Origin of the sequence: Magnetospirillum sp. XM-1 (genome assembly GCF_001511835.1) — a bacterium.
In the GTDB taxonomy this organism is placed as follows: Bacteria; Pseudomonadota; Alphaproteobacteria; order Rhodospirillales; family Magnetospirillaceae; genus Phaeospirillum.
The window spans coordinates 57672-111482 of record NZ_LN997849.1 but is presented as its reverse complement, the minus strand read 5'-3'; the positions used below and the strand labels follow the sequence as shown (position 1 = coordinate 111482).

The following is a 53811-nucleotide window of genomic DNA, read 5'->3' as shown; positions in this document are numbered from 1 at the left end:
GGAAGGAAGTGGGGCCGGAAGTGGGGCCGATGGAGGCTTCCACGGCGAAGGTGCGGCGCCCCGTCTGGTCCGCCTGGGAGTCCGGGGCGATCGACAGCAGGCGTCCTTCGATGCCCTCATGGCTGCCATCGTCCCCCGCCAGCACGATGCGGACCGGTCCGCCGACCTTCAGATGCCCTCGCTCGGAGGCGGCCACCCGGGCCTCGACCCGCAGCTCGCCTCCTTCCTCGACGATCTCGGCGAGCTGCTCGCCCGGCTTGACCGCAAGCCCGGGCCCCGCCGCAGCGAGGGTCTTGATGCGGCCGGACACCGGAGAACGCAGCACCGTGCGCCGATCCTGTTCGCGGGCCTTGCGGAGCTGCTGCTCGGCTTCATGGAAGCGGCCCCGGGCCTCCGCCAGATCCTTCGACGCAGCCTCCATCTGCGCGCTGCGCAGGACGGAGAGCTGAAGAGCGGCCGCCTTGGCATCCGATTCGCCCTTGGCGAGCCGTCCGCGCAAATCCTCGACCTGGCGGCGCTGATCGTCGGCGCGGTTCCTCGGGATCACGCCCATGGACGCGCCTTCCTCGAGACGGCGGAGAACGGACAGCCCCGCATCGAGCGACTGGCGGTAGGCCGCCAGCGGAGCCGTTTGGGCGGCCGTTTCGGCCTCCTTCGCGGCCAGCTCATCCCGGCGGCGGGAAGCCCGAAGCTCCCAGGCCGCACGGGCCGAGCGGGCGATGCCGTCGGGCAGGCCATCGAGCAGCGGTTCCTTGCCCGCCATCTCGGCTTCGAGGCGCAGCACATCGGCCCGCGCCGCATCCGACGCATAGGACAGCCTCTCGACATCGGCGGCCGGCAGCGAGGAATCCAGCTCGAGGATGGGCTGTCCGGCCTCGACGCGGTCCGAGGGGCGCACCAGCACCCGCGAGACCAGCCCGCCTTCGGCGGAGCCGACAGCCTGGACGCGGGACGGCGCGACGACGACCCCCTGAGCCGTGGCCGAAGCATCCCATGGCGTATGGTCGGCTGCGACGATTCCTCCCGCGAGGATGGCGGCCGAAGCGACCGAGAGGATCCAGCCGGCGCGGACGCGCTTCTCCTCGATGGCGATGAGCTCCGTGCCGATGCGTGCGATGGCGGTCATATCCGTCTCCCTGTCCGATCCGTTGTTCAAGCCGAAAGCTCGGCATCGAGGGCCTGCTTCGCCGGCATGGCGGCCGCCATGCGGGACATCGCCCCGATCGCCTGGATGACCGCGCCGACCGAGCGGGCCGCCAGGATGTTGGCGACGATGAGGTTCTGCGGGATGGCCAGCGCATCGCCGAGCAGCGGGCCGGAGGCGATGGCCGCGCCCAGCATCAGCGTCGAGAACAGCAGCCCGATGCCCCGATCCGTGCCGGCGGCCCGCTCCGCATGCATCCGCCGCGCATGGGCATCGACGGCCAGCGCCGCGGCTTCCGCTTCATCCTGGGCCTTGGCGAGGCGCCCCTCGGCCGCCACGAGATCGCGATTGAGGCGGCGCGAGCGGGCCGAAGCGAGCAGCAGCACCACGACCGCCAGCGCAACTACGGCGGAGCAGGCCGTGCCGGTGGCGGTACCGGCGACGACGAAGATCGGGGCCAGGAACAGGACGGCGAAGGGCAGATCCAGCAGCGCCGCCACGGATCCCGCCGAGAACGCGCCCGACACCATGCGGGCCACATTCATGCGGGCCGACCGCTGGGCAGGAGAGCCAGCCGCGCAGGCCCGCAGCAGGGCGATGTCGCCTTCCGGCCCGGAAGCGAAGGCCAGGGCCAGCAGCGCCTGACGCAGATCCGAGAGCAGGAAGCGGAACAGGCCGAAGGCGAGCAGGAAGCCGGTAAGCACCAGGATCCCCGAAGCGTAGCCCGCTTCGCCGAACCGCTTGAACGCCAGCGACACATAGGCCGCACCCGCCAGATCCAGCATCCACATGATGGCCGTGGCGAAGATGGACTTCCCGAACGTTCCCGGGCTTCCCGCCAGCCTTCCCCAGATCTCGCCGAACATGCACCCCTCCCCATCCCGTGCCGGGCCATGTCGCCCGTGGTGGAGGAAATGGGGCGGCGGAGATCGGATCGGACGGCCGATCTAACGATCGTCAAAGACACGCGACCCAACTCCCCGTCGACGCAACGACAGGGGAGGGCCGCAAGCATGCCCGATCGACTCGCCGCCCTCGACGAAAGGAACCGCCAGGCCCTCGCGCGGTCGCTCGGGCTCGAAATGCTCGACTTCCACCTGCAGGCCAAGGTCCGCATCGGAGACGCCCGCCTCGACTCCTTCGAGCTGCTTCTGCGCGGCTCCGATTCCTCCGGCCTTGTCGGACCGATGAGCATCATCGACAGGGTGAAGGAGCGGGAGGCCGGGACACGGCTCGATTTCGCCGAGATCATGACATGCCGTGCCCTGGTCATCTCCAGGGAGCTCCGCATGAGGAGGCAGCCGGTACCAGTCGCCATCAACATCGATGAGACCGACCTGATCATCGAGGACCTCCCCGAAGCCATGCTCCGGCTCATCGAGGAGAGGGCGCCGGACGAGAGGGCGATCGAACTGGAAATCACGGAGCGCGACCGCATCGGCGATCCCCATCGCATCGCGGCCATCCTCGCTCCCTTCGCCGAGAAGGGCATCCGCATGGCGCTGGACGATGCAGGCTTCGGGGAAAGCTACGAAGGAGGCGGGGAGGATCTCCGCCGCATCCATGCCCTGCCGGTCCAGAGCATCAAGCTCGATCGCGGCGTCCTCTTCGGCGACGATCACTCCTCCTCGAAGAAGAAGGCCGGACGGGCCTTCAGGCATGCCAGGCACATCGCCCGCCAATACGGAATCGAGCACATCGTGGCCGAAGGCATCGAGACCGAGACCCACCTCGCCTGGTGCCGCGAGCATGGCATCCCCATTGCCCAGGGCTACCGCTTCCACAAGCCCGAGGCCCTGGACGCCGCTCTGGTCAGGTTCGGCTGATCCTCGGACGGCGGAAAGCCCAAAGCGCACCGTCGATCAGGGCGCAGGCCGCCGGCACGGCGATCCAGCAGGCCAGCACCTGCATCCATCCCGCCTGCAGAAGCGCCCAGGACGCCGCCGCCCAGCCTGCGAAGCCGAGCAGCGCGAGGCCGCCGATCCGCACGATGGCGAACGCCGCGGCCAGAACGCCCGCCATGGCCAACGCGTCTCCCGGTTCCATGCCGACCTCCACTTCGGTTCCCGGAGAACATGTGTCCCGATCGACCCCTTCCCGGCCCCATCTCCCCTTTGGAGAGACCGACCCGCCGGACGACGGCCCGGCACCGAAGAGAAGGAAACCGCGCATGACATATCTCCACGCCGTCGATCTGGACTGGGAAGAGTTCCCGCTGCCCGGAGCCGTTCCGCCCTCGCCGAGGAACAGGGACCGCATCCGCACGCTCGCGCGGGCCGTCAGGGATCTTCCCGAGGATTCGGAAATCGGCGCCATCGTCGATGCCTGCTTCGACCTCGCCAAGGCGCTCGACGAGGATGGAGCCGATGCCGCCGCCATGAGCTTCGGCGAGGGGATGGCTCCCGGCATCCGAGACAAGGCGATCCCGATCCTGTCGCGCGCGCTGGAAGGCCACGGCATCATGCCCCTCCAGCCCATCATGACGCCGAACGGCATCGCGCTCGAAGAGGACGCCGCCGCCCGTGGATTCCTGATCATCCTCGCGGAAACCGATCCCAAGGCCCGATGCGCCCTCTGGCGGATGCGCTGGACCGACGCGAAGCTGGATGCGGCGGACGCCCGGGCGAAGCGCGGACTTCCCACCCCGGCGAAGGGCAGGCCGGAAGCCGATGAGGATCTCGCGGATCTCGCGGCCGACATCCTGAACGATCGGGCCGTCGATGCCATCCTCCGGCACCACGAGCCGGCCCTGCACGCCGAGCTGGCGACCATCGGGCGCCCGTGCATCACCAACGAAAGGCCCTGGATCCGCAAGCTCGGACGCCTGCGGCTCCCCTGATGCCCTACCTGGATACCGCCTCTCCTCCCCCTTCGTCGCCGCGCCGCCGATTGCGAGGGGGGAGAGGGGGGTAGGACGATCCGGCTTCCAGGATGTTCCTCGCCGCAGGCCGGATGTAGCGGCCGCTTTCCGGACGCTGGACATCGAGCAGGGCGTCCGAAGCCGCCGGCGCCGGGCCGCCATCCGCTCCATCGGAACCGCCGGAGGGCGCGAAGCGGCGGAGCCAGGCGATCGTCCCGTCCCGATCCGCCAGCATGGCCTCCAGCGCCTCGATCCGATCCTGCAGCATGGCCGCCGCGGCCCTGTCCGACTCGCGCGCGGCCCTCGCCGTCTCCAGCTGATCCTCCGCGGCTTCCCTGGACGCCTTCTCCTCCAAGGCCCGCCTCGCGGCGTCCCTGCGGTTGGCGCGTTCGCCGTCCCATTTGGCCTCGGCGTCCTCGCGGAGCCGCTTCTCGTTCTCCCAGCGGCTGGCCGCCTCCGCACCGGTCCGCTCGATCTCCTCGACCCGGGCCGAAAGGGCCTGGACGGAATCGCGGCTCGCCGCCAGCTCCGTCTCCACCGCCGAACGCGCGGCGGACTGACGCGCCGCCTGCTGCATCAGAGCCTCGACGCGTTCGCGCAGGGAGGCGTTCTCCACGGTCGCCGGAACACCGGCCGCGAGAGCGTCGGCCGCCATCTGGCGATACCGCTTGATCTGGCGGACGGCGGCCAGCGGAAGACGGCGCGAAACCTTCGTGTTGTCGCGATGCGCGAAGCCGCAAGGGGCCGACACCTCCAGCCAGAACGCGTACTGCAGCTCCTTTCCGGCCCGGACGAACGCCTGATTGCCGATGCGGCCCGGAATGCCGCGACCGCTGGCCGCCCTCTTCGCCCGGTAGCACGGATGCAGCTCCACCGAAGGGTCCTTGGAGAAGCCCTGGTAGTGCCGGTGCAGGTATTCCTCGTCCCGGTGCTCATAGACCGACCGGAGATCCTCGCCGAGCAGACGGCCCATGAACCCATCCGCAAGGCCGAAGTAGATGCCGGCCAGCTCGGAATCCGCCGCCGTCATCGCGGCGATCGGCACCGGATAGGAGACGACGGCGGAGAAGAGGCGAGTCATCGTCGAATCAGGGCGGCGGAGATGGCGCTTGCCCTTCGCGAAGCCCTGGCCCTCGATCTCGATCGGCGTCGCATACCACGCGTCCAGCTCCTTCTCGAGCTCGTCCGCCGTCATCCCGAAGACATGGATCGGCGCCGCGGGCGCATCGACATGGGGGAAGAAGCCCGGACGACGGGCCATCTCTCCGAGGATGTCGGAATAGGTCCTCGGAGGGTTCTTCCGCTTGACCGATCCCTTCGAGGCCTTCAAGGCCGTCCGGAGCGCATGCAGGAAGCCATAATCCTCCTTCCCCTCTCCGGTGCCCCAGCCGATGCCCTTCATCGCGTCGCCCATCGCCGCCTCCATCCTTCGTCCGCTCATTCCTGCGGCTCCACGCCACGCTCGAGATCCCGCTGGATCCTCGTGGTGATGTCCTCGCCCCGCGCGTCGCGCACATGCGGCCCGGCCGGATCGAGGATGATCGGCGCATGGGTTCCGCGGTCCGTCCGCCCATAGGGCGAATCGTTCGTCTTCTCGACATGGAAATGCACGGCGTCGTCGTTGATGTCGCGCTCCATGACCAGCAGCAGCGAGGAGCTCTGCCGCAGGGCGACCGCCGTGCGCTTGTCGTCCTGCGCCGCCGCGAGGATGGCCAGATCCTCCTCCTTGGCGATGTCGCGCAGGGCCCGGCCCACGCCGAACCAGAAGGTCTCCTCGCGGATGCCCTTCTCCATGCCGCCGATGCACTGGACGTAATCGAGGATCACCACCTGGATGCCGTAGCGGTGCTTCGCCCGCAGGATCTCCCGGTGCAGCGTATCGACCGTCGGATTGCGCAGCTCGAGATACACCACGTTGTCGGGCACCTGCTCGACATAGGCGTCGCGGTTGGCCCGCATCATGGCGAAGCCCTCGTGGGACTCGTCGAAGGTCCAGGCCATGCGGAGGTTCATGCGCCGCGCGACCATGCGCATCTCGAGCTCTTCCGCCGTGCTTTCCAGCGTGATGTAGAGGGTCTTCACGCCCTGAAGGTTGATGTTGTCCGAGACGGTGGCCAGCAGAGCCGACTTGCCGAGGCCGTAGGACGATTCGATGACCACGAAGGTCCTGGGGCGGATACCGCCGAGGATGAGCTTGTCGAGCTCGACGATTCCCGTGGTGATCGCCGCTCCGCAGGCCAGCCGCTCATCGATCGCCGTCGCGGCCACCTCCCGCTTGGTCCGCATCAGGCCGGTGCCGCCCTGGGCCATGCCGGCGCGCAGCCTGCGGAAGCAGGTCGACATGGCCTCCTCGGGAGCGCATTCCTCGTTCGAAGCGGCGGCGATGAGCTCCAGCGCCGCCGAGATGGCCTCGCGGCGGTTCGCCGCCGAACGCAGGGAACCGATGGCTTCGGCCATGCAGGAGGCCGAGCCTTCGCCGCGCGAGGCCAGATCGCCGAGGAAGGCCGATCCGCCGAAGGCCTCGAGGGCATCGCGGCCCAGCTCGAAGCCGACCACCTGCGGCGACGGATCCCGGCCCTTCATCACCACCGAGAGGGCGGCGGAATAGAGCCGGCGCAGGACGCCATCCGAGAAGCAGGTCTCGTCGAGCGCGAGCACATGCTTCTTCGCCTCGCTGGCGGATGAGGACAGCAGGCCGCCGAGAACGAACGCCTCGAGATCGGTGTCGGACGGCATCGGGACATTCAGCAGCGCCGACGAAGGCGCGCGGCCCGGCAGGGAACGGACGGAAGCAGCGGTGCGCATGGTCATGATGCCCTCCTCAGACCGCGAACTTGTAATGGCTGTTGGCGAGATCGGCATTGCGCTGGATGGCCGCCGCCATGCCCGCCGTGACGCCCATCTCCTCGGCCGTGGTCACCATCCTGGCGGTGGTCGCGGGCAATGAGCGGAGCCTGCGGACCGAGGCCTGCGGCGAAGCGGCCGGCGCTCCGACCCCCATGAGCTTGTCCGCGTAGGCCGCGGCTTCCTCGGGCTTCTTCAGCGCCCATTCGATGAAGGACAGCGGATTCTCGAGCGGGATCTCCTCCGCGTCCCGCAGGCGCATGACCTCGATCGCCGCCTCGACATCCTTCATGCCGAAGCCGCAGGCCGGCGACAGCAGGTGGTAGAGGCGCCGGAGCGCCACCCCCTTGTCGGTGCGGTGCTCTTCATGGAGCAGGGCGGCCGTGTCCTCGACGAAGATCCTCTTCTCCGGATCGACCGGAGGCTTGGCCTGGCCCTTCCGCTTCCTCTTCGGGGCCGCTTCCTCGGCCGCAGCGGGAATGGACACCTCCGGCATGGGCTTCGCGGCCATGCCGGAAAGCTCGTCCAGGCCGAACAGGTTCTGCTGCTGCGGGGCAACCTGCTTCACGACGGAGCGGCGCGGCGCGACCACGGGAGGCGCCGGCGGGACGACGCGGGGGATTTCGCCGACGCCGTTGATGGCCGCCTGGGCGAACGCCTCGTCCGGATCCAGCGGCGCCGCCGCAGCCACGGGAACCGCGGGGGCTGGGGGCCGGGGGGTCTCGGCGATCGAGGCGAAGAACGGATCAACCGCCGCCTTCCCCGCATCCTGCCCGATGACGAAGCAGGGAGGAGAAGCCAGACGGATGACGGCCCGGCGGCCGGAGGACGCCAGGGAGATCCAGCCCGCTTCGGACAGCCGGGCGAGGAAGCGGCGGACCGTCGTCTCGGGACGGCGCCAGTCGTCGGCCAGTTCCCGCTGGGACACGACGACGGCCCCATCCGGGGAGAGGACCAGACGGGCATGCAGGTCGAGCCACCCGAGGAGGTGATGGTCCTCCTTCAAGGGCAGGGCGGCGCGGAGCGCGCGCACGTCGAGCGTCGGAACGATTGCCATGATGGCCTCCAGAAGCCTTGCCAGGTGCGGGGCGTTCGCCCTCTTCATCGTGGAGGCTGGGGTTGCTCCGCCATGCCTCGATCAGGATATGGAGCGATCCCGGGAATCCGGCAAGCTCCTATAAGCCGCTCTGATCGAAATTCCCGGAAAGCCGCTCCACTGCTGCGATCATGCGCCCGGATGCAAGCGGCTGCCGCATCCGAACCCGACGACTCCTTCCGGACCCAGATTCTCCGTGCCGGGCAATCGTGCCGGCTCGGGCCAATGCCCGCACACGGAGGACCCCGCATGAAGAAGTTCACCGCCATCGCGGCCGCGCTCGCGCTGTCCGCTTCCCTCTCTGCCTGCGCCGGAATGCCGGGCGCCAACGGCCAGGGCGGATTCCAGCTCGACAAGCAGACCATCGGCACCGGCATCGGCGCCGCCCTCGGAGGGCTGGGAGGCTCGATGTTCGGCGGCGGCAACGGCAAGCTCATCGGCACGGCCGCCGGCGTCGCCATCGGCGGCTATCTCGGCAATCAGATCGGCGCCTCGCTCGATCGCGCCGACAAGGCCTACGCCGATCGCTCGCTGTCCCAGCTCCAGCCCGGACAGTCGAACAGCTGGCAGTCCAGCACCGGCAGCAGGATGACCTTCGTCGCCGGCCCGCAGGTGCAGACGCCGCAGAACGCGCCGCAGAACTCCGTCTGCCGCACCTACCAGCTCCAGACCTTCGAGGCCAAGGGCGGCGGCACCCAGAGCCAAGGAACGGCCTGCACCGCCGACAACGGCTCGACCTGGAACTTCTGAAAAGGACTTGCCGTCGAGTCCGGAGAGCGGGATCCCTCGGGGTCCCGCTTCTTCTTTGCGCAGGCGGTACGCGCGTGCGCGCGAGGATTCCCTCGGGCTTGGGGCATGGCACGACAAAAGCCGGCCCCCGAAGGAGCCGGCTCGCCGCATCGATTCCGGGATTGCGCTTGGCCGGCCCTAGGCCCCGACCGCCTCGCCTGACCGCGCACGCATGCGCTTGAGCGCCAGGCTGACCCCGGCATCCGTCATGCCGACCACCTGGGCAATCGAGGCTTGCGAGAAGCCAAGGCCTTTCAGGCCGTGGATGGCCTCGTCGCGCGCTGCGCGCCGCTGCCTCATGACATCGCCGACCGCGCGATGGACCGTCCCCTGCGATACCTGGAACTCTTCCGCAATCTCGGCCACGGCAGCGCCCCTGGCGAAAGCCGCCCGCATGCGGGCATGCCTCTCCTGCGGCTTCGCGTAAGGGCCACGGCGCCGAACCTCCTTCCCCGCTTCCGCCTTCGCCTCCTCGGACCCCAGTACCCGCCGAACGGTCGCCTTCGTCGCCTCAGCCAGCGCCCTCGTCCTGGAACCCATCCATCCGCTCGAAATCCCCATCGTCGTCTCCTGTCCATCTGAGCCGCACCAGCGCGGTCCATCGCCCGCGCCTGGTCGGCGCCTCCTCCCTTTCCCTGTCTCAAGCCAGGAGCGGCAGGACCTTCCTCCGCATGCCGTCGAGCGCCTCCGCAGCCGGAGCGCAGCCGTGCATCGCATGCGTCAGCGCAAGGACCAGTCGCTCGGCCGCCTGCCCGGGCTGTTCCCGGATGGACGGCACATTCCAGAAGACGCACTCGACCGAGATGGCGCTGCTCTCCACGATGGACAGCATCATCAGCTCGTCGGCGGCGCTCGGCATCTTCGTCACATCGACGAGGCTGGAATATCCGTCGGTGACGGCGGCGACCATGACGCGCTCGACCACGCTCCACGCCGCGTCGAACGCCGGGAGAATGGCTTCGTCATCGGTCCATCCACCGTTCCGGACGAATTCGCCGAACTCCCGGACCGCCGCCGCCGCGCCGCTCGCCACCAGAACCGGATGCTCGCAGGCGTCAAGAACGATGCGGCACTGCTTGGCCGTCTCGGCCATGCCTTCGGCGGCCTCGAACAGGTCGGCGTTTTCCTGATTCTCCACGGCGGCCTTCAGCAGCAGCATGCCGGCCATCAGCCTCGAGGCGACGGAGACGAATTCCGCAATCCGAATCGGACTGACGGCAATGGAGCCATCGAGCATGGCTTTTCCTTCCGTCCATGCCGCATCGGAGCGGCCCGCCCACCGCGTCCTGACGGCGCCTTCCCTTACGGCTCCATCGGCGAACGCGGCACGCATGCGGGCACGCCTCTCCTGCTCCTTGGAACCCACCAAGCCGTTCGAAATCCTCATCGTCGTCTCCATCCATCCATGCCGCACCAGCGCGGCCCGCCATCCGCGCTCGGTCGGCGCTTCCCTTCCTGATCGCCGGCTTCAGCCGAGCAGCTCGGCGTAGAACTCCCCAACGCGCAGCAGCTCGGCGGCGCTCGCATCGGACCGAAGGCAATTCGCCCGCGCCGAGACGATGAGCAGGTTCCCCGGCACGTAGCCCTTCGACGGGTCCAGCCGGTCCAGCGTAGCCGAGTCATGGCCATGCCCCTGCGAACCCAGCGAACGCCGGAAGCGCATCCCCAGCACCGGACAGCGTCCATCCGCCGGCCAGATGCGGGCGACGTCCTCGACCGTCAGGGAGAAGGGGATGCCCTTCGCCTGAGCCCTGGCCCTGGCGTTCGCCACGAGGCTGCGCAGATGATGCTCGTCTCCCGGCTCGGAATGGCTCGGCGCACGGCACTCGCAGCAGCCGTTGCCCTTGACGTAGCGCCAGCCGACATGGCCGTGCGGGCAAGGCAGCAAGGAGAACCACCGCTTCATCCGCCGACGCTTCGCCTTCTCCGGCGAGAATTCGGCGGCCAGCAGCTCCTCGGCGGAAACCCAGCACGGCGCCGCGCCGCCGCCTGCCCCCGCTGGCGGAGACATCTCGAGAGGAACGAGGCCATGGCTGCGGAACGCCTCGTGCAGGGCGGATTCCGAGGCCGGCATGAAAGGCTTGGCGATCCGGCCGCCCCGGACCTCCGCGAACGAGCCGAGAAGGGCATGGAAGAGCGGACCGGGTTCCGACGCGGCAGCCCGGGCACGGCAAAGACCATCCGGACCCTCGACGGCGAAGCCGACGCAGCAGCCCTCCTTTCCGGCGCGTCCGGCATGCCGGATGAAGACCTCCAGCCCGTCGATTCGGAAGTCGGGCGCGCCTGGCTTCGCGGGATGCGCGGCGGAACCCATCACGGCATCCTCCGGGAGGTCCGCTGGATGTCGATGCGCTGGAGCAAATCAACGACGCGGCGCAGGCCTCCTTCCGGGAGGCGAACCGTCCAGAAGCCATCGGCCAGCAGATAGGCATGAAGCCCCGGACGACGCGCCCAGAAGGCCTCGGCGCCATCGAGGACGATTGGCGGAACCGGAGGCGAAACCCGAATCGTCCTCAGAACCTCCGGCCCCTCCTCCCGGATGCCGAGGCGCTCCATGGCTCCGCCGGACACAAGGAGCAGCGCCTGGGGCGCACGGCGCCAATGCAGGGCCAGCCGCCTCCCGGCGAGGGCCACGCCCCCATCGCTGCGGCATCCTGCGGCCAGCACCGTTCCGTCGGCGCGCTCGACGCCGATGAGGCAGGATTCGTTCATGGACCCCTCCATCATGCCGCTGCGGCGAGCGATGCCGGCTCGAACACCGCGAAGAGCTCGGGCGCCAGGAAACGATTGCCGCCGTTGCAGGAAATCGAGCGGCGCACCTGCACCGTCTCGAAGCGCACGCCCGGCCAAGCCGCCATGCATCGCTCGCGGACCGCAGGAAGGTCATGCTCGCTCAGGACGACCCGGATGCCCCGGGCGGCCGCATCGGCGCACAGCGCCACCAGGCGGTCATGCTCGGCCGGACCGAACGGGCTCGAATACCCGGTGAAGCGGGACGTCGCGCTCAGCGGGGAATAGGGCGGGTCGCAATAGACGGCATCGCCCTGACGGAGAGCGGCGAAGGTCGCCTCGAAGCCCTGGTGCCGGATATCGGCTCCCGCCGCCTTCGCGGCGAAGGCCCGGAGGGATTCCTCGGGAATCTCCGGCGAGGCTGGCCGCCCGAACGCCGCATTGAAGGCCCCGCTCCCGCTCCGCCGCCAGAGCCCGTTGAAGCAGTGGCGGTTCAGGTAGAGCATCAGCGCGGCCCGCTCAGCCGGAGACTGGCCACCGGCATTGAATTCCGCGCGCAGCCGCCGATAGGCTTCCTCGTCGTTGCACGCCGGCGTGAACAATGCCCGCGCCTCGGCGAGAACGGCTTCCGCGTCCTGCTGGACCGCCCGGTGCAGTCCGATGACATCGGGGTCGGCATCGCCCAAGAGAGCGGATGCGAAGGGCAGGTTCAGGAAGACCGCCCCCGAGCCCACGAAGGGTTCGACCAGACGCGTTCCGCCGCCCAGCAGCGATTCGACGCGCTTCGCCAACCGAGCCTTGCCGCCCGGCCATTTCAGATAGGATTTCATTGAGACGCTCCACGCGCGCCTCCAAGCCAGGCCCAGGACCCAGCCGTCCCTACGACGGGACCTGCGCGCTCGCCAAGACGCGCGCCGGTCCTCGGCGCTCAGCGGTCCGGATCCTCGGACCGCTTCTTTCCTCTTCAGGACTCGCTGCGGAGGAGTTCGCTCAAATCGGAAGGTCCAGGGAAGGAACCATGCTCCTCAAAGCACTTCGTCAATCCCATCACGAGCCCGGAGGCGTCCCGCTCGATGATGAAGCCCCGCCAGTAGGAATCCGTCCGATTCCTGGTCCCGATGACGAGCATCTCGCCATTCTTGAGGATGTTCCTGCCATTGAGGTAGAACGCCGCCTCGAGCGTGCCGAGGATGGAATACTGCCGAACCTGATTCGCCTTGAATTGCCATCTGAGAGCCTGCAGAGACGCAGCCATATGGCTCGAATACGAGGCCAGCTCATGCATCAAGTAGAGGTCCTGGCCATCCGAACGGCCAATCGCGTGGAAGACGAGCGCGAAGTCCTGGACCCTATCCTCCGGTTCGCGGGATTCGGCGATGCCGCGGGCCAAGACTTCGAGGCCATCCGTAAAGGCCACCAAGTCCGCGATGCCGCTCTTCCTGCTCTTCGCTTGTCCCATGACGCTTCATCCTTCAGTCCAATGCCGAGCGGTCCGCGCTCTCGTTCCACGGAGCGCGGACCCTTCGGCCTGCTTCCTCTTCCTCGTCAGGCGAGATCCGCCGGCATGCCGTGCCGCACGACGCCGCGAATCCTGGGCGGATACTCGCAGTCGGTCTTCGGGAAACGTCCGGCGCCCTGCTTCACGAAGACCGGCACGCCGCGCTCGTCGCAGGCATCGACGATGTCCTCGACCCAGGCCCAGTCCAGAGGTCGCCAGCCAGCGCCCGACTCCCCGGCAATCACGACCCAGTCCAAGGTGCCGTCGGCCAGCCAGGGGCGGATATCGACGCGCTCAAGGAGCGGCTCCATCGAGACCCAGCGCCGGCCCGGCGCCTCGACGCGGCGGAGGTCGTCCAGCCGCTTCAGCGAGGCCCGGCACCCGACGGTCACCCCGGCCCAGATGCGAGCGTCGAAGGCGATGCGCTGCGACACCTCGGCCATGCGGTCCGAGCGCTTCGTCAGCACGAAGAACCGGGCTTCCGGATGCGGATTGGCCGCCATCGCCGCGAACATCCGCTCGACGAATTCGTCCGGAACCCCGCGATGGAACGTGTCGCTCATCGAGTTGACGAACAGCCCCCGCACGCGGCTCCTGCGGATCTCGTCGATGGCCTCAGGAACCAGGCCGATGCGGCCGGTCCAATCGCCGTTGGCCACGACGCCCTCGTAGCCCCGGGAGCCGATTCCCTGATGCCGCGCCGCCCAGCCGACCGCGTAGCATATCCGGCACTCGGGGCCGTATTTCTCGCATCCCTTGACCGGCGAGACCGTGCCCTTCGCCCAGGCGATGCCCGTGCTCTGTCCCATGCTCTCCCTCCCTATCCGATTCAGGCGGCGATGCCGCGCGCTTCCCCGATGCGTGCTCGGGATTCCGCCGTCCACATCCAGCCGATGGCGTCGAGCTTCTCCAGCTGGGCGTCCCAGTCCTCTTCCAAGTCCTCGGCCAGCTCCTTCGCCATCGGCATGGACCAGCGGCCCGCCGCGACATCGGCGAAGATGTCGAGCGCAGTGAAGCCGTCGATGGCCTCGCGCAGGCGCCCGAACGGAATCCTCGCGATGAGCCGGATGGGCGGGTCCTCCATCTCCTCGCCGTACCAGACCATCGGTCCGGCCCGGAAAGCTTCGGCGAACCGCCCCTCGCCATGGAAATCGACCGCGCGACCGCGATGCACCTCGAGCACTCCCTCGTCGAGGTCCGCAATCCAGCCCCATTCGCATTCCGGATTCGCCGCATAGCCGCCGGCATCGATGTACCATCCCGCCCGCAGCATGCCCGGCAAGCCGTGCGCCGAGACGAAGCCTGCCATGCACAGGAACGGCGAATAGCCCTCGACCTCGATACGTCCGTCATGCACCAGTCCGGCCAACGCTAGGCTCCTCACCATGGCTTCTGGCATCGGCTGATAGGCGTCGTCATTCCACGGCACCGGCGCCATGGCATCCGCCAAGCCGCGCAAGCGTGGGACGCCACCGGACGCCATGGCGTCGGCCAGGAATCCGGCGAACCGCACGCCAAGCCTGCACGGATGCGAATCAAGCATGCTGAACGACGCCTTGAGCGTGCCGTTCGAGACGACGCCCACGATTCCCTTGGTGCCCATCCTGCTTCTCCTTCCGTGCCGAGCGGCTCGCGCTCTCGGCCCCCGAGCGCGGGCCCTTCGGCCCCTCCCTTCCGGATCCCTTTTCCGGCGCCCGGCCGGATCGGCCGGCATCGAACGCCAGGGCGACTTGCTCAGTACGGATGCTGCGCCTTTTTGAGCCGGTACTGTTCGACGGCTTCGGCGAGGGGAACCGGAGGCTCGTCCGCGTGGAAGAACACCCAACGGCCGTCCACCAGCAGGTAGCCGTACCCCTCGACATGGAACGCCTCCGCGTTCTCGTAGCGCTGCGCCGCGCACCCTTCTTCGCCCCTGTCGCGGCCGTAGGCCAGGCACCAATTCCGTACGCGTTCGAACTCCGCCGCAGTCGAGTGCCGGCCCTCGAAGCAATGCTTCTCGCCGATTTCGGACCCGAGCTCGCTCAGGTCCCCCAGGCCAAGCAGCCGGCCGACCTTCTCCGGGTCATTCCAATGCTCGTGCAGCAAGGCGCCGACATGCCAGAGGCCGCCGTCAAAATGGCAGTAGATGGCCTCGATGCTGCCGTCCTCGTTCTGGCGCCCAATCATGCTCCGGCTGCCCATCGCGTCGTCCTCCATTCCGTGCCGAGCGGCTCGCGCTCTCGGCCCCCGAGCGCGGGCCCTTCGGCCTCCCTCCTCCCTTCCCTTCGTCCCATTCAGCGGATCCCGGCCGTCGGCGGCGGCGACGCGCGCCCGGCACGGCGCGGCAGCAGCTCCGACGATCTCCGGACGTTCCGTCCTGCATGGATTGCTGGGAACGGACCGCCTCCTCGCTTTTTCCTTTTCCGGAGTCGGTCCTAGCTCCAGGGGGTCCGGCTTCCGTTTCCGTTTCCTTTTTTGATAAGCATCTCTAGTAGGGGGGATTCCGGAAAGGGGATTCCGGAAGGGGTTTCCGGAAGCGTTTCGGCTTGGCTTCCGGCTTCCGCCATGCGATACCGGAAGCGAACGGATTCCGGAAGCCGACATGACGAAAACCGAAGCCGCCTGGGGGCGCTACGACCCCTCCCGCGTCGAGCCCCCGACCTGGCTGGTCGAGGATCTGCTGCCAGAACGCGCCACGGCCTGCCTATACGGGGCGCCCAACCTGGGAAAATCGTTCGTCGCGATCGACTGGGCGCTGGCCATCGCCACCGGACGGCCTGCCCTGGCCGGGCACAAGCGCTCGCGGATCGACGTCGGACGCGCGAAGGCCGCCGGCAAGGTGGTCCTGTTCCCGGCCGAAGGCGTGTTCGGCCTCAACCGCCGCATCAGCGGCTGGCTCCAGCACAACGGCATCCCGACTCAGGAGGGCGAGGAGATCCTGCGCGATCGCCTCTTCATGCCGCCGGGCGAATGCCGCTTCGACCATCCTGGCGACTTCGAGGCGCTGATGCGCGGCATCGAGCGCGAGTGCAAGGACCTCGACCTGCTGATCCTCGACCCGCTGGCCAGCTTCATGAGCGGCGACGAGAACGCGACGCAGGACATGCAGCTCATCGTCAATGCCATGCGCCGCTGCGTCGATCGCTTCGGCTGCTCCGTCCTCGTCGTCCACCACGGCGGCAAGAGCGCATACAGCTCGGAACGCGGCTCCTCGGCGCTGCGGGGCGGCGTAGACGCCCTCTTCTGCCTGTTCCGGGATCCGAAGACCAAGGTGCTGCAGATCGAGACCGACAAGATGCGCGAGGCCGCGAAGCACGCGCCGATTCCGATCAAGCTCCATCGCGTGCCCGACATCGGTCCGGACGGCGAGCCGCTCCACGATGGAAAGGGCTTCATCTCCTACCTTTCCCGCGTGCCGATGCTCGACCCGGCCGCCCTGCGCATCCAGGAAGCCAAGTTCGCCGCCATGGAAAGCAAGGCCCAGGCCGAGGAGAGCGCGCAGGAGGTTCCCGAAGGACAGGAGGCCGAAACGCCCCAGCAAAGGATCGATCCCCGCGCCAAGCGCGCGCAGGACCGGGCCAGGCTGATCCTCGGCCACCTCGCGGAAGCCGGCGAGCAGCACATCGGCCTCCCGGACATCGTCGCGGCCTTCGCGAACCGGGCCAAGACCGAGAAGGGTTGGAAGCGGACCGCCGTGGAAGGAGCGCTCGAGGAGCTCCTGGCGAGCGGCCATGTCGAGGAAGGCCCGCGGCAGGACGACAACAAGCGGACCTTCAGGGCGACCGGGCTGGCCCTCGAGGAATAGGGATCAGCTCTCCCGGGACGCCACCAAGCGCAGCGCGGGCCGATCCATGGCGGCCTTTCCGGCCGAGGTATCGAGGAAACGCACCAGCGCCTCGGCGCCGCACTCCTCCGCCGCGGCGACGCGCCGCAAGGCACGATGGATGCCCTCGATCAGGGACGGCACCTGCTCGACGGGCACATCCCGGCGCGAAGAGAGGTAGGCGGCCGCCACCCGGGCCGACAGGGACACCATCGGGGAAGGAGCATCTGACGCGCGCTGCGTGCTCGGCATGGGAGATCTCCTGAAGGGGCCGGAACCTTTCGGGAGCATACCATCATCGCATCGTGAACATCAAGGCCCCGGCCTCGGAGGATCGCATGCGCAATCGGAGGATCGCGTGCAGCGCCTCGCAGGCCGGAGTCCGAAGTCTGGAGCGCGACTCCAGCGATTCGGCAGCCCTCCGTATCCGGGATTCGGCACGGTGCATCGCGTGCAATCAGCTCAGGCCACCGCATCGGAGGATCGCGTGCGGGTTCGGAGGATCGCGTGCAGATTCGACTCGACTCCAGCCGCGCCGTCGAGTCATCATGCGCGAGCCACGGAATATCGCGTGCACCATCGGAGGATCGCGTGCACCGGCTTCCGGAAAAGGGGGACCGCATGGCGTCGGATGGAGAGCAGGTCGATCTCTTCCTGGAAAGCATCATCAACGCGCCCGTCAAGGACGAGCGCGCGCTCATGGAATTCCCCTTCTTCAGCCTCCAGAAGCAGAAGCGGGTCAAGCCCTTCATCTACGACGACGGGGCCGTGCGCATCGAGGTGAGCGCCGGCGCAGGCGGAATCGCCACTATCTGGGACAAGGACGTACTGATCTACCTCACGTCCCTGATCAACGGCCGCATCGAGCGCGGCGAGCCGGTCAGCCGCACAATGCACTTCGCCGCCTACGACTTCCTGCGCCTCACGGGTCGCGGCACCGGCAAGGCCGCCTACGAAGGGTGCATGAGCGCCCTCGACCGCCTGCAATCCACCACCATCCGCACCACCATCACCTCGGGCCACAACGAGGAGCGCGAACGCCGCGGCTTCTCCTGGATCGACTCCTACCGCGTCATCGAGCGCACGACCACCTCAGGAAGAAAGATCATGGCCGCCGTCGAGGTGACGCTGAACAAATGGATGTTCCGCGCCATCGTCGAGGATCGGCGCGTGCTCACCATCGATCGCGCCTACTTCCGCTTACAGATGGGCCTCGAGCGCCGCCTCTACGAACTGGCCCGCAAGCACTGCGGCCGCCAGAAGCACTGGACCGTCAGCCTTCCCCGCCTCGCCGAGAAATGCGGCTCCGAGCAGGAGCTGCGGAACTTCAAGGTCTACCTCAAGAAGATCATCGACCGGGACAGCCTTCCCCAGTACCGCATGACCCTGTCCTTCGATGGCAACGGCCCCGGCCGTGAGATCGCGGAGCAGCTCGGAGGCGACACCTGGCGCTGGGGCGGCAACGAACGGATCCTCGTCTCCTTCAGCCACAAGACCGCAGAACTCCTGCTGCCGATGCGCGGCCCGGCCGTCATCGACGAATACATAGAGCCGGACGAGGATGGCGAAAGGAGCATCCGGCTGGCCCCGGACGACGCCGAGCTGCCCATCGAGGCCGAACAACGCACCATGAGGGAAATCCTCGACGCCCAGGCCGCCCGCGCGGACGAGGAAGGGCCGGATATCCTCGAAGAAGGTCCCGACGAGATCGTCGACGACGGGAGCGCGGCCGATTGAGCGGGCCTCGGAAGATCGCGTGCATTCGGACTTATCCACAGGTTCCGTGGATAAGGCTGTGGATAACCGGAATCCCGGCTCGGAGGATCGCGTGCGCCGAATCTCGGAAGAACGCGTGCAACGCTACGGAGGATCGCGTGCGCTTCTTCGGAACATCGCGTGCAATCCACGCCGCAAGCCGATGATTCGAAACGACGAATCGACCCGTTAACCATCTAACCCCATATAACAGAAAGATCTAACTGTAGTAGGGACGCCAGGAACAGGGATGGCCACCGCCTTCGCCGACCCACCCGCCCATTGCTCATCAGAGGGGGATGCGGAACGGCATGAGGGAGCACGGCAGGCTTCGTGCCGCCGGACAGGCCGTTTCGGCATGATCAAAGACGCTGCGGCGACAAGATCGCTTTTGCCTTCAAGGACTTGACCCATCATGCGGCGGCGAGGGCGATGATCCAAGCCCTGCCCTCCATCCCGGGCTCTCGCCGCCATCTCGCCGCCGCGACCCCATGCAACTGCTTGATCCAGCGGAGGAATCGGCTCCGCCTCGCCGCCGCAGGCCGTCGTGGACTTGAGGCGGACACCGTGCCAGAATCCCCGGGAACCAGCCGAGGATCCCATGCTCTTCGCCGTGCAGCTCGAAGCGGACAGCGACGCCCTCGACCACCACCGGATCTACCGGATGGAGGTCGAGCGGGATCTGCTGGGCGATGTGATCGTGATCATAGCCCACGGACGACGCGGCTCCCGCCTGGCGGCCCGCTCCATCCATGTCCCGGATCTGTCCGCCGCCCAGGAATTCGTGCGCTCAAGGCTCCGGCGCCGAGCGACCGCGCCCCGCCGCATCGGCTGCTCCTACCGCATCACCGCGCTGGACACCCTGGACGACCCGACGCCCTACCTTCTCGATCCGGCCGCCCAGCGGCGCATGGAGCAGGAATAGCCTCCCTTCCCGGATCGTCCGGCCACATCTTCTTCCCATCGACAGCCGCCGATGGAGAACCCGCATGGCCCGCCTTCCCGTGTCCCTGCCGAAGAAGGGCGCCGCTCCGGCGGCTGCGCCCGCCCTCGTCCTCAAGCCCTCGCCCTCCATGCCCGGCCTTTCCATGCCTCCGAAGCAAGGAGCGCAAGCGCCTGCCGAGCCGAGGCCGACCGATCCGAGGCTGCTGAAGGCCCTGGCCGTCATCGAGAACCCGACCAGCACCCAGCTCGACTGGATCGGCTTCGACGAGCACGAGGATCCGGCCATCCGCAACGATCCCGCCATCCAGCGCGCCATCGCCCGCCGCTTCCTCGCCGACCGGGAGGTCGACGCCGGCACGAAGGAAGGGATGCACGCCGCCTTCCTGTTCGCCATTCAGGGCGGCGCCCCCAAGAGCCTCGGCTTCCTGCTCACCGAGATGAAGTGCGTCGAATACGCCGAGTGGAAGGACAGCGAGAAGGCCTTCGCCGACTGGGAGGCCGGCCGCATCCGCGCCATCGACGTCATCCCCCGCCTCACCGTCCGCCGCGCCGACTTCGTCCGGGAATCCCTGCTGCGCGACTACTGGATCGGCACGCCCGAGGAACGGAAGGCCCTGCTGGACGCCGCCGCGCGCGAAGCCGGCCGCACGAAGCGCCTGCTGCCCACCGAGGCGGAATTCCACGCCTTCGATGCGAGCGAGGATGCCTTCGTCGCATGGAGCCGGGGAACGGCCAAGGCCGGCGACATCGCCCACCTGCTCACGCCGCGCCGCTGCGACACCCTCATGAGAGCCCTGCTGACCGACATCGGCATGGACGACGCCTCCGCCCGCATCGACGCCCTGGTGGAGATGGAGATCGACGGATCCCGGCAAAGCGCCTTCGCCGAGCTGAAGGGACGGGCGGACGAAGCCCGGAACGCCCTGCCGCCAGGCGACGCCATCCTCTACCGCACCCGTCTGGCCGAGCGCATCGCCCGATCCTGATGCGGCGGGATCGACGCAGGAAGGGCGCCGGGGATTCCTCCTCGGCGCCCTTTCCGCATCCGGCGCCGATCAGCGGGTGCCGTCGTCCAGGATCGCCGCGCTGGAACCCGAGGAGCGGGGCTTGACGACGATCGGGCCCGATGGCGGAACAGCGGCCGCCGCAGGCCCGGCCGGCTGGGCGGGTGCGGCCTGGGCCACCGGCGAGGATGCCGCAGGCCCGGAGCTGACGGCCGTCTGGGTAGGCCCTTCCGCCCTAGGATGCGCATACCGGTTCCAGGACATCATGCAGGCGACGATCGCGATGACCGCCGAAGCCGTCCGGATCGTCTTCAGCATCCGGAACGATCTCTCGTTGATCGGGATGCCGGTGGTCTCGGACTGGCGCTGGCGATGGTAGGTCCAGACGAGGATGGCCAGCGAGACGGGCGCCACCCAGTAGCTGTTCATGTAGATCAGGCCCGCAGCCAGCCAGAGCAGGATGAGCGGGGCCACGATCGGCGCCAGCCAGCGGCTGATGCGGTACAGCAGCACCGACGCCATGATGGTTCTCAGCACACCTCCCATCGGGTCCTCCATCGGAACCGCGTTCCCGCTGGATGCGGGCGCGTCCGGGAGAAGATGGGGCGCGTCAGCCGGCGCCCGTCGTGAGGAAGGCGAACAGCATCCCGGAGCCCGAGATGAGGAATGCCCCGCCGCAGCACGACAGGAAGAACGGCCAGACGAATTCGCGCAGCTGGTAGCTCTTCCCCATGACGGTGATCGTCTGGTTGTTGGCCAGCAGCGCCAGCAGCGGCCAGATCACGGCGACCGAGATCAGGCCGAGGAAGAACAGGTATTTGCCCAGGGCCACCATGAACCGGGCCGTGGTGCCCGCCCTGCACACCGCCGACGACAGGAAGCCGCTGTCCGCGCAGGAGGAGAAGGCGGCGGGCTCCGGCGCGCTGTCCGGCATGACCAGCGTTCCGGAGGAGGGCTTGTTCGGCAACTGGACGTAGCCCCCGAGATCCAGCGCGGACGCCGGCCCGGAGGCCCCGGAGAGGAGGAGGAAGAGCGCGGCCACGGCCGCGAGGACGATCGATCTCATGGCTGCCCTCCTATCTGCCCAGGCAGGCCCGGAAGGCCCGCCCATCCATGCCCGGCCGCGACGCGCAGGCGAAGGCCTCTGCGTCCGTCGTTCCGGGCGGAAGGGCCCAGGCCCGCGCGGGCTCGCCGGGCGGCTGCACGCAACGGCCGCCGGACGCGCAGGGGAAGGCGTAGGCCACCCCGGAAGCCCGCAGGCAGCCCGTGTATTGCTCCACGCTTCCCGCCGCCACGCGGAAGCAGGCGAAGGCCGTCGTCGTCGGCACCCCGGAGGGGACCAGCCACTTCTCGGGAGGGGACTCGTTGGCGAGGATGCACCGCTCCCCGGCGCCGCACGGCACGATCTCCGGCTCGCCCAGCTCCTTGAACGTCCCCATGAGGAAGGGAAGGAGGATCAGCACCAGCGCGCCGCCCCCGAAGGCCAGCCAGACCTTCCAGAGATCCTTCTTCCCGAAGAGCGTCATGACGCCGACGAACACCAAGGCGATGATGATCACGCCCCAGGCGATGGTGATCATGCCGCCGGACACCTTCGTGACGAGGCAGTTGCCCCGTTCGAGGATGCCCCCGGTGCATTTGCCGCCCGGCAGCAGCGACGCCATGGCCAGCGCCGGCGTCATCGCCAGCGTCGCGGCTCCCAGCCCCCAGCCGATTCCCTTCCGCATCCCCGACGCGGCCTCCAGCCCTCCCACCCGGAAGCGACATGGGGGCTGCCCGGCGACCGGCAACCCCCAGGGCCGACAATCGACATTGGAAGCCCCTACCTCCCGGCCCCGCGATCCGCCGACTTCGCGGGCAGCGCCGCCGCCGGGCCGAGGAAGCCGAAGCTGAGCTGCTCGGCACCGTGAATCCCGCTGGGGGTGGCGGAAGCAGGAATGGCGGCCAGGCGCGGCGCATCCTCCATCTCCACCCCGGTCTCCGCTCCCTGCCTGAAGGGGTCCGACAGGCACGGCTCGGTGCCGTCGTATTCGGGAGAGGGGTAGCCATGCCGCCCGCAGAGTTCAGCGAACGACTCCTCGAAGGTGCTTCCGGCGGTAGCCTCGATTTCGCTGCGAACGGAGAACAGAGTCTCCAGCGCCTCATGCGCGGACCACGGCCTGCCTTCGGCCGACAGCTCGGCCGCAAGGTCTGACAGCGCCGCTTCGAAGGCCTCCGGTTCGTCGCCGACGGAAGCGCGGACACCGAGCGCAAGGATGGAAGGCGGATAGGAAAGGTCCTGGTCCGTCGGGTTCTCCATCGCCGCGCAGAGCCATTGTTCGACATCGTCCGAACGCAACGAGCCCAAGAAAAGCTCCTGGCAGCGATGCAGGCTCGGTCGATCGAGACCGGCCCCAGAGAACATCTCCATCGCCTTGTCGATCGGCTCATAGGCCAGGCCCCAATTGCCGTCGGCCTGCTCGGCGACATGCTGACCGACGATGCGGCCGAAAGCACCGATGGCCGCGTCCCGCGAGGCTTCGGTGAGAACCAGGCTACCGAACCGATCCGTGATGATCTCCTCGTCGGTCGGGAAGAGGTCATCCTTCGTGGAATCGCCAGCCCTATCGAGGATCAGCGCACCGCCATGGATCGCCGCCTCCGAGAACACGCATTCCCGGTTCTCGCCGAGGTTCCGCCAGGACATGGCCTGGACCGCCAAGGAAAGCCCATCGGAGAACGCGCCGTCCTTCGCCCGGCTCGCGAAAGCGTCGGCATTGGCTCGCTTCGAAAGCCTCCGGAGATCCGCATGGCCGCACCCAGCGACGGCATGGCTCTCCGACAGGAGCAGAGCGGGCATGATCTCGGCGATGACCTGCTTCGGCGCATCGCGGTGCATGTCGAGGATCTCCTCGACATCCTCCGGCGTCGGCTTACCGCCGATGATCATCCTGTCGGTGGTGGCGACGAAGACATTGCCGAGGCTCATGGGAATCCTCTCCAATCCAAACCCGACCAGCTCGGGCATACCGGGGAACTGGGTCCGATCTCCGATCCCAGGATCGCCGCTCTGGACGGCTCAGCGACCAGCGCCGCGATCCGCCGACTTCTTGGGTAGCGCCGCCGCCGGGCCGAGGAAGCCGAAGCTAAGCTGCTCGGCCCCGTGGATCCCTTTGGGGTTGGCGGAGGCGGGAATGGCCGCCAGGCGCGGCACCTCCGCCAGCACGATCGGCTTCGGCGCGGGACGGCCGGCCAGCACATCGAAATCCGCCGCCTTCTCCTGCGCCCGCCCGAGATGCCCGGCCAGCTCGTGGGCCAGGCCATCGAAGGCGCGGTTGATGGCGACCCGTTCCTCGCCCGTGGGATACGGGTTGCCCTTGTAGCGGCTGGAATCGGCGTACCTCTCCGGCTCGACGCCATGGACGAGGTAGTCGCTCTTCCGTCCCTTCTCCGCCAGCCTGTCGAACGCCCAGGATTCGAAGGCGCGCGCCCCCAGCTCGGTCGGGCGGGCCCAGTAGCCGCTGCTTCCCGCGTTCCCGCTCAGGCGGCAGGCCTGCCGGAAGAAGTCGGCGTCATGCCGCCGCCCGACCGCCGTCCGCATCACCGCGTCCGAAGCCGCATAGGTCTCCCTCGGCAGATGATCGAGCCGATGGACCATGCCGTACACCGGCTTCTGCTTTCCGGTCGGCAGCACGTCGACGCGGACGATCTTCTCCCTGGGTTCTCCGGGATAGGACGCCATCTCCATCCAGCCGCTCATGCCACGCGCCCCACCCTTCCAGGCATCTGGGCGGCCGACTTCGCCGAAATAGTGATCGACCGCGTGGAACCATTCGTGCGCAAGCGAGCCGGCCCCACTCAGCTTGGTGAGGTTGATGACCTCCTTGCCCGGTTCGTAATGCGCCGCGAAGCTCCCCTTGCCGCGGGAACCGAAGGCGAGGCCGAGCCGCCCATCCAAGGAAAGGCCCTTCGGCTCGACGCCCATGATCTCGGCGAGGTCCATCATCCCGTCGAAGGCCGCGTTCATCGACTTCCGGCGCTCGTCGTCGGCGACCCAATTCCCGAATTCGACGCCGCGGAAGCCGAACACCCGGACGAAATCCTCGGAATGGACATCGCGCCCCCGGCGGTGGTCCGGCCCGATCCGCTTGAGATCGTCCAGATGCGGGCGGTTCGGTTCCTCGTGGCTGGTGCGCTTCGCCCTTTTGGCCTCCCAATCGGCCTTCAGACGCTCCATCGCCTCTTCCCTGGAATCGAATTCCATACCCGCGAGGCGTCCGAGGCGCCGCACGGCGAAGGTCGGATCCTCGCCCGCGCGGCCCGGCCAAACCTCGATCTCGATCCCCTTCATCCACGGGAGCTCGGCTTCCGCCGAGGGCCAGCCGGTGCGCACCAGCGCCTCGGCCTTGCGCAGCTCGCGCCCATTCAAGGGGAAGGCGGAAACCTGCATCCTGCCGGCGACCTTCATGGCCGAATAGAAGCGCCGCACGCCCTCCTTGTCCCCGGCCTGGCTCATCCCACGGACGCGCTCGACATACGAATTGGAGATCGCAGCGAAGTCCTGGACCGTGCGGACGGATTCCAGAGCCGCGCGGATCTCGCCGACCATCGCCACATAGCGCGGGCGCTCCTCGGGCCGATCGAGCGGCTTCGCAGCCAGGCCGTCGCGGAGGATCTTCACCCGCGCGGCCGCCGCCGGTTCCATGCCCGCAGCGATCAGGGCCGCCCAGTCCGGCTTCGGCCAGACGGCATCCTTGGTGACGTACTGGGCCGCCTCGGCACCGGTCATGCCGTCGAGATCGGAAAGCGCCATGCCGCGCGACGCCCAGAGATCCTTCCTCGCTCCGCCGATCTTCGCCCCGGCATCCCCCAGCCCCGTCGAACGTCCCGCCATCCCAGCCTCCTGCACAGATGCAGGAAGGATTTGGGGCCGGACCCCGATTCGGGATCCGCCCCCGAGGAATGCGGTCGTCCTGGATGGCTCAGCGCCCGGTGCCTCGATCCATGCCCTTGGAAGGCAGCGCGGCGGCGGCCCCGAGAGCGCCGAAGCAGAGCTGCTCGGCATTGTGCATCCCGGTGGGATTGGCGGACGCAGGAATCGCTGCGAGGCGAGAGGCAGCGTCCGGATCCTTTGGGTTTTTGCCCGCCAGCGGCTCGGCTGCGGGGTAGGTTTCGGCTATGAGCTCGAGCCGCTCATGGCCACTCATGGCTACGCGGGCCAGCCGATCGTCGAAGACCGCGCGGATGTCCGGATGAAGCTCGATCCCCTGGCGCCGGATCTCCTCTTGGGCCAGGACAGCCACCTCATCGGGAATCCCTTGGCCATAGACGACCATGTCGCGCGCAACCTTCGAGATCTCCGCATCCGAATCCGCCGCGCATCGGACCAGGGCCAACGTGAAAGAGCCCAGTCCCTCCGTTCCGCTGGCATACAGCATCGGCTTGGCCGCCGCGCGGCGGACTTCGATGCATGGATCCTCGAAGAGCCGGCGGCATTCTGCGGCGTTCAGTTCGACAAGCATGTATCCCGACTGGTCCATCGCCAGAGAAAGTCGGACATACGAATTCGGGCTCTCCAAGGCCGCGCTGCGGACTGACGGATCGTCGTTGAGCAGGCGCGCGCCGCATTTGATCGACCGTTTGATCACCCGGCGTCCGCCGGGCAGGGAAAAGGCCCATTTCAGGGTGTCCGCATCGAGTCTTCCCGGCTGCGCCGTCATGATCTGCTGCAGCGCTGAGTGATGCTGGGCGAAGGCCTGCTTCCAGCCCTCCTCCTTCGTGTCCAGCCATGAATTATCCTTGGGATGAATAGCCCGCTCGATCATTCTCCAGTCGCAGGACAGGATGGCGGCCACCAGGGGATCGATCCGATTGTCTTCGAGGCAGGCATCCACCTCCAAGAAGTGCTTCATGATGGTATGGGAATCCTCACGCGGCAACGAGTGCTGGCCTTCGAGCAACCGGAGCGTACGGCGAACGAGATCGCTCGCGGTTCCGGCCGCGATTTCCTTTCGGACCTGCGCGGCATGCGCATCCAGCATCATCTCGCCTTCGACATCGGGATCGTCGATCATCGCCACCTCCTCAGCCGCATCCGCCCTCGGGGCGGCTTCCGGAAGAAGGTGTGGCGGATCGGCGATTCCGGACCCGCCAGGAAGCCCGCCCGCCGCGCCGCCAAGTCCTGTTGGCGGTCCGAACGCCGAACGGGCCCCGAAGGGCCCGTCCACAAGCTCTGCCATCGGCCAGCAGCAGCCCTAGATCTCCTCGCCGATCCTCGCCAGGAATGCCTCGGCGGTGCCGGACGTGATGATTGAGCCGCCGGATGCGAGGTGAATGCGGCAACCCTTGCCCGATGGATTTCCTTCTTCGTCGTAAAGGTCGCATTCGTCAAAAGAGACGATGCGCCCGACATCGATGAAGACCTCCCCGCTGACGGCATTCAAACGCTCGACACGATCGACTCTGACGAACTTGGCCCGTGAGGTGCACATGGAACCCTCCCTGCTTCCTCGGCCTATCCGAGGTCGGGAAGAAGATGGGACCGCACGATCCTGTCCCGGCGATCGCCGACCATTTCGCTTGGCGGTCCGATTGGCGTTGGAACCGCCAACTCACCTTGGCGGCGCTCCCACCGGCGCACCGGGACGCCTTGATGGATGCGGCGCCGGCCCCCATCTCGCTCCCGCCCCGGCCATGCGGCCGCACAGGAACTTGGAGGCCTACGATGGACGGCGAGGAAATGATCGCGGCGCTCAAGAAGCGGCCCTCGATGAGCGACCAGCTCGCCATGGCCGACGGATCGGGCGGCGGCGGAAAGCCCCCGAATGGAGGAGCCTCGATGGGGGGTCGCTCCCTCCTCGGGGAGAAGGCCGGCGACCAGGAGCGAGCCCGGCACGAGCGGGAGAAGGCCGAGGGGAACATCGCCCGGATCCGGATCTTCTCCCGTGCGGACAGCCACCTTGCGGATCGCGTGAAGGCCGCACGCGACCTCGCCGGGATCCTCACCCGGCAGAGGGAGCTGCTCAGCGGCTTCGACGGCTGGAAGGAGGATGCGCTCCACGCCATCGGCAATCTCGCCCCGCTGTGCGGGGACAGCAGCCTCCGGGGGCCGGTCGACGCCGCCGCCGAAGCGTTCGGCAAGGCCGCAGGAGAACCCATCGGCAAGCCGAAGGCGCCGGACCATCCCGACGGGTGGCCGCAGCCCCGAAACATCCGGGATCGCCTGCATTGGGAGATCTACCACTACGACAGCAAGGAGGCGCACGAGAAGAATGGATTGCCGACGGCCCGGAAGGAGGCGGAATACCTCCAGCCCGCCAGGGAAGAGGCAAAGGCCATCGGGATCGTGCCGGTCGGCAAGGGCATCTCCAGCGCCGCGCTGATGGACGACGACCACATGAGAGCCGCATGGGGAATGGCTGCGGGACGCGGGAAAGGCTCGCGGGCCTAGCCGCCGCGCCGCCCCATCACATCAGCATTGCGCCGGCTGAGGCCTGCGGAACAGCCAAGCGAGCAGGGCGGCCATCCGCCCCGACCTCGCCGGACCCATCGGGCCTGACGCAGCCTCTTCCTCGGCGGTCGCCCAGCGCCCCGCTGGGAACCGGCTTCCCGCCGACGCGCGGATCAGATCCAGCACCTTGGCCATACCCTCGGAAGCCGGCAGGCGGACGACCTCGTGGAAGGCCCTCGGATCGATCTCCGCCGACGGGTTCGGATCGCAGAGGATCCTAAAGCCCGGAACGTGCTTCGCGATCTCGCCGACGGACAGGACGGACCCCGAAGTGCCGATCACCACAAGGGCATCCTCCTCGCCAAGGGACTGCAAGGCGCTGCGCAGCCGGGCGTATTCCGGCGCGTGCTCGCCCATGAAGACGATGTCGGGGCGGACGAAGCCCTTGGTGCGGCAGGTCGGGCAGATGGCGCTCTGGATCCTCCGGTGTCCGACATCGCGGACCTGCCCGCACATCTCGCAGCGGAGGCGGCGGATGGAGCCGTGCAGATGCACGACCTCCGCAGCTCCGGCCCGCTCCAGCAGGTCATCGACGTTCTGGGTGAAGTGCAGAAGCCCGAACTCCTCCGAGCCTTCCAGCCCGGCGAGAAGGTGGTGGGCGGCGTTCGGTTCGGCCCGGCCGATCTCGTACCGGCGGGCGTTGTAGAAGTCCCGGATCTCGACCGCGTTCGCCAGCCAGGTCGAGCCGGTGGCCACCTTCGCGATGTCGTGCCCGCACCAGAGGCCTTCCTTGCCGCGGAACGCCTGCACTCCCGACTCGACGGACAGCCCGGCCCCCGAGATCACCACCACCTTGCGCATGTCCGCCTCCGTTCCGATTCCCTCCGAAGATGGGGGCGGCGGAACCGGCTCCGGCGATGCAGGCGTCTCCGATCGCTCCGATGCTGGAATCCGCTTCCGGGACCATCTTCTCCGGGAACCGCCAGCGAGGATCGCCATGACCGCCAAGCCCCAGCCCGATCCCGGCGTCCGCATCGACGCCCTGCTCACCGCCCAGTCCGGACGCTTCCGCGAATACGCCTCGGAGGCCGTGGCCGAGCTCGAAGGCCGCCTGGCGGCCTACCGCGACGCCCGCCATGAAGCCCGATCCGTCATGCACGGCCCGCTGGTCGGGTGCATCCGCGACATCGCCGCTTCGGCAGCGCTCTACGGCAGCCCCCTCGCCTTCCGCATCGCCACCCGTCTCCGCGGCGTGGCCGAGGATTCCTCCATCCCCAGCCAAGCGGATCTCGATGCGATGGGGATGATGCTCGCCGATCTCCACCAGGCCATCGACGGAGGATGCGGGGCCGAACGGCTCGAAGGCCGCTACATGGCTGCCGCCTAGGCCTGTCCCGAAGGCCGCTTCCGCCCTATGTCTACTGGGTAGAGACGAAGCTCGGGAGAGGGCCATGGACACCGCGCAGGGCATGATCGGCGCGAAGGCGGCAACCGCCAGGAAGAAGCCGATGGATTCCGCCGCCTACCTCCGCCACTACCGGCGCCTCCTCGAAGGCCGGGCGCCGAACCGCCGCATCGCCTGCCCCGAGCTGCTCGCCAGGATCCGGGAACACATCGAGTCCGTCGAGCCGCACCTCAAGGAAGAGGATCGGCGGTTCGCGTTCTCCACCATCGCCGCCTCCATCGTCCTGTGCTGGGATGGACCGGTCACGCTCGATCCGCCCACGGACTAGGCCGCCAGGAAGCCCGCGTTCCTGAACGGATCAAGGGCGGCCCCGGCCGGGACATACCACGTCCGCCGATCCGCATCCCACCGGGCCCCCAGGGCCTTCGCCTTGTCCTTGTCGGCGAACGCCACCCGCAGATCGGTCCGCCCGGCGGCAGGAGCCGCGGAAGGCGTTCCGGAGGCCGTGGAGGCCGGTTGAGGTGTCTTCGCTGGCGCTGGCCGTCCGCTGGCCTTCCCGCGCCCGCGCGGGGCCTTGGCGGAGACCGGCGTGGGATTGGCCTCGGCGCTGATCCTCTCGGACCACGGCACCGACAGGGCGTCGAGCACGGCGATGTCGGACCGCAGCTTGGCCACGATGCCGTCGAGGAACGGCTTGATCTGCCCCTTCCCCTCCGCGATGGCTTCCAGCTCGTCCTCCCAGAGGGCCGTGGTGACGGGATCCGCCCAGGCGGGGATGTGCTTCTCGACGGCGCCGATCAGCGCCGTGGCCACGCCGGACGGGCGCAGGCGACCCTTCTCCCTCACGATGTGCCCGCGCTTCTTCAGCTCGGCGATCATCGGGCTCCGCGTCGCGTCGGTGCCCAGTCCTGAGGTGGCCCGCAATCTGGACTTCGCCGCCGGGTCGGTCACGAAGCGGGCGATGTTCTTCATCGCGTCGATGAGCTGCCCCTCGGTGAAGCGGGAGGGCGGCCGCGTCGTCTTCTCCTCGACGGCGGCGCTCTTCCCGGTGCCCTGCGTCCCATCCGGAATCTTCGGCAGCGGGCGGGCGGCTTCGTCGTCCCCGTCCTCCTCCGGCCCGCCGGCGTCGAAGGCCTCCTTCCAGCCCGCCCGCGTCGGCACCCGGCCCCGGGCGACGAAGGCGTGCGCCCCGGGCATCCAGGTGAGCGTGGTGCTGATGTACTCGTGATCCGGCAGGTGCGCGGCGAGGAAGCGCCGGGCCACCAGCAGGAACAGCTCCCGCTCGTCCCCCGTCAGTCCGCTCGGATCGGTGCCGGTCAGGGTGATCGCGTGGTGGCTCTTCAGCTTGGAGGAGTCGTAGTGCGAACCGGTCCGCAGGACGGGCGCCGCCGCGGCGCGGCCGGCGACCGCCGCCAGCTCGGGCATTCCGGCCAGCAGGCCCAGCAGCGCCGGAGCATCGGCGGCGAACTCGTCCGGAAGATGGGCGCAGTCCGTCCTGGGATAGGTCAGCACCTTCTTCTCGTCGTAGAGCGCCTGGGCGACCTTCAGCGTGCGGTCGGCGTCGAAGCCGAGCAGCCGGTCGGCATCCATCTGCAGGGAGGAGAGCGCGTAGAAGGCCGGCGGCGGCGCCGACTTCGCCTCCTCCTTCGACCGGATGGGGGCGACGGCCCCGGCCACGGAAGCGGCGATCGCCTGGGCATCGGCCCGGACCACCAGCCGCTCCTCGGCGGGCGGCGCGTAGCGCATCTCGACGGGGCCGATGCCCGACGCCTCGACCACCGCCCGGATCTCGAAGTAGGACTGCTGGACGAAGGAGGCGATCTCCCGTTCGCGGCGCACCAGCAGGGCGAGGGTCGGCGTCTGCACCCGGCCGACGTTCAGGCAGGTCTTCCGCCCGGCCAGCCGCCGCGACAGACCACGGGTGAGGTTCATCCCGATCAGCCAGTCCGCCTGCGAGCGGGCCAGGGCCGCATCCGCCAGCGGCGCCGTCTTCGTCCCCGGCAGGAGCGCCGCCAGAGCCTTCGTGATGATCGGCTTGGTGAGGGCTGGAAGCCACGCCCGTTCGACGGGACCGCTCCACCGCAGCTCCCGCAGGATCTCGCGGCCGATCAGCTCGCCCTCGCGATCCGGGTCCGTGCACAGGACGACGCGGGAGGCGCCGGCCAGCAGCCCCCGGATGACCTTGAGCTGGCCCGCAGCCCGGGAATCCCGCGGACGATGGCGGAACGGGGCCGGGACGATCGGGAGGACGCTGTCCTGCCAGGACGAATAGGCCGGGTCGTAGTCCTCGGGATACAGCAGCGCCAGCAGATGGCCGGACGCGAAGGTGACCGCGTCCCCGCCCTTCACTTCGAACCAGCCGTCATGGCGGCGCACGACGCCCAGCACCCCGGCGATGTCCGAGGCCTGGTTGTACTTCTCGCAGAGATAGACGTTGGCCGGCATGGCGATTCTCCCTCCTGGTTCCCCAGAAGGTGAGATCGCCGCGGGCCGGGAGGACTCAGGGAACGGGTCGCGCCAGCATGTCCAGCGACGCCTTCCGCCAGGCGAAGGCCGGCCATCCCTCCCTCGCCTTCTGGAATTCGGCCTTCCAGCCCGGCTCATGCCCGCCAAGCCATGCCAGGACAGGATCATCGTCGGCGACGCACCCGCCGATGAAGGACAGCTCGGCATCGCTCGCGCCCGAAGCCTCCCCGTTCCGGACGGAATCCCACAGGCTGCGCCACGCGGCGGCGCGCTTGCCGGGATTCGGCTCCCGCATGGCTCCGGCAACGGACATGTTCCATGTCGAGGGGCCGATGGCGGAGCCGCGATCCCCGGCGTATTCGGCGAAGAGCATCACGCCATGGCGGAGCAGCTCGAAGGCGAAGCCGGAAACGGCGGAAAGGACGGGTGGCGACTCCAGATCCGCCGAGATGAGCGCATCCGGCGCCAGCACGGCATCCACGCGGTTGATCCCCACAAGCGCGGCCTTCGCCGCCCGGATTCCCGAAAGCTGGGCCTCATCGGGGGATCCGGAGGAGATGGCCGCCGCCATGGCGGAAAGAGCGGATGCGTATGCCGCTGGAACACCAGCAAGCACCGGCTCGATTTCCGGCGGCAGCAGCGGGATGCGGCAGGGAAAGCGTTCGACGACGACGCGCATGGGGACCTCCTCCGATTGACCTGCCGAACATGTGTCCCAGCGGACCCGATCAGCGACCGGCGCCGCGGTCCTTCGGCTTCGGAGGCAGGGCGGCCGCCGGCCCGAGGAAGCCGAAGCCAAGCTGCTCGGCAGCATGGATGCCGGATGCCTTCGTCGGGGCGATGGCCAGCCGGACCTCCGGCTCAGCCACCGGAATGGGAGGACTCCGGTCCGTCGGCATTCCTGACATGGCCAGATCACGGCACGCGACCATTCCCTCCGCCTCGATCAGCACCTCGAGCCGCTCCTCGGCCGAAGCCGCCTCCATGAAGGCGCCGACGGCGACGACAGCCGACGGCGGCAGCCGGAGGGAGCCTTCCAGCCGGACCGCCTCGAAGCCCGCCACGATCTCCTTGGCGCGCGCCGCATCGGCCTTGCCCGCCACCGCCGCCTCGATCCGGGCAGTCACCACGCGGGCGAGCGACGGAACCTCCTTGCAGGACAGCTCCGCCAGGGCGAAGGCCGGCAGCCTTTCGACCAGGGCGGCTTCCTGGGAGCGCCCGCTGCGCAGGATGTCCCCGACCGCCTCGCCAAGTCCGCTGCGCGGGAACCGCGGATTGCAGACCGCCGCCAGCCGGACCTCGGGATGCCATTCCGAAGCGAAGCGGCGGAGATCCTCGGCGGGACAATCCTCCTTGGAGGCCCGCCGGGCCATGGCCGCCGAAGGCGTCTCGGGCTCGACGGGAGGCAGCGTCGCGCTCGCCTTCGCGAGGAGATCCGAGCGTGTCATGGCGATGTCCATCCTCTCCTGGGCGGAACGCTGGCTTTCCGCGCTGCCGTAGAGATGGGACGCGGTGACGATGCCGTCGTCGCCGTCGAGCTGGAACGCCGCCAGCACGGATGGCGGGCAGGAAGGATGAGCGGCCGCAGCCAGGCGCACGACGGAGGACGGATCGCCGATCGACCGGGAGAACTCCTCCATGGAGGGGGACCTGTCCGCATCGAACGCATTGCCTCTGCTTCCCACGCGGAAGGGATCGCCGCGCCATGGACCCTCCGCCACGGCGCCGGTCAGGCGGAGCGCCGCAGACCACGTCGCCATGTCCCGATCGCGCAGGAGCAGATCCTCCGCGGCCTCAGCGGCCGGATCATCATGCGCGTACGCCCCGCAGCAGACGGCGGAAGCCCTCCGCACGAAGACATTGCGGGACGAGGCGAGCGCGCAGAAGTCCGAAGGATCCGGCATCCGGAACCGATCGGAATCGATGGCGTCCATGAACCGGCGCTCGAATGGTGTCAGGCCGGGAATGGGGGAAGGAACCGGCAGCCCCGTGCCGAACCAGTCCGCCTCGAAGCCCGGCTGCCTGAGCGGCGCCAGCAGCCCAACCCTGGCCTCCAGCAGGACGCGATCCTCCTCGGACATGCCAGCCAGACGTCCCGAAACGGCGGCGGAAGCATCCGCCGGCATCATCGCCCCATGCGTCCTCGCGCGGACGATGATCTCGGCCAGCAGCTCGCGATCGCCCGTCTCCCTCCAGAGCAGGCTGAGCGCCGTGGCCCGCGCCTGCGGCTCGGACGGGTCCAGGGCGAACCGGGCTATGATCGGCGCGACGCCCTCCGTGCCCCGATCCTCCTCCCCGAGGGCCGCAAGCTCTTCCATGATCATCGCCGTATCCTCGGCGAACAGGGGATCGGTCGAGATGGCATGGACGACGTCGGCCGCCAGCGCGACCTGGGACATCGAGAACTCGCGGGCGAGGCGGCGGGCCGTCTTCCCCGTCATCCTGTCCCCGGCGATGATGCGCGCCGCCAGCGTGCGCTGGGCTTCGCCCGGCAGCCGGTCGTTCGCCGCCAAGGCCAGCAGAACCTCCGGATCGGTCTCGTTCGTCGCCAGAACCTCATGGGCGTCCGGGATGGCCCGGCCCGACACGGAGGATTCGGCGATCTCCAGCCTGGCATCGCGAGAGCCGGAAAGCGCCGCCTCGAACGTCCGCACCCACGATTTCCCCCAGATCATCTCCGCCTCCCTTCCGGCCGGCTCAGGCCGACAGCTTCTTCTCGCCAGGAACCGGAACCATGCCCAGCAACGCGCTCTGAACCGAAGAAGGCGCCCGCTCCGGCGATCTCCCGGCCTTTTTCTTCACTCGAGGCTTCGCCGATACGGCACGGGCTTCCTCGAAGGCTTCCTTCCAGCCGGCGAGCGGGAGATCCAGCCTGTCCCCGCTGGTCCGCAGCTCGTCGATGCCGGCGATCACCTCCTTCATCGCCGCCATGGCACGCTGGCGAACCCTCTCCGCGGAACGCCCCTTCTCCTTTCCCAGCGACACGAACGACTGCTTCTTCTCGGACAGGAACACACGCTGGAAGATCTCGCGCTGGACGGGATTCAGGCGCTCCATGGCAACGGCGAGCAGACGCCGCCGATCCTCCATGTCCGGTGCCCCGATGAAATCCTCCTCGGTCGTGCCGTCGGAGAATTCATCCAGCAGATCGAAATGGTCGCCATCCTTTCCGACGCGCAGCGTTGCGACCCGGCCATGGCATCCGTAGTAGGCCGCCCTCAGCGCCTCCGCCGAACGATGGGTCTTCCCCGTCCGGCGAAGATCGATGATGGCCTCCTCCAGATCGCAGCCGGTCGAGGCCATAGCCTTATCCAGCGACATCAGGGATCCGGCCATCGACATCGAACCGGAAAGGCCCTGGCCGACGACCGCCCGCTTCACGGCCTCATAGACATGGAAGGCCGCGAAGGTGAAGAACCCGGCACCGGCCTCCGGATCGAACAGATCCGCAGCATGCGCCAGACCGAGAATGCCCTCCTGGTATCCATCGGCAGGATCAAGCCGACGCCCGAAGCGCTTCGCCACCCCGCGCAGGAGCTTGTCCGAAAGCCGCACCAGCTCCCCGAAATCCTCGCCGCGGCGGTGCGCCTTCCATTCCGCCGCCAGGACCGCGGCCCGTGCTCGGTTGGAGGCGCCCTCGGCATCCAGCGTTCCCGCCTTGCACCTCCGCCTCGTCTCACCGCTGTACGGCGTCCAAGCTCCATCGGCCATCCCGGCATCCTCCCATCATCAACGACGAGGAGGAGATGTGGCCGCCTGGCGGATTCGGTTCCGGCCCGCCGGGAGGTCAGCGAGGAAGCGCAGCGACCGGAGGCGCGACCTTGTTCCTCGACCCCCCGGGCCGCATTCCCTCAAGGATGGCGTCGAGGGAAGACACCGGAGCAGGAGGCGAAAGCGCCGTCGCCCCGGGAACCGCAGCAAGGCGCCGCACGCGCAGGCAGGGATCGAAGGCGGAGGCGACGGGCTGGCGGGGATCCGACGACGATCGCAGGGCCGCATCGGCATCGGCCCCCGCCTTCCGGCACTTCGCCTTGATCTGCCCGGCCGCCTCGGCGGTCAGCGAAGCGCCGTAGAAGCCGGATTCGCACGCGCACACATCGGCGCGGCGCTGCGCCTCGAGCCCCAGCAGATCCGTGGAAGGAGCGTCATAGGCTTCCGTGGCGCTGGCGGCGCCTGCGGAAAGGAGAAGGGCGGCCAGAAGGGCCGGGGTGATGGAGCGATGCATGCCGAGTCTCCGCGTTGCCACCTTCTTCAGCTGGAGCAGATCCGCGAAGCGCCAAGCCTTGGCGAAGGATCAGGGGAATCGGCGCATTCCTCGGTTGCCGGAAACAGCGCAACCGGAAGAATGCGCCGATGCTGGAAGATCGGGACGTTCCCTGCCTGCGATGGCTCAGCGATCCAGGAGCATCTCGATGCCGCGAACCGCTCCGAAGGCCGCCAGAACAGCCCCAGCCGTGCCGGTGAGAGGCAATCCGGCGACACCGGCGCCGAACCCGACGACGGCCGCGATGCCGATGGAAAGGGCGAAGCCCCCAAGCGGTTCATAGCAACCCTCCGCTTCCCGGGAAGCCGGCGATGGCGCCGCCGCTGGATGCCATGGCTGGCCCTCATCCTCGGTGGCATACCGATCGGCAAGCCGGCACAGCCCCACGAGGATGAAGAGGGCCAACGCGATGGACAGGAAGGCGAGCGGTGTCGGCACCAGCATCGCCAGAGCGGCGTCCAGGATGACCAGGGGCATCGCCACGAAGATCGCCTTCCGCCTACCCATGCCCACCTCCTCGGATACATTCCAGGAGATGGGGGCGGAGCGAGGCCTCCATGGCGGCTTCGTCCCATGGCGCAGCAAGGAGACCCCCATGACCGGAACCAATCCCCTCGCCGCCTTCTCCCCCGAGGAGATCAGGAGCCGCGTCTTCACCCGGGCCGAACTTGAGGCCATGGACGACGAGCAGATCGATGCACTCTGCATCGCCAGGGGCATCCCGCTCGACGACCTGGAAGGCCGCCCTCTGACGATCCTCATCGACGAGGAGTGCCTCGCCTATTCCCCGCCGATCCGGATGCCCGATGCGACCGACGCCGAATACGCCGCCGCCTGCCGCGAATGCGAGCTGGCGCACGAACTGGCCCTGATCCAGCGCCGGGCGCGCATCGCCAATCGGGGATGACGCCGCATCGACAGGTTGACGGATGCTCGTCCCGCTCCAGTTCACCCACGTCAGGAGGCGAGCATGGGCTTATGCGGGCGGTTGCGGGACTGGCGGCGACGCTGCACCGGAGGAGGCTTATAGGCGTCCGCCCGCTGGCGACGCCCAAACGCACGGGAGACCCAGAATGAGCCCCATCCTCCTCGGCTTCATCCTCCATCGCGCATCGCACGGCTGCGGCAGGCCGTGGCTCCGGCTGCTGCACGCCGGCTTCCTGCCCCGAAGCGTCCCTCCCTGCTCCCGCCCGCACGAGCTGCTCGCTCCCTACATGGAAATCCAGCCGACGGACGGCAGGACGAAGCCGATGGCCGCATCGGGCCGCCTGAGGAAGGGCGGGAAGCCCGCCCCCGTGGATCAGCCCTACGAGCGCTACCGCAGCGATCGGGACGAAGCGAGACGGAACGCGGAGATGGACATCGAATCCGGCCTGGGTCCCGGCGTCGTGCGCCAGTCCCTGGGAGCGAGAGCCCGGATGCTCGGCCTTATCGCCCTACCTTCCGGCGGATCGACGCTGCGCCGCCTGCTGACGCTGGCCACCACGCCCCCGCGCACCCCTTCCTTCCTCGCCTGCAGCCTCGCCCGCAAGCACGGCGCCCGGCCACTGCCAAGGAACCGCTGGAGCCTCGCCTACGAGGAAATGACGGCCCAGGAGAAGCTGGACCTCCATGTCGCCGCCGAGGCCGCGAGCTGAAAGTGCGCCGGACAGCGATGCGGCCCACGCGGCGGGCGCCGCATGAGCCGCATGTCCAACCCTCCCGGATTCCCGATCAGATGCTTCCGAGGCGGATCGGAGGAGGCGCGAAGATCCCGCCGCCTGCGAACGGCTGGGCCGTGCAGATCCTGAACGAGGAGCGGACGGATCCGTCCGAAGCCTGGTAGGCGTCCGTCTGGACGTCGGAGGAGATGACCAGCGACAGGCCCGGTGCATGGCGCGTCCAGATCTCGACGGGGACCGACTCGCCCCGGCGCATGAACAGTGCGTGATGGACCGAGCCTGTGGGCAGCCCCGGCAGGATGCCGTCCGCCTCGACGCCATCGACCTCCATGGTGATCTCGTCGGATGCGCCGACGGGCTGGGCCGACAGGGCGTAGTATCCGGCGGCGGGCGCCGTGAAGACCCAACGGACCACCGCATCCCCGTCCTCGATGAACGAGTCCGCGACGCAGGGCGGGATCAAGACCATCGGAATGCCCGCCGGCTGCTCGGGGACATCGAAGGGAAGACCCGCCGATGCACCGGCCCCGCCTGCGACCAAACCCTGGGCGGGCTCGGACACCGGACGCCCGGCATAGGCCACAGCGACCGCGGCCAAGGAAACAGCGCCGAGCAACGCGGCGGCGACGACATGCTTGTTCATGGAATCCTCCTTCGGGGGCAACAGCCAGAAGGTGGGGCCGACGAGCTCCGATGCCGAAATCGCGCCGGAGCGAGAGCTGAAGCGGGAACCGGGAGCCGAAGCTCCCGGTTCTTCGACTTGCGATCGCCTCAGCGGCGACGCAGATCCCGCAGGACCTTGCCGACGAACGCGCCGAAGACGAGGCCGTTCACGATGCCGACCATCCAGCCGAAGTAGAAGGAAACGGGCGGCTGAAGCGCCAGCTTGGCGAACGGATTGCCAGCGGCTTCGAGGGCCTGCTGGCTCACGGAGAATTCCCGCACGACCAAGCACGCCCCCACGAGGAACCCGAGCGAGGCCAGCACGCAGACGAGGCTCCACACGCGCCCAAGGACGCCACGCTTCGGCTGCTCGGCCTCGAGCGCCACGACCGGTCCATTCGAAATCGCTTCCATGCTCCATCCTCCCTGCGGGGCCTTGCCGGACACGGCATCCGGGATCGCCACGCGGAGAAGGTGGGGCCGGGAGGATCGAAGAAGACGGCGGTTCAAGTGGCGGCCTTCCTGTCCGACCTGGAAGGGAAGCGGGACGCCCCCATATGCACATTCGCGAACGGAAGAGAGAGGATCATGCGCAAGAGCGCTTCCACGGACAAGCCAGGCACCGCTCAAGAAATCGCCCGCCGTCTTGGCCTGATGAAGCACGCCACCGATTCCGCATCGCTCGAAGGCGTGCAGATCGACGAGCGCACCAAGGGATGGCTCGAGGATTTCGCGCACGGACGGTTGAGCGAGCAAGAAGTCATCCGGCGCATCAAGGCCGATGCCTAGTCGTCGGACGGGAATATCGCCATCAGAGCAGCATCCACGACGCAAGCCAGCAGCGCATCCCCGGGGCCATGGGTCCAGATGCAGGAGACCTCCGCCATCTCATCGAGGATGGGACGGAACCACATGCCATCTGCCCTTAGAACACCCCACTCCGCAAGCAGGTCGAAGTTTCCCCGCGCGTCTCGCCCAAGGAAATGCTCGATGGCCGTCCGGATGGCGTCTTTCGGATCGTCTATGCCCTTGTCCTCGAGCAAGGCGGCCAGAGCCGCGATTTCAGCGTGCTTCTCCATCGCATCCCATTCCATTCCATTGCTCCGCCCAGCATATGTGTTCTCTGTCCGACAGGGAACGCATCGAACCCACAACACAAGTTATCGCCCCTTGCCCGTGATCGCCGCCTCTCCCATGACCATCCCACAATCACCTGACGGAGCATTGCAGATGGAACGCACCGAACGGGCTATTCTCGAAGCCTTCTCCCGGTCCGAGATCGGCTATGAGGATGCTTGCAATGCCCTGGGGATGGCGGACCCGGACTGGCGTGCCATCATCGACAGACTGGCGCACCACGGCCTTCCCTACCCGCATCCGGCAGCGAAGAATCCGAACCACAGACAGAACATCGAGCGCGCCAAAAGGCTTATTGCCTCCCATGGCAAGCCCATTCCACGGGTCGACATGGAGGGCTTCTGCGAGGTCCAGAATGTCGCCGACATGCCTCAGGATGACTTCGACAAGCTCATCGCCGGGATGCAGAAGGCCCTCGACGAGTGGGAGGAGGACGAATCCTAGGAGATGCCGAACCGCAAGGCCGAATCTCCATCAAGAGGCCAAGAGCCGCCAGGCCTACAGGAAAGCCGCCAAGGGAGGTTGCCGGCCCCGAGACCCACCCCAGATCCCTCCCAGGCCGCCGTCGTGGCGCAGGCGGGGAGAAGCGGAATGGATCAGGACATCGGAAGGCATCTCTGCGAACGGCGTGGCACCCTCGTCCATGTGGATGGCGCCGCGTGCTTCGATCTGGCTTCCCATCCAATCCGTGAGGCCGACGGCCCGTGCCATGACTGCTTCAGGGAAGGAGGTCCGGCGAAATCAGCACGGCTCCTCTCAAGCCATGAGCTCCTCGAATGGAGGATGAGAGAGGCCGAAAGGGCCGGGGTCGCGAAGCCCGAGATCCGCTCTGCGCTCAGTTCTTAAGATGGGTCCTGGCAAGCCGCGGAAATCGCGGGGTCCGGACCATCAATGGTCATTGGCTGCATCGACAGCAGCGCTGGCCTGCATCCGCGCTTCAAGCTGTTCGTGCGAAGAGAGCGCCGCCAGGCAGCGCCTGGCTTCGAAACGGACCACGTCGCTGGGATCGTTCAGATAGGGAACGACAAGGGCCCCCGGCAGTTTTCCTGCACGAAGGAGCGCACGCTGTTGAAAGGAATCCAGAGGCTTCCCTTCGGTTGCCATGTCCATGAAGCCTGCAAGCGCATCCTCGTGCTCGCCGATTCCTCTTGGATCGAAGAAGAAGAACATGAGTTGTATTTCCAAGAGGCTCGTTTCGATAGGAGCTCGATCCGGCTCTCGACCCTGTTCCACGGACCGCGACAAAGCGTCGATGCCTTCTCTCAGCGCTTCGAGATCTTCCAGGGCCTCACGAGTCCCCAAGAAACCTCTGAGCCATGCCCGGATGCGGGAAACCATCATTTCCTCCTGGTTCCCCCGGCCAACCCGGAGGGCGGTGCGCGCCGGCAGGTATTGCTCCTGCCTCCCCATGGGGATCCGTCATTCGACGACGCACAGATTCCTCAGGCGGCCTACTCACCTCCCTTCTGGAATCCTCCCGCCGCGCGGCGGACCGCATCCGCTTCGGCCTGAGTGCGGGCACCGAGCTGGAGCTCGATCTCCTTCCTTTCGGCGCGAGCCAGCAGGGTGCGGAGACGGCTGACCTCTGCGCTGGCAGCAGCCTGGGCACGCGCCATGATGGGGCCCGTCTTGATCTCGGCCAGGATACGAGGCGGAACCCGCGCTTCCCCAGCCGCCCACCGCTGAACGCGGCGCGGATCGATATCGAGTTCCTGAGCGAGGGAATCCTTCCACCCGCCTTCCCAGACGGTCGAGGCGATCCCCGCCAGCTCATCCTGCCGCGGCTTGATCAGGCGGAACCGGGCATCCTCGGCGGCCTCACGGCCGATCCCCCTGCTGATCTCCTTGATGGCGCGGTCCGAGTAGCAGGAGAGGTTGGGGCTCGGTGCGTCGGAATCGGCCCAGACCGGCGTTCCCGTGCGCTTGGTGAGCCGAACCCGGGCGTTTCCTTCGGAGAAGGACCGGGCCATGGCCTCCAGCAGGTCGCGGTACTCGTCCTCGGTCAGGTCGCCGTCGTCGAAATTCGGGGCGAGGGACCAGCCGGGGCGGACGGCCTCGATCCACGCCTCCACATCCTCTTCCCAGGCGTACAGGGCAGCCTCGTAGGCGGCCGCATCGGCCTTGGTGACCGCCAAGCCAGCGAGGATCTCGACCCTGTGGGAATCCGGTTCCGCAAGGAGCGCCGCACTGGCGGGTGCGACCGACACGCTGTCGCGCTTCGTGAAGCCATCCTCTGTATGCCTCTCGGCATCGGCGCGGGCCTCCTCCTCGGTGGCGCCAATGCCCCACAGGTAGTCATTGACGAAGCAAGCGAAGCCCGCGGCCACCGGAGCGGTCGGGCGAAGAGGAAGGGCAGGGATGGTGGATTCGGTCTTGGTCATCGCGGCCTCCATGCCGTCTGCGGGTGTGCGGCCCCTGCCGCGTTCCCCATACGTTCTACATGGAGCAATTCCCGATTCCGGCAACCCCCTAAAACGCTGATTTCCACGAGGATCCGCGCCTGGCGCCCGTCAAATGATATTGCCATGCGCCAGCGCCAGGGGATCACAGACCTTCCGCCCGCCCATAGTCTTTGACGGCTCCGATTAGGCCGCCATCCGCAGTTCCTCCGAGCCCGCCGCATCCGTGGCGGAAACCTCGGAGATCGCCACGTCGAGGATGTCGCGGGCCAGGGCGTAATCGAGGCGGCGACGCAGCAGGCCATCCTTGCGGATTCCCTTGAAGGCCGTGAGTAGGACATCGCCGGTTCCGGCCCGCAGGGTGCCCAGGATCCGGTTCGCGGCCGCCATGATAAGATCGACCTGCTCCGCGGAGAAGGTCGCATCCAGCGCGATGCGCGTGTTCGAGCGCGAGGCGGAGCTCACACCGTCGATCTCCCCGCCGCGGACGAAGCGGATACTGGCCCCGAGGGTGCCGTCGATGCCGCGGAGGCCGATGGCCCCGTCGGGGGCGTTGAACGCCATGCTGTGGCGCCGTTGCGGCCGCGGCCGCATGGCCTCGAGATCGGCGAGGGTCCCCAGCAGTTCCTCGCCGAGGAACACGTCGCCGCGTCCCCGGCCCGGTCCCCACATCGCCAGGCACACCGGATGCTCCGTGTCGTCGAACAGCCCGGCGCCGAGGCACACGACCGCCTCCAGACGCTCGCGGAACAGTCCGCTGGTGAGGAAGGACGCGGGGATGATGGCGGCCACATGGCCCGCGTTGTCGAGGCAACGCGCGATGGCCTCCTTGTACAGGTCGTCGTGCCGCGCGCCCTCGGGAAAGGACAGGCCGCGACGTGCCGCCGAGTTGCGCGCGAGGTAGGGCGGATTGGTCACCACCACGTCGAAGTTCTCCGGGAAATCAGCGATCGTGTCCCGCTGGACGATGCCGTCGGCCTGCGGCTCGATGTCGAAGGCGGTGTGCATCCCGAGCAGGCCCTCGTCGGCGAGATGCCGAAGAAGATGCCCGGCGCCTGCAAACGGCTCCAGAAGGACGGCGACGTCGGGAAGCCCGGCTCCCTTCGCCCAGGCCTTGAAACGGGCATGCCCGAATGGGTTCGCCCTGGTGAAGAATTGTCCCTTCTCGACCTTGCCGTGGCAAGGCGCTGCGCATTCCTTCGACATTGGAATTCCCCCGTATCCGGGGAGCCCATCGGCTCCGAGGACACGGAGTTGTGTTCACGTCAAAGAACCCGATCCGGAGGGAGGAAGATTCTTTTCAGGCAGCCAGCGGCAAGGCCAGCTGCATGGCCCCGCCCATCGGAAGGACAACCCCGAAGCCGCTCAGGAAAGCCTTCGTGTAGGCCCGGAACCCGCCGCGGAACGTCTTGCTCGTGCGCTCGATCCAGAAGGCCAGATCCTCGCCGTTGAGGACGGACTGGAGGGCGGCGGGGTCCGCCGAATGCGGGACGACCGAGTAGCCCGAGAAGAAGGCCGCCTCGGGATCGGGCTGAAGCCGGAAGCTCGGCGCCTTCGCCATGGGCGGAGTGAGGAGCTGGACGCCGAAGGCGGTGTCGAGCCCCTGCGAACGCCCGTAGGCGTACCACGCCACCGGATTGGCCTTGCCGCGATCGCGGGCGTCCAGCCGGCGGCGGTTGACTACGAGGTAGGCATAGCCCTTCGGGAATTCCCGGGCGAGGCGCTCCTCGTCCAGGATGACCGAACGCCCGGTCTCCCGCGAATACGGGAAGAGGATGGCCAGCCGCTGGTCCTCGCCCTTCCACGTCGACGCCTTCACGACGCGCCGCAGCAGGCCGGTCTCGATCTCGACCTCCTGCCCGTCCCGGCACCGCAGGCGCGTGAGGCCCGTGTCCGGGTCATCGTGCAGGCGAGTCATGACATAGACCTCATCGGCCAGGGTGAGCAGCCCGACGCTGATCCGCGCCATCTTCCCCAGCGGCACGCCACGGCCAGCGAGCACCGCCAGGCGCCGCCGACCCTCGGCATCGTCCAGCACGGGCACATCGGCCAGAAGCGCCGAGCAAGGCACCTCACCCCGGTCCTCGGCATCGGCGCCGTTCCAGTCCATCAGCCGGAAGGCTTTCCCGGCCCGGCCCTTCTCGACGACGGCGACCGCGACATAGGCGGTGGCGCCTTCGAAGACCTGATGCTCGCCGAAGCGCACGACGACCTGCAGCCGGCCATCGGCCATGTCCTCGCGCAGGGCTTTCCCGGTCCGCGAGGCGAGCCAGGACGAAGGAGCGAGCAAGACGGCGCGGCCGCCGGTGCGCAGCATGCGGTGCGCCAGCTCGAAGAAGGCCACGTAGAGGTCGGTGGCGCCCTTGGCGCACACGGGCAGGGACTGGACCCGCCGGCGCTGCTCGGGAGAAAGGTTCTGGATGCGCACATAGGGCGGATTGCCCACCACGAAATCCCGCGTGCCCCGGACCTCCTCCTGAAAGGCCTCGGCCAGCGCATCCCCGACGCGCAGATCCCAATCCACCCCGGGGACGCCCCGGGACGCCGCTGCAGCATCCAGCCGGGCGCGGCAAGCCGCTATGGCCTGCTCGGAGACATCCATGCCGAGGATGGCCTTCCTCAGGCCCTGGGCGACGGCCAGGGCATCAAGCCCCCGAGCACGGCCGGCGTCGCACAGGCGCTCCACGACGGGCTCCAGCAGGGCGCCGTCACCGCAAGCGATGTCGGCGAAGCTCTGCCCCCACGGATCCTCCGGCACCCCGCCCCACTCCAGCATCCGCTCGGCCAGCCAGCGCGGCGTGTAGACAGCACCCAGCGCCTTGGCATCCGTTGACGGACGACAATCCGCACCGCCCCGCTGGGCGGCGACACGCTTCTTCGACATTGAAAATCCCCCGCATCCGGGGAGCCCACCGGCTCCGAGGGCGAGGACGTGCTGTCGTCGGTCGGAAAACCAAAATCGGGGGAGCGAGATTCTTTCCGGGCCGGCTCATGGCACCGGATCAGGGCCGCCAACCGTTATTGATGGCGGCCTCTTGCCGGCGGAATGCTCGCCACCGTGATGCGAGCTTCGAGGAGCTCATGGGCGGACGGGCGCAGATCGTCCATCCGGTACTTGGCACCTTCGCGGAGCATTTCGTTCTCTTCGTCGAGGAGGGCGAGGATCGCCCAGAGTGGCAGTTCGTCCTCGTTGAGGTCGAAGAAGGCGCCTTTGTCGTCCATCGACAGGAGCTCGCCGGCGCGGAAGCGTTTCAGAAGGAACACCACCGAGGAGACATGTCGGCGTCGCTCTTCCTCGGCGGCCTGCACTTCGGCCCTGAGGTGATCCGCGAATTCCCTTGTGGCCTGCCTGCTGTGATGGGCCTCACCGTCCATGACCGCCTCCCTGGGCAATCACCTCCGCCATCCTCTCCCGGATCCGCGTTCCGCGCGGGAGCGTCGCCAGGGCGAGCCGGTCGGCCAACGTCTCAGCCAGCTCGAGGAGCTGGGCGAAGCCGGCGGGGATCGCCGCGGTGCCGGAGGTCCATTCGCGAACGCGGCGCCGGTTCAGCGGGCGGCCGCCGTCTTCCAGGCCGTCGGCCAGCCAGGCGCGCCATGCGGGGCGGCCGCGGTAGCTGACGCCCGGATACAAGGCTTGCCCGATCCTCTCGATATCAACGGGGGTCATGCTACACGCTCCCGGAAGGACGCAAGGGCCATCTCCCATTCCAAGCGCTCATGGGCGCTCGCGCCGTTCAAGCGACGCGCGACCTCGGCCTGCGTGTCCGGCAGTCCTTCCTCATGGAATCGGGCAAGGACACCCAGCGGAAGATGTACCGCATCCGAACGGGAAAGCACCGCCTGCCACACCAAGTCGTATGGCCCATGCAGCAATTCCTTGGGCATCCTCTGGACCTTTGGCGGACAATCGGCCATGCGGCAGATCAGATCCAGAGGAGCAGCCGGATTCTGAGCGACGAACGTGCGCACCAGCCGATCGCTGTCCTCTGCGAGTCGTTCGAGGCGTTCGACTGGAGTGTCCGGCGACTCCGCCTGCGATCGCCGCTTTTCGAGGGTGAGGCGGTCGTGGAGGATGGACACTGGCACCCAAAGAGGGGCCAAGGCAACAAGAGATGCCCACCGGAGGATGGAAGAGGCGAGATTGCGGGACATGCCATGAACCTTCCTGGATCCCCCGGCCGTTCCGGAGGGTGGAGTGCGCCCCAGGCCTGTGTCCCGGGTGGGCCGACTGGACGGCCGGCGCGCTGGGCTTGGCCTACTCCTGGAAGTGCCTGGTGAAGGAAGCCTGACCGCAAACACTGATGGATCCCGCGTCGGCATCGCGCATGTGCGGACCGGCTGCATCGACATAAACCGCCTGCTTCGCCAACCTCGCAACGGATCCGAAAACGTCGATGCTCTTCTCGAGGATGACACCCAGCGAATATCCGTCGTCCTCGCTTGTCATCCGGAGCAGCTCTGTTGCGGAAATCTGCAGACAAGAAGTTGCTTCCTCATTGGAGCTGACCGCAGCAATGACGCTGAGACTACCTGTGCTCGCGAAACGCCGAAGGCCTCTGCCCAGGTCGAGCCAAAACAGCTCATCTTTCCTGTCCATTTCAAACCCGCCGATGTCCAAGACGACGACCTGGACGCCATGCGCGTTCATTGCGTGGTTGATACCCAGGAGGATCTCATCGACGGTTGGGCAAATCGTTGGCAAATAAACAGTGTTGTCAGGAATCGCAGACAGATACGCCTCCGCCTTTGCCGCAAGTGAAGAGATGTCTCTGCCAGAAGAGTTGCGCAGCCACTCCATTCGCAGGTTCATTCGACGGCAGGCCATTCTCAACTCGATCTCCTCGGGCGAGTGCACGAAGGTGACGAAGAGGACCTTGGCCCCCTGAATGTTGAGATTGTCCGCCAACGTGCCGCACAGGATCGTTCGGGTTTCCGCGCTGGCGGCGTCGATAACGGTGAAGGTTCGAGGGCGAATTCCGTCGATCAGGGCATCCAGAGCATAAATGCCAGTTGAGAACGTCGCCCCGGCGGCCAGGCGTGCTTCGATGGCCGCGCGGGCAACTTCGTGCTTCGTCCGCAACGACGGTAATTCGGCGTGGTTGTCCATGGTTTTTCTCCGGATCCCCCGGCCCGTCCGAGGGGCGGTGCGCGCCGAGGTCGCTAGGCCTCGGATTCAGCTCTCACGCAATGGGGCGGCTCATGCCCTCAAGATCTAGATAGGTGCTTTCCGCCTATCTTGACAGCCCTTCGAGCCAGAAATCGGAAGAGGATCCGATCTTTTTCCGAGGCTGGCCGACGGCGGCACGTTCAGCGAGCGAAGAATCTTCGGCCGGGGCTTGTCCACAATCCTGGGCGGCCCCATAGGCTCGCCATCCCCCAAGATGGAGAGCCGATATGACCTGCACCGAAGAGACCCGCGCCATCCTCCTCGCCTTCGCCGGAATCCTCGGAAGCACCGAGAGCTCTCGCGACCGCTTCCGGATGATTGCCCTCGGATCAGACATCGCCAGCAAGGCCGGGATGGACAGTAAGGACTTCGAGGCTGCGGCGGACATGGCGAAGCGGGCCGAATACGCCCTGAACGATCACCACCCGCGCACGACCGCCGAATACATCATCGAGAGCCTTGAGGACGGCAGCATGCGGCCCGAGGACATGAAGGAATTCATCGCCGGAGAGGCCCAGGATATCGGCAAGCACTACGCCGATGGGATCATGAAGGAGCTCGCAGCCATTGGCCAAGAAGCCGAGAGGGCGCTCGCCATCCTGGAGAGCATGGGCCACTGATCACCGGAACGGGGCGGCAGGCCATTCAATGGTTTGCCGCCCATCCGCGCCCATGCAGGCGGACATCGCTGGGTCGGAACCGCCAAAGCGCATTGATGCCCCTTCCTGCCAAAGCTGCGGCTGGAAGCGCACTCAACGAGCGCGATGGCGCCACGGCTGGTCCCCCGAGCAATAGCGCCGACTCCCAACCTTGCACGCCTTTGCCCCGGGGGTTTGCCGCTCGACAAGCCACCCTTCCTCCGCAGGCCTCCGCGAGGCAGCCGACTGCACGCGAACATGATGATGGAAGCCATGTTCAACCATCGACGATCCCCCTGAAATCCCCCGGCCATCCCGGAGGGCGGTGCGTGCCTTGGTTCGACCACGCCGGCGTCCCCGTGGGGCCGGCAGGTACGCAGCAACGGTCAAGCGCCTCCCAGATCCAGGCTGCTGCGCGCCGCTTGGTTCGCGCGCAGCGCCGCCTCGATCCCTTCGCGCTCGCGCCCGCTGGTCCCGGCGATGCGGGCTTCCAGCCGGGCTTCCTCGGCATTGAGCGCGTTGAGCCGCGTGGCGGCCACCTCGGCCCTCGCCTTGGCGCGGGAATCCGCCCAGTCACCGATCCGCGTGTCGAGGACAGGGCCGGCCTCTCCATCTAGGATCCGCGCCGGAGCTGCCAGGAGGATCGTCTTCGGTCCGTTCGCCACGGGAATGAAGGCCCAGTCGGAAGAGGCCAGGGCGCGGGCGGTTCCGAAGCGCAGCTCCACCACCTCGCCGGCCTGTATGCGCCGCATCAGCTCGCCGCCGGCCGCCCGGTCCGCCCAGAGGGCGCCATCGAGGATGATGGTGGCCTGCTCCGCCAGGCGCTTGACCTTGTCCGTGGCGAGGCCGAGGGCATCGGCCGCCTTTGCCACGTCGACCTCGATGCGTGCGCCAAGCGCCAGGTCGAGTAGTTGCAGGACGCGATCGCTGACTTTCCGGTGCGCGGCGTTGCTCTCCGGGCGCACCCAGGCATGGACGGTCGCAGGAGGTGCCTGGACCATCGCGGCGACGTCCCTTTCGGAAAGGCCGTCCCGTTCCATGATGGCGATGAGGCGTTCGCGGTTCGTGGGCATCGTGCGTCATCCTTCTGCGAGGCGCCCCGAAGGGATTTCAAGCCCCGGACTATTCCGGGCGGTGGCAATGGGGCCACGACGCCCCGGGCCCTTGCGGCCCCCGCCAGGGTTTCAGGCGCTCTCGAAATCGTCGAGCGTGGTGTCGTCGGTCGTGAGGAGACCGGTCCAATTCGACAGCGGGCACCCCGTATCGTCCGTCGCGTCCTTCCCGATGGCTTCCATCCTGTATTCGGCGCCATCACGATTCAGCTCTTCAAGAGCGGCCTCCGCCACGGCCTCACTGGTGGTCCATCCGTAGTGCGTTTCCCGGTTCCATGCGGTGTAGCGGTAGAACATGGCTTGGCCCTCCTGTTGGCTCCCGAACTTTCGGGGCGGTGGCGGGCGCGGTCTCGAACCGCCGCGGCCCCGCCAAACGTCATCAAAGTGTGTCGTCGAGCTCGATGAAGGGGGCTGCCTGCAATGTCTCCGCCACGAGAATGCAGGCGTCGATTTCGTTCCGCTTGAATCCTCTGCTCGTCCTGCACAGGCGAACGTATTGGGAGACCGGGTTTTGCCCGGAAATTCGGACAAGTCCAACATCGGCGATCGCAGCCATTCCCTCGCGCTTGGGCTCCTTCCCGCTCGCGACAAGGGCCATCTGGGCGCGGAACGCCGTGGCCGCCTTTTTGGCGTTCATGCGACCCTTCTCCAGCAGCTCGATCGCCGCCAGCACGTTTTCCATCGTCGCCTTGTCTTTCATGTCGGACATTTCCGCCTCCTCTTCTCCGCTGGCGTTCGCGTTTCGTTCGCCTAAGGTTGATATGGATACATCGTATCCATTCGTCAAGGGCCATGAGGCGGAATTCGGCGGTTTTCCGCGCTTTTTTCTCGACCTCCCGTCCAGGCTGTCAGTTGTAATTGCCGGCCGAAACGCCCTGGCTTTGCCGTACCGAAAGCTCATCGACTCGCAGCCGGATACGCACCATGTCATTCCATGGACGCACGATGCGGAGAAGGAAATGGAAGCCATCGCAAGGGCCTGCTCGGATCCAGCAACGCCGGCCGAGGAGCTGGAGCGCCTGCTCGACGCCTGGCCGCAGCCCGAAGACGCGCCAGCCGATCTGCTGCGCAGGGCGGCCGAGACGCCCGACCCCTTCGCGCTGCTCTCCCTGGTGTCCCACCCCAACCTCCCGCTGGTCCGCCTCGCGGAAGCCGCCGATCTGGCCGTGCGCTGGCATGACGACGAAGGCCGCTACGGACCACACCTGACGACGAAGGATCTCCCCCTCGATCGGCTGGCCATCCTGGCGATCGACGGCTCTACCGCGGTCCAGCACGCCATCGCGCTCCGCATCCTCTCCGGCCCTGGAGGCGTGGCCCCTCTGCTGATGGCCATCCTGGCCGAGGCCGAGCGACGCGACGCACCCGTCATCCTCGCCAGCGCCGAGAACGAGCCATTCGGCATCGCCGACGCGCTGTTCATCGGCGTGGAAATCATGGCCGCCGGGGAAGGACCGAACGCGCCAAGCTCCTCCGAGCGTCTGGATCTCCTGTCGCGGCTGGAAGCCGTCGGCATCCGCGGGCCGGCCTGATCCTCGCGATTTGCGCCGCCGGATGGATCGGGGTAGGCTGCCGATCCGAAAGCCGCAAGGAGCATCGACGCGGCACGCAATGGAGGAAGCCGCTTGCCGAACCACGTCACCACCCGCGTCGTCCTCCACGGAGAGCCCGAACAGATCGCCGCCTTCCTCCACGCGCACATCCGGGAGGACCAGGAAGGAAAGCGGTTCCTCGACTTCGAAACGGTGATCCCGATGCCTGACGTCGTCAGGATGACCGATGCGACCGCCGAAACCCAACTGGGTTTCGTCACGGTCATGAGGGATGCCGAAGCCGCCGCTCGGTATCTCGAATATCCTTGGATCATGAATGCAGGGATCACCACACCCGAGCAGCTCTTCGAGTGGGTCGAGCGGACCCGTCCGGAGAGCATCGCGAAAGGCATCGTCTCGAAGCAGGCTCTCGCTGAGACAGGACATGCCAATTGGATGGAATGGACCAATGAGTCCTGGGGAACCAAGTGGAGTTCCTACGACTACAGCGAAACCGATCCTGCTGAGGCTGGCCCGCGATTCGAGTTCCGGTTCAACACGGCTTGGTACTTCCCCATACCTATCTTCGAAAAGCTGGCGGACCGCTGGCCGAAGATCGCGTTCGAGATCGACTGCTACGACGAGGGCGATACGTTCGAAGGGACCGGCTGGTTCAACGGAAGCGCCGACGATCCGCCCTTCGCGCTCTACGACGCAGGCACGAACGAGGGCGTCCAGCGTCGCGTTTACGGCGACGAAGTCCTGGAGAACGAGCGGAATGAGCATGGATAGGAAGCATGCCGCCGCGCTGCATGCCGCGATCAGGAAGAAGGATCCCGATGTCGTCGTGCAGCTCCTGGGGAATGGCGTGCCCCCGGACGCCTGGGGCATCCAGTACGGCGACGACCTCCCCATCCACGCCGCCGCCTCCATCGGCGGCGATGCCGGCATCCGCATCCTCGAAGCGCTGATCGACGCCGGAGCCGACATCGACGCGCTCAACGAGGAAGCCCTCACTCCCCTCCACATCGCCGTCCAGAGGAACCGGAAGGACGACTGGGCCTCGGCCCGGCTCCTGGTCCGCCGGGGCGCCCAGGCCGGTCTCGTGGAGAAGGGATGCGCCTGCCATCCCCTCAATGCGCCGGAGCACGCCCTCACCGAGGGGCATGGAACGGCGGTGCTGGCCATGCTCCAGGAAGGACTGGACCCCCGCATCCATGGCGCTTCCGGCTCCCTTCTCTGGTACGCCGCCTACGACGATCCGAAGATCCTGGCGATCCTGCTCGCCCAGGGAGTCCATCCCGCGGAAGGAATGGAGATCCAGCGGCTGCCAACGCGCCGCCGCCAGGCGCAAGGCATGGGCCTCGTGGAGCCCCGGGCCGAATCCCCGCTGGCGCGGGCGGCCGAGCAGCTCGAAGCCGTCGGAACGGATCTGATCGCCATCCATCCGGCCTATCATTGCTTCCGCCTCCTCGTGGAGGCCGGCGCCGATCCCGACGCGGCCGATGGCCCGGACGGCAAGACGGCATGGGAGAGGATGGGCGATGCGGCTCCGAAGGTCCGGGATCTGCTGCGGACAGGGAAAGGCCCCATCGCGTCCTATCGGCACGGCCCGCTCGAAGAGAGGGCATCGCTCCTCCGATCCGACGCCGACGCTTCCCGGAAGAGCATCGCCGCCCACCTGGCGGAATGGGAAGCCGCCCTGGAAGGCGAAGCGCCGCTTCCCTGGCCGATGGCCGCCATCCTGCGTTCGCCATCCCTTCCGGACGATCTTCTCCCAACCGCCGCAGAGCTCGCCGTCCGCGGCCTCGCGCAGCGCCATCCCCAGTACGACGGCGCCATGGGAACCGACGCGATCCTTCTGATGATTCCGCCGGAACGCTGGCCCGTCATCGCCTGCGCCGGAAGCGCCGCCTTCCGCGACGCGATCTCCGCGCGCCTCGATGCCGACCTCAAGGAAGCGCTTTTCCTGTGGACGAACGCCGCCTCGACGAAGGGGCTGGAGGAGGAGCAGGCCAAACGGCAGAAAAGCCATCTGCATCGGCTCATGGAGACGTCCCGCGCCATCCTGCGGGCAGCCGGCAGCCGCAAGGCCGAGACCGGAGAGCCGCCGATCCGGGATGGACTGGCCGCAGCCCTCTCCGCCATCGCCAGGGAATGGCTCGCCCGGGCCGACCTCACCGCTGGGGAAGAGCTGGAGGTACTGTCCGACTTCGACCTTGCCGGGATTCCCGCGCCGAAATCAGGACGGAGCGCCTGATCCGCACCATGTCGCATGGAGCGCAAAGGAGCCTCCATGCCATCCCTGCCATCCATCCGCTTCCTCGCCGCGGCCCGCCGCCTGGCCACCCTGGTGCCCATGGGCGATGACGACGCGGTGGCCTTCGGCCTTCCGGACATTCCCGGCGCCGCAGCCGTGCTGCGCTACCACACCCATCGCTTCGACGGCGCATGGAGCTCCTTCGCAGCCGACCTGATGTCCGAGGAAGCCCCCGGAGACTCCAGCCCGCCCTTCATGGTGATCGCGCCGGACAGGATCGCCGGCAAAATGGTCGCCGCTACGGTCGAGGAATTCGGCGAGGGCACCAGCAGGATCCACGCCCGCTGGCGCGAAGCGATCGGAAGGGATCTGAATGCAGGCGCCGTGCGTCCGCTGGGAGATCACATTCCCGTCGAGAATCTGGCCCGAGTGCCTTCCGATATCCTGATCGAGCTTCCCGACCCTTTGATCCTGCGCATCCTCTGGGAGCCGAAGGAAGCCAGCGCCCACGAGAGGCTGGAGTTCGAGATGGCCCTGCGTGCCGTTCTGGACGGCATCCGGTAGCCCGCCTGCACGGCATCAATGCCGGCGATCAGGCGAGGGAGCCTTCCTGGGGGAACAGGCACCGCCGCAGCGCCGGAGACAGCAGGGCATCGGCCCCGGTGGTGGCCAGCCCATGCAGCAGGCCCTCCAGCCGCCATTCCTCATCGGACATGCCGGCCGATGCGGCCTCCGACCGGTCCAGCTCGCGGGCGACCGCCCCGAACACCAGCTCCATGATGCAGTGCGCCCGGTCCTCGTCCATCGACGCCCAGAGGCGCTCGATCTCCGCCCCGTCCAGGCGGACAGGCTTCAGCGTCTCCACGAAGGCCGGGCCCTCGTCGGGGAAGGTGCGCGCATCCTCGAAGCGCAGGCGGAAGCCGGTATGCCATTCGAAGGCGTCCTCCGCCAGGCGGAGGAGGGAGTCGATGCCGCAATCCGGGCCGTATCCCGGCAGGATCACGGGCTCGCGGATGGCCCGCAGCGATTCCCCGAAGCGTCCAAGCAGATGGACCGCTCCCTTCGCCCAAGCCAGCTCCTCGATGCGCCGCTCCGCGACGTTCCAGACCAGGACGCGATGCGAGCTGCCGGACTGGTGCGCCCGGAGAAGGACCAGTCCATGACGCGTCGGAAATCCGCAAGGCTCGGATCCGTCCGCACGCGGTCCGATG

The 53811-nt window shown here is 67.8% G+C and carries 64 protein-coding genes (2 of these 64 running past the window's edge); 19 read left to right on the top strand and 45 right to left on the bottom strand.

The annotated features are described in order from the left end of the window. On the bottom strand, positions 1–1126 hold the 5' portion of the coding sequence (locus XM1_RS22695) for an HlyD family efflux transporter periplasmic adaptor subunit (RefSeq protein ID WP_068438591.1). Its footprint begins 143 nt before the window's first position; the window shows 1126 of its 1269 coding nt (coding positions 1–1126); the start codon lies at positions 1124–1126; the stop codon falls past the left edge of the window. Positions 1127–1152: 26 nt separating this feature from the next. Then, positions 1153–2010, bottom strand: coding sequence for a hypothetical protein (locus XM1_RS24635; RefSeq protein ID WP_068438588.1), 858 nt, complete (start codon positions 2008–2010; stop codon positions 1153–1155). A gap of 147 nt (positions 2011–2157) precedes the next feature. On the opposite strand from XM1_RS24635, the gene XM1_RS24630 reads away from it, so the two are divergent. Next, a complete protein-coding gene (locus tag XM1_RS24630; RefSeq protein ID WP_172821980.1) occupies positions 2158–2970 on the top strand; it encodes an EAL domain-containing protein in 813 nt (270 codons plus the stop codon). Here XM1_RS24630 and XM1_RS22680 read toward each other — a convergent pair. After that, a complete protein-coding gene (locus XM1_RS22680; RefSeq protein ID WP_156428907.1) occupies positions 2957–3190 on the bottom strand; it encodes a hypothetical protein in 234 nt (77 codons plus the stop codon). The genes XM1_RS24630 and XM1_RS22680 overlap by 14 nt on opposite strands. Before the next feature lie 124 nt (positions 3191–3314). Between XM1_RS22680 and XM1_RS22675 the strand changes: the two genes are divergently transcribed. Beyond that, positions 3315–3983: a hypothetical protein gene (locus tag XM1_RS22675; RefSeq protein WP_068438576.1), complete on the top strand. Its 669-nt coding sequence runs from the start codon at positions 3315–3317 to the stop codon at positions 3981–3983. 4 nt (positions 3984–3987) lie between these two features. Here the strand turns inward: XM1_RS22675 and XM1_RS22670 are convergent, their stop codons facing one another. The 3 genes from XM1_RS22670 to XM1_RS22660 are packed head-to-tail and all read right to left on the bottom strand — an operon-like array spanning position 3988 to position 7905. Further along, positions 3988–5418, bottom strand: coding sequence for a hypothetical protein (locus XM1_RS22670; protein WP_156428906.1), 1431 nt, complete (start codon positions 5416–5418; stop codon positions 3988–3990). A 23-nt stretch (positions 5419–5441) separates the two neighbouring features. Next, entirely contained in the window at positions 5442–6815 is a 1374-nt protein-coding gene (locus tag XM1_RS22665) for a DnaB-like helicase C-terminal domain-containing protein (protein ID WP_068438570.1), read from the bottom strand. Positions 6816–6825: 10 nt separating this feature from the next. Further along, positions 6826–7905, bottom strand: coding sequence for a hypothetical protein (locus XM1_RS22660; RefSeq protein ID WP_068438567.1), 1080 nt, complete (start codon positions 7903–7905; stop codon positions 6826–6828). A 288-nt stretch (positions 7906–8193) separates the two neighbouring features. Between XM1_RS22660 and XM1_RS24425 the strand changes: the two genes are divergently transcribed. Beyond that, complete coding sequence (locus tag XM1_RS24425) at positions 8194–8694, top strand: glycine zipper 2TM domain-containing protein (protein WP_068438565.1); 501 nt, start codon at positions 8194–8196, stop codon at positions 8692–8694. Between the two features lie 177 nt (positions 8695–8871). Here XM1_RS24425 and XM1_RS24420 read toward each other — a convergent pair whose 3' ends face one another. The 9 genes from XM1_RS24420 to XM1_RS22610 form a co-directional block, all read right to left on the bottom strand. Beyond that, complete coding sequence (locus XM1_RS24420) at positions 8872–9099, bottom strand: hypothetical protein (protein WP_156428905.1); 228 nt, start codon at positions 9097–9099, stop codon at positions 8872–8874. 274 nt (positions 9100–9373) lie between these two features. Then, positions 9374–10066, bottom strand: coding sequence for a hypothetical protein (locus XM1_RS22645; RefSeq protein WP_156428904.1), 693 nt, complete (start codon positions 10064–10066; stop codon positions 9374–9376). Positions 10067–10201: 135 nt separating this feature from the next. Beyond that, complete coding sequence (locus XM1_RS22640; protein ID WP_068438558.1) at positions 10202–11047, bottom strand: hypothetical protein; 846 nt, start codon at positions 11045–11047, stop codon at positions 10202–10204. After that, entirely contained in the window at positions 11047–11445 is a 399-nt protein-coding gene (locus XM1_RS22635) for a hypothetical protein (protein ID WP_068438555.1), read from the bottom strand. The genes XM1_RS22640 and XM1_RS22635 overlap by 1 nt, the downstream gene beginning before the upstream one ends. Before the next feature lie 11 nt (positions 11446–11456). Beyond that, entirely contained in the window at positions 11457–12293 is an 837-nt protein-coding gene (locus XM1_RS22630) for a Dam family site-specific DNA-(adenine-N6)-methyltransferase (protein ID WP_068438552.1), read from the bottom strand. 134 nt (positions 12294–12427) lie between these two features. Next, positions 12428–12922: a hypothetical protein gene (locus XM1_RS22625; protein WP_068438549.1), complete on the bottom strand. Its 495-nt coding sequence runs from the start codon at positions 12920–12922 to the stop codon at positions 12428–12430. Positions 12923–13008: 86 nt separating this feature from the next. Then, complete coding sequence (locus tag XM1_RS22620) at positions 13009–13770, bottom strand: DUF5131 family protein (RefSeq protein ID WP_068438546.1); 762 nt, start codon at positions 13768–13770, stop codon at positions 13009–13011. Between the two features lie 20 nt (positions 13771–13790). Beyond that, positions 13791–14564 carry a hypothetical protein gene (locus XM1_RS22615; RefSeq protein ID WP_068438543.1) on the bottom strand — a complete coding sequence of 258 codons (774 nt, stop codon included), beginning with the start codon at positions 14562–14564 and terminating at the stop codon, positions 13791–13793. Between the two features lie 131 nt (positions 14565–14695). Beyond that, positions 14696–15157: a hypothetical protein gene (locus XM1_RS22610; RefSeq protein WP_156428903.1), complete on the bottom strand. Its 462-nt coding sequence runs from the start codon at positions 15155–15157 to the stop codon at positions 14696–14698. Between the two features lie 385 nt (positions 15158–15542). Here XM1_RS22610 and XM1_RS22605 point away from each other — a divergent pair, with 385 nt between their 5' ends. After that, the gene (locus XM1_RS22605; protein WP_068438538.1) at positions 15543–16745 is read left to right on the top strand and encodes an AAA family ATPase; all 1203 of its coding nucleotides are present in this window, start codon (positions 15543–15545) and stop codon (positions 16743–16745) included. Between the two features lie 3 nt (positions 16746–16748). Here the strand turns inward: XM1_RS22605 and XM1_RS22600 are convergent, their stop codons facing one another. Beyond that, positions 16749–17015 (bottom strand): hypothetical protein, encoded by a 267-nt coding sequence (locus tag XM1_RS22600; protein ID WP_156428902.1) that lies wholly within the window; start codon positions 17013–17015, stop codon positions 16749–16751. 369 nt (positions 17016–17384) lie between these two features. On the opposite strand from XM1_RS22600, the gene XM1_RS22595 reads away from it, so the two are divergent. The 3 genes from XM1_RS22595 (at position 17385) to XM1_RS22585 (ending at position 20449) form a co-directional block, all read left to right on the top strand. Then, complete coding sequence (locus XM1_RS22595) at positions 17385–18500, top strand: replication initiator protein A (protein WP_082700767.1); 1116 nt, start codon at positions 17385–17387, stop codon at positions 18498–18500. Between the two features lie 631 nt (positions 18501–19131). Further along, positions 19132–19443, top strand: coding sequence for a hypothetical protein (locus XM1_RS22590; RefSeq protein WP_156428901.1), 312 nt, complete (start codon positions 19132–19134; stop codon positions 19441–19443). 64 nt (positions 19444–19507) lie between these two features. Further along, the gene (locus XM1_RS22585; protein ID WP_068438529.1) at positions 19508–20449 is read left to right on the top strand and encodes a hypothetical protein; all 942 of its coding nucleotides are present in this window, start codon (positions 19508–19510) and stop codon (positions 20447–20449) included. 69 nt (positions 20450–20518) lie between these two features. On the opposite strand, the gene XM1_RS22580 is transcribed toward XM1_RS22585, so the two are convergent. The 7 genes from XM1_RS22580 to XM1_RS22550 all read right to left on the bottom strand — a co-directional run bounded on the left by XM1_RS22580 (position 20519) and on the right by XM1_RS22550 (position 26937). Continuing rightward, entirely contained in the window at positions 20519–20989 is a 471-nt protein-coding gene (locus XM1_RS22580; protein WP_156428900.1) for a hypothetical protein, read from the bottom strand. An 88-nt stretch (positions 20990–21077) separates the two neighbouring features. Further along, on the bottom strand, positions 21078–21533 hold the full coding sequence (locus XM1_RS22575; RefSeq protein WP_068438523.1) for a hypothetical protein: 456 nt from the start codon (positions 21531–21533) through the stop codon (positions 21078–21080). 10 nt (positions 21534–21543) lie between these two features. Further along, a complete protein-coding gene (locus XM1_RS22570; protein WP_068438520.1) occupies positions 21544–22194 on the bottom strand; it encodes a hypothetical protein in 651 nt (216 codons plus the stop codon). 95 nt (positions 22195–22289) lie between these two features. Beyond that, on the bottom strand, positions 22290–23435 hold the full coding sequence (locus XM1_RS22565; RefSeq protein WP_156428899.1) for a hypothetical protein: 1146 nt from the start codon (positions 23433–23435) through the stop codon (positions 22290–22292). 90 nt (positions 23436–23525) lie between these two features. Next, positions 23526–25340: an LPD1 domain-containing protein gene (locus tag XM1_RS22560; RefSeq protein ID WP_156428898.1), complete on the bottom strand. Its 1815-nt coding sequence runs from the start codon at positions 25338–25340 to the stop codon at positions 23526–23528. Positions 25341–25428: 88 nt separating this feature from the next. After that, positions 25429–26520 carry a hypothetical protein gene (locus tag XM1_RS22555; protein ID WP_068438509.1) on the bottom strand — a complete coding sequence of 364 codons (1092 nt, stop codon included), beginning with the start codon at positions 26518–26520 and terminating at the stop codon, positions 25429–25431. Positions 26521–26700: 180 nt separating this feature from the next. Then, entirely contained in the window at positions 26701–26937 is a 237-nt protein-coding gene (locus XM1_RS22550; RefSeq protein WP_068438506.1) for a hypothetical protein, read from the bottom strand. A 233-nt stretch (positions 26938–27170) separates the two neighbouring features. On the opposite strand from XM1_RS22550, the gene XM1_RS22545 reads away from it, so the two are divergent. Continuing rightward, positions 27171–27896, top strand: a complete 726-nt coding sequence (locus XM1_RS22545) for a hypothetical protein (protein ID WP_068438503.1) — start codon at positions 27171–27173, stop codon at positions 27894–27896. A gap of 21 nt (positions 27897–27917) precedes the next feature. Here the strand turns inward: XM1_RS22545 and XM1_RS22540 are convergent, their stop codons facing one another. After that, entirely contained in the window at positions 27918–28757 is an 840-nt protein-coding gene (locus XM1_RS22540) for an NAD-dependent deacetylase (RefSeq protein WP_068438500.1), read from the bottom strand. A gap of 136 nt (positions 28758–28893) precedes the next feature. Between XM1_RS22540 and XM1_RS22535 the strand changes: the two genes are divergently transcribed. Both XM1_RS22535 and XM1_RS22530 read left to right on the top strand, forming a co-directional pair. Further along, complete coding sequence (locus XM1_RS22535) at positions 28894–29283, top strand: hypothetical protein (protein ID WP_068438496.1); 390 nt, start codon at positions 28894–28896, stop codon at positions 29281–29283. Between the two features lie 64 nt (positions 29284–29347). Beyond that, entirely contained in the window at positions 29348–29629 is a 282-nt protein-coding gene (locus XM1_RS22530; RefSeq protein ID WP_068438493.1) for a hypothetical protein, read from the top strand. Here XM1_RS22530 and XM1_RS22525 read toward each other — a convergent pair. From XM1_RS22525 to XM1_RS22500, 6 genes are all read right to left on the bottom strand, one after another. After that, positions 29626–31746 (bottom strand): DNA topoisomerase, encoded by a 2121-nt coding sequence (locus XM1_RS22525; protein ID WP_068438490.1) that lies wholly within the window; start codon positions 31744–31746, stop codon positions 29626–29628. The genes XM1_RS22530 and XM1_RS22525 overlap by 4 nt on opposite strands. A 55-nt stretch (positions 31747–31801) precedes the next feature. Next, positions 31802–32446 (bottom strand): hypothetical protein, encoded by a 645-nt coding sequence (locus XM1_RS24625; protein WP_068438487.1) that lies wholly within the window; start codon positions 32444–32446, stop codon positions 31802–31804. Between the two features lie 49 nt (positions 32447–32495). Continuing rightward, entirely contained in the window at positions 32496–34442 is a 1947-nt protein-coding gene (locus XM1_RS22515) for a hypothetical protein (protein WP_068438484.1), read from the bottom strand. A gap of 22 nt (positions 34443–34464) precedes the next feature. Next, positions 34465–35478 carry a sigma-70 family RNA polymerase sigma factor gene (locus tag XM1_RS22510; protein WP_068438481.1) on the bottom strand — a complete coding sequence of 338 codons (1014 nt, stop codon included), beginning with the start codon at positions 35476–35478 and terminating at the stop codon, positions 34465–34467. A gap of 76 nt (positions 35479–35554) precedes the next feature. Beyond that, the gene (locus XM1_RS22505; protein ID WP_068438480.1) at positions 35555–35992 is read right to left on the bottom strand and encodes a hypothetical protein; all 438 of its coding nucleotides are present in this window, start codon (positions 35990–35992) and stop codon (positions 35555–35557) included. A gap of 165 nt (positions 35993–36157) precedes the next feature. Continuing rightward, on the bottom strand, positions 36158–36538 hold the full coding sequence (locus XM1_RS22500; protein ID WP_068438477.1) for a hypothetical protein: 381 nt from the start codon (positions 36536–36538) through the stop codon (positions 36158–36160). Between the two features lie 88 nt (positions 36539–36626). On the opposite strand from XM1_RS22500, the gene XM1_RS22495 reads away from it, so the two are divergent. Beyond that, a complete protein-coding gene (locus XM1_RS22495; protein ID WP_068438474.1) occupies positions 36627–36938 on the top strand; it encodes a hypothetical protein in 312 nt (103 codons plus the stop codon). A 166-nt stretch (positions 36939–37104) separates the two neighbouring features. After that, positions 37105–37668: a hypothetical protein gene (locus XM1_RS22490; RefSeq protein WP_068438471.1), complete on the top strand. Its 564-nt coding sequence runs from the start codon at positions 37105–37107 to the stop codon at positions 37666–37668. A 76-nt stretch (positions 37669–37744) separates the two neighbouring features. Here the strand turns inward: XM1_RS22490 and XM1_RS22485 are convergent, their stop codons facing one another. Both XM1_RS22485 and XM1_RS22480 read right to left on the bottom strand, forming a co-directional pair. Continuing rightward, entirely contained in the window at positions 37745–38335 is a 591-nt protein-coding gene (locus tag XM1_RS22485; RefSeq protein ID WP_068438467.1) for a hypothetical protein, read from the bottom strand. 128 nt (positions 38336–38463) lie between these two features. Continuing rightward, positions 38464–38769, bottom strand: coding sequence for a hypothetical protein (locus XM1_RS22480; protein ID WP_068438464.1), 306 nt, complete (start codon positions 38767–38769; stop codon positions 38464–38466). Between the two features lie 174 nt (positions 38770–38943). On the opposite strand from XM1_RS22480, the gene XM1_RS22475 reads away from it, so the two are divergent. Further along, positions 38944–39144 carry a hypothetical protein gene (locus XM1_RS22475; RefSeq protein ID WP_068438461.1) on the top strand — a complete coding sequence of 67 codons (201 nt, stop codon included), beginning with the start codon at positions 38944–38946 and terminating at the stop codon, positions 39142–39144. Here the strand turns inward: XM1_RS22475 and XM1_RS22470 are convergent. Further along, positions 39141–39449, bottom strand: coding sequence for a hypothetical protein (locus tag XM1_RS22470; RefSeq protein WP_068438457.1), 309 nt, complete (start codon positions 39447–39449; stop codon positions 39141–39143). The two genes, XM1_RS22475 and XM1_RS22470, sit on opposite strands and share 4 nt — an antisense overlap. Positions 39450–39585: 136 nt before the next feature. Between XM1_RS22470 and XM1_RS22465 the strand changes: the two genes are divergently transcribed. Beyond that, positions 39586–39936 (top strand): hypothetical protein, encoded by a 351-nt coding sequence (locus tag XM1_RS22465; protein WP_068438454.1) that lies wholly within the window; start codon positions 39586–39588, stop codon positions 39934–39936. 444 nt (positions 39937–40380) lie between these two features. Here XM1_RS22465 and XM1_RS22455 read toward each other — a convergent pair whose 3' ends face one another. The 8 genes from XM1_RS22455 to XM1_RS22420 form a co-directional block, all read right to left on the bottom strand. Beyond that, positions 40381–40830: a hypothetical protein gene (locus XM1_RS22455; RefSeq protein WP_156428897.1), complete on the bottom strand. Its 450-nt coding sequence runs from the start codon at positions 40828–40830 to the stop codon at positions 40381–40383. Positions 40831–40943: 113 nt separating this feature from the next. Continuing rightward, positions 40944–41873: a hypothetical protein gene (locus XM1_RS22450; RefSeq protein WP_156428896.1), complete on the bottom strand. Its 930-nt coding sequence runs from the start codon at positions 41871–41873 to the stop codon at positions 40944–40946. 204 nt (positions 41874–42077) lie between these two features. Then, complete coding sequence (locus XM1_RS22445; protein ID WP_068438444.1) at positions 42078–43097, bottom strand: SAM-dependent methyltransferase; 1020 nt, start codon at positions 43095–43097, stop codon at positions 42078–42080. A gap of 94 nt (positions 43098–43191) precedes the next feature. Beyond that, positions 43192–44775 (bottom strand): N-6 DNA methylase, encoded by a 1584-nt coding sequence (locus XM1_RS22440; RefSeq protein ID WP_068438441.1) that lies wholly within the window; start codon positions 44773–44775, stop codon positions 43192–43194. 134 nt (positions 44776–44909) lie between these two features. Beyond that, positions 44910–45266 (bottom strand): hypothetical protein, encoded by a 357-nt coding sequence (locus tag XM1_RS22435; protein ID WP_068438438.1) that lies wholly within the window; start codon positions 45264–45266, stop codon positions 44910–44912. Further along, positions 45256–45558 (bottom strand): hypothetical protein, encoded by a 303-nt coding sequence (locus XM1_RS22430; protein ID WP_068438435.1) that lies wholly within the window; start codon positions 45556–45558, stop codon positions 45256–45258. Before XM1_RS22430 ends, XM1_RS22435 begins: the two co-directional genes overlap by 11 nt. Next, complete coding sequence (locus tag XM1_RS22425; protein ID WP_068438432.1) at positions 45555–46043, bottom strand: hypothetical protein; 489 nt, start codon at positions 46041–46043, stop codon at positions 45555–45557. Before XM1_RS22425 ends, XM1_RS22430 begins: the two co-directional genes overlap by 4 nt. 103 nt (positions 46044–46146) lie before the next feature. Further along, entirely contained in the window at positions 46147–46998 is an 852-nt protein-coding gene (locus tag XM1_RS22420) for a DnaB-like helicase C-terminal domain-containing protein (RefSeq protein WP_068438429.1), read from the bottom strand. Between the two features lie 287 nt (positions 46999–47285). Between XM1_RS22420 and XM1_RS22415 the strand changes: the two genes are divergently transcribed. Next, positions 47286–47678, top strand: coding sequence for a hypothetical protein (locus tag XM1_RS22415; RefSeq protein WP_068438426.1), 393 nt, complete (start codon positions 47286–47288; stop codon positions 47676–47678). 404 nt (positions 47679–48082) lie between these two features. On the opposite strand, the gene XM1_RS22410 is transcribed toward XM1_RS22415, so the two are convergent. The 3 genes from XM1_RS22410 to XM1_RS22400 form a co-directional block, all read right to left on the bottom strand. After that, positions 48083–48769: a hypothetical protein gene (locus XM1_RS22410; protein ID WP_068438423.1), complete on the bottom strand. Its 687-nt coding sequence runs from the start codon at positions 48767–48769 to the stop codon at positions 48083–48085. Positions 48770–48880: 111 nt separating this feature from the next. Continuing rightward, entirely contained in the window at positions 48881–49105 is a 225-nt protein-coding gene (locus XM1_RS22405; RefSeq protein ID WP_068438420.1) for a hypothetical protein, read from the bottom strand. 82 nt (positions 49106–49187) lie between these two features. After that, positions 49188–49517, bottom strand: a complete 330-nt coding sequence (locus XM1_RS22400; RefSeq protein ID WP_068438416.1) for a hypothetical protein — start codon at positions 49515–49517, stop codon at positions 49188–49190. Here XM1_RS22400 and XM1_RS22395 point away from each other — a divergent pair. The 4 genes from XM1_RS22395 to XM1_RS22380 all read left to right on the top strand — a co-directional run bounded on the left by XM1_RS22395 (position 49507) and on the right by XM1_RS22380 (position 53164). Beyond that, on the top strand, positions 49507–50340 hold the full coding sequence (locus XM1_RS22395) for a hypothetical protein (RefSeq protein WP_156428895.1): 834 nt from the start codon (positions 49507–49509) through the stop codon (positions 50338–50340). The genes XM1_RS22400 and XM1_RS22395 overlap by 11 nt on opposite strands. 93 nt (positions 50341–50433) lie before the next feature. Then, entirely contained in the window at positions 50434–51132 is a 699-nt protein-coding gene (locus XM1_RS24620) for a hypothetical protein (RefSeq protein ID WP_068438411.1), read from the top strand. Next, on the top strand, positions 51119–52600 hold the full coding sequence (locus tag XM1_RS22385) for an ankyrin repeat domain-containing protein (RefSeq protein WP_172821979.1): 1482 nt from the start codon (positions 51119–51121) through the stop codon (positions 52598–52600). Before XM1_RS24620 ends, XM1_RS22385 begins: the two co-directional genes overlap by 14 nt. A 36-nt stretch (positions 52601–52636) precedes the next feature. Continuing rightward, entirely contained in the window at positions 52637–53164 is a 528-nt protein-coding gene (locus XM1_RS22380) for a hypothetical protein (protein ID WP_068438402.1), read from the top strand. Positions 53165–53192: 28 nt separating this feature from the next. Here XM1_RS22380 and XM1_RS22375 read toward each other — a convergent pair whose 3' ends face one another. Further along, positions 53193–53811, bottom strand: the 3' portion of a protein-coding gene (locus tag XM1_RS22375; protein ID WP_068438399.1) for a hypothetical protein. It continues 566 nt past the right edge of the window; the window shows 619 of its 1185 coding nt (coding positions 567–1185); its start codon lies beyond the right edge, outside the window — the gene reads right to left on this strand; it ends in the stop codon at positions 53193–53195.

Coding starts and splice junctions, on each gene's coding strand:
- XM1_RS22475 (WP_068438461.1), top strand. CDS start 38,944: ATGCGCAAGAGCGCTTCCACGGACAAGCCAGGCACCGCTCAAGAAATC.
- XM1_RS22605 (WP_068438538.1), top strand. CDS start 15,543: ATGACGAAAACCGAAGCCGCCTGGGGGCGCTACGACCCCTCCCGCGTC.
- XM1_RS22525 (WP_068438490.1), bottom strand. CDS start 31,746: ATGCCGGCCAACGTCTATCTCTGCGAGAAGTACAACCAGGCCTCGGAC.
- XM1_RS22450 (WP_156428896.1), bottom strand. CDS start 41,873: ATGACCAAGACCGAATCCACCATCCCTGCCCTTCCTCTTCGCCCGACC.
- XM1_RS24635 (WP_068438588.1), bottom strand. CDS start 2,010: ATGTTCGGCGAGATCTGGGGAAGGCTGGCGGGAAGCCCGGGAACGTTC.
- XM1_RS22480 (WP_068438464.1), bottom strand. CDS start 38,769: ATGGAAGCGATTTCGAATGGACCGGTCGTGGCGCTCGAGGCCGAGCAG.
- XM1_RS22490 (WP_068438471.1), top strand. CDS start 37,105: ATGAGCCCCATCCTCCTCGGCTTCATCCTCCATCGCGCATCGCACGGC.
- XM1_RS22470 (WP_068438457.1), bottom strand. CDS start 39,449: ATGGAATGGGATGCGATGGAGAAGCACGCTGAAATCGCGGCTCTGGCC.
- XM1_RS22555 (WP_068438509.1), bottom strand. CDS start 26,520: ATGATCGACGATCCCGATGTCGAAGGCGAGATGATGCTGGATGCGCAT.
- XM1_RS22385 (WP_172821979.1), top strand. CDS start 51,119: ATGAGCATGGATAGGAAGCATGCCGCCGCGCTGCATGCCGCGATCAGG.
- XM1_RS22595 (WP_082700767.1), top strand. CDS start 17,385: ATGGCGTCGGATGGAGAGCAGGTCGATCTCTTCCTGGAAAGCATCATC.
- XM1_RS22625 (WP_068438549.1), bottom strand. CDS start 12,922: ATGGGACAAGCGAAGAGCAGGAAGAGCGGCATCGCGGACTTGGTGGCC.
- XM1_RS22430 (WP_068438435.1), bottom strand. CDS start 45,558: ATGACCCCCGTTGATATCGAGAGGATCGGGCAAGCCTTGTATCCGGGC.
- XM1_RS22575 (WP_068438523.1), bottom strand. CDS start 21,533: ATGAGATCGATCGTCCTCGCGGCCGTGGCCGCGCTCTTCCTCCTCCTC.
- XM1_RS22610 (WP_156428903.1), bottom strand. CDS start 15,157: ATGGAGGACGACGCGATGGGCAGCCGGAGCATGATTGGGCGCCAGAAC.
- XM1_RS22665 (WP_068438570.1), bottom strand. CDS start 6,815: ATGACCATGCGCACCGCTGCTTCCGTCCGTTCCCTGCCGGGCCGCGCG.
- XM1_RS22545 (WP_068438503.1), top strand. CDS start 27,171: ATGGACGGCGAGGAAATGATCGCGGCGCTCAAGAAGCGGCCCTCGATG.
- XM1_RS22565 (WP_156428899.1), bottom strand. CDS start 23,435: ATGAGCCTCGGCAATGTCTTCGTCGCCACCACCGACAGGATGATCATC.
- XM1_RS22445 (WP_068438444.1), bottom strand. CDS start 43,097: ATGTCGAAGGAATGCGCAGCGCCTTGCCACGGCAAGGTCGAGAAGGGA.
- XM1_RS22570 (WP_068438520.1), bottom strand. CDS start 22,194: ATGCGGAAGGGAATCGGCTGGGGGCTGGGAGCCGCGACGCTGGCGATG.
- XM1_RS22415 (WP_068438426.1), top strand. CDS start 47,286: ATGACCTGCACCGAAGAGACCCGCGCCATCCTCCTCGCCTTCGCCGGA.
- XM1_RS22455 (WP_156428897.1), bottom strand. CDS start 40,830: ATGGTTTCCCGCATCCGGGCATGGCTCAGAGGTTTCTTGGGGACTCGT.
- XM1_RS22400 (WP_068438416.1), bottom strand. CDS start 49,517: ATGTCCGACATGAAAGACAAGGCGACGATGGAAAACGTGCTGGCGGCG.
- XM1_RS24425 (WP_068438565.1), top strand. CDS start 8,194: ATGAAGAAGTTCACCGCCATCGCGGCCGCGCTCGCGCTGTCCGCTTCC.
- XM1_RS24625 (WP_068438487.1), bottom strand. CDS start 32,446: ATGCGCGTCGTCGTCGAACGCTTTCCCTGCCGCATCCCGCTGCTGCCG.
- XM1_RS24630 (WP_172821980.1), top strand. CDS start 2,158: ATGCCCGATCGACTCGCCGCCCTCGACGAAAGGAACCGCCAGGCCCTC.
- XM1_RS22630 (WP_068438552.1), bottom strand. CDS start 12,293: ATGAAATCCTATCTGAAATGGCCGGGCGGCAAGGCTCGGTTGGCGAAG.
- XM1_RS22395 (WP_156428895.1), top strand. CDS start 49,507: ATGTCGGACATTTCCGCCTCCTCTTCTCCGCTGGCGTTCGCGTTTCGT.
- XM1_RS22495 (WP_068438474.1), top strand. CDS start 36,627: ATGACCGGAACCAATCCCCTCGCCGCCTTCTCCCCCGAGGAGATCAGG.
- XM1_RS22425 (WP_068438432.1), bottom strand. CDS start 46,043: ATGTCCCGCAATCTCGCCTCTTCCATCCTCCGGTGGGCATCTCTTGTT.
- XM1_RS22380 (WP_068438402.1), top strand. CDS start 52,637: ATGCCATCCCTGCCATCCATCCGCTTCCTCGCCGCGGCCCGCCGCCTG.
- XM1_RS22535 (WP_068438496.1), top strand. CDS start 28,894: ATGACCGCCAAGCCCCAGCCCGATCCCGGCGTCCGCATCGACGCCCTG.
- XM1_RS22440 (WP_068438441.1), bottom strand. CDS start 44,775: ATGTCGAAGAAGCGTGTCGCCGCCCAGCGGGGCGGTGCGGATTGTCGT.
- XM1_RS22515 (WP_068438484.1), bottom strand. CDS start 34,442: ATGATCTGGGGGAAATCGTGGGTGCGGACGTTCGAGGCGGCGCTTTCC.
- XM1_RS22550 (WP_068438506.1), bottom strand. CDS start 26,937: ATGTGCACCTCACGGGCCAAGTTCGTCAGAGTCGATCGTGTCGAGCGT.
- XM1_RS22620 (WP_068438546.1), bottom strand. CDS start 13,770: ATGGGACAGAGCACGGGCATCGCCTGGGCGAAGGGCACGGTCTCGCCG.
- XM1_RS22485 (WP_068438467.1), bottom strand. CDS start 38,335: ATGAACAAGCATGTCGTCGCCGCCGCGTTGCTCGGCGCTGTTTCCTTG.
- XM1_RS22660 (WP_068438567.1), bottom strand. CDS start 7,905: ATGGCAATCGTTCCGACGCTCGACGTGCGCGCGCTCCGCGCCGCCCTG.
- XM1_RS22580 (WP_156428900.1), bottom strand. CDS start 20,989: ATGGCGTCGGTGCTGCTGTACCGCATCAGCCGCTGGCTGGCGCCGATC.
- XM1_RS22510 (WP_068438481.1), bottom strand. CDS start 35,478: ATGGCCGATGGAGCTTGGACGCCGTACAGCGGTGAGACGAGGCGGAGG.
- XM1_RS22435 (WP_068438438.1), bottom strand. CDS start 45,266: ATGGACGGTGAGGCCCATCACAGCAGGCAGGCCACAAGGGAATTCGCG.
- XM1_RS22675 (WP_068438576.1), top strand. CDS start 3,315: ATGACATATCTCCACGCCGTCGATCTGGACTGGGAAGAGTTCCCGCTG.
- XM1_RS22635 (WP_068438555.1), bottom strand. CDS start 11,445: ATGAACGAATCCTGCCTCATCGGCGTCGAGCGCGCCGACGGAACGGTG.
- XM1_RS22600 (WP_156428902.1), bottom strand. CDS start 17,015: ATGCCGAGCACGCAGCGCGCGTCAGATGCTCCTTCCCCGATGGTGTCC.
- XM1_RS22670 (WP_156428906.1), bottom strand. CDS start 5,418: ATGGGCGACGCGATGAAGGGCATCGGCTGGGGCACCGGAGAGGGGAAG.
- XM1_RS22540 (WP_068438500.1), bottom strand. CDS start 28,757: ATGCGCAAGGTGGTGGTGATCTCGGGGGCCGGGCTGTCCGTCGAGTCG.
- XM1_RS22465 (WP_068438454.1), top strand. CDS start 39,586: ATGGAACGCACCGAACGGGCTATTCTCGAAGCCTTCTCCCGGTCCGAG.
- XM1_RS22560 (WP_156428898.1), bottom strand. CDS start 25,340: ATGGCGGGACGTTCGACGGGGCTGGGGGATGCCGGGGCGAAGATCGGC.
- XM1_RS22640 (WP_068438558.1), bottom strand. CDS start 11,047: ATGGGTTCCGCCGCGCATCCCGCGAAGCCAGGCGCGCCCGACTTCCGA.
- XM1_RS22405 (WP_068438420.1), bottom strand. CDS start 49,105: ATGTTCTACCGCTACACCGCATGGAACCGGGAAACGCACTACGGATGG.
- XM1_RS22420 (WP_068438429.1), bottom strand. CDS start 46,998: ATGGACAACCACGCCGAATTACCGTCGTTGCGGACGAAGCACGAAGTT.
- XM1_RS22500 (WP_068438477.1), bottom strand. CDS start 36,538: ATGGGTAGGCGGAAGGCGATCTTCGTGGCGATGCCCCTGGTCATCCTG.
- XM1_RS22410 (WP_068438423.1), bottom strand. CDS start 48,769: ATGCCCACGAACCGCGAACGCCTCATCGCCATCATGGAACGGGACGGC.
- XM1_RS22615 (WP_068438543.1), bottom strand. CDS start 14,564: ATGGGCACCAAGGGAATCGTGGGCGTCGTCTCGAACGGCACGCTCAAG.
- XM1_RS22585 (WP_068438529.1), top strand. CDS start 19,508: ATGGCCCGCCTTCCCGTGTCCCTGCCGAAGAAGGGCGCCGCTCCGGCG.
- XM1_RS22645 (WP_156428904.1), bottom strand. CDS start 10,066: ATGCGTGCCGCGTTCGCCGATGGAGCCGTAAGGGAAGGCGCCGTCAGG.
- XM1_RS22530 (WP_068438493.1), top strand. CDS start 29,348: ATGGACACCGCGCAGGGCATGATCGGCGCGAAGGCGGCAACCGCCAGG.
- XM1_RS22680 (WP_156428907.1), bottom strand. CDS start 3,190: ATGGAACCGGGAGACGCGTTGGCCATGGCGGGCGTTCTGGCCGCGGCG.
- XM1_RS22505 (WP_068438480.1), bottom strand. CDS start 35,992: ATGCATCGCTCCATCACCCCGGCCCTTCTGGCCGCCCTTCTCCTTTCC.